This window comes from Janthinobacterium sp. PSPC3-1 (genome assembly GCF_049896105.1).
In the GTDB taxonomy this organism is placed as follows: domain Bacteria; phylum Pseudomonadota; class Gammaproteobacteria; order Burkholderiales; family Burkholderiaceae_D; genus Janthinobacterium.
The window spans coordinates 1-54,003 of record NZ_JAFCTQ010000034.1; the positions used below are offsets into that span (position 1 = coordinate 1).

General features: G+C 63.3%; 58 protein-coding genes (1 of these 58 only partly in view). 33 read left to right on the forward strand and 25 right to left on the reverse strand.

Features of this window, described 5'->3' with window-relative positions:
- Both ACP7B7_RS25295 and ACP7B7_RS25300 read left to right on the forward strand, forming a co-directional pair.
- On the forward strand, window positions 1–696 hold a 696-nt coding region (locus ACP7B7_RS25295), incomplete at its 5' end, for an IS1595 family transposase (protein WP_426078530.1).
- A 121-nt stretch (window positions 697–817) separates the two neighbouring features.
- Complete coding sequence (locus ACP7B7_RS25300) at window positions 818–1,924, forward strand: M24 family metallopeptidase (RefSeq protein WP_426078531.1); 1,107 nt, start codon at window positions 818–820, stop codon at window positions 1,922–1,924.
- A gap of 60 nt (window positions 1,925–1,984) precedes the next feature.
- On the opposite strand, the gene ACP7B7_RS25305 is transcribed toward ACP7B7_RS25300, so the two are convergent.
- Complete coding sequence (locus tag ACP7B7_RS25305) at window positions 1,985–2,461, reverse strand: hypothetical protein (RefSeq protein ID WP_426078532.1); 477 nt, start codon at window positions 2,459–2,461, stop codon at window positions 1,985–1,987.
- 254 nt (window positions 2,462–2,715) lie between these two features.
- Between ACP7B7_RS25305 and ACP7B7_RS25310 the strand changes: the two genes are divergently transcribed.
- Complete coding sequence (locus ACP7B7_RS25310; RefSeq protein WP_426078533.1) at window positions 2,716–3,006, forward strand: hypothetical protein; 291 nt, start codon at window positions 2,716–2,718, stop codon at window positions 3,004–3,006.
- A 12-nt stretch (window positions 3,007–3,018) separates the two neighbouring features.
- On the opposite strand, the gene ACP7B7_RS25315 is transcribed toward ACP7B7_RS25310, so the two are convergent.
- The 5 genes from ACP7B7_RS25315 to ACP7B7_RS25335 all read right to left on the reverse strand — a co-directional run bounded on the left by ACP7B7_RS25315 (window position 3,019) and on the right by ACP7B7_RS25335 (window position 6,647).
- Complete coding sequence (locus ACP7B7_RS25315; RefSeq protein ID WP_426078534.1) at window positions 3,019–3,432, reverse strand: VanZ family protein; 414 nt, start codon at window positions 3,430–3,432, stop codon at window positions 3,019–3,021.
- Between the two features lie 474 nt (window positions 3,433–3,906).
- On the reverse strand, window positions 3,907–4,671 hold the full coding sequence (locus ACP7B7_RS25320) for an SDR family NAD(P)-dependent oxidoreductase (protein WP_426078535.1): 765 nt from the start codon (window positions 4,669–4,671) through the stop codon (window positions 3,907–3,909).
- Window positions 4,672–4,681: 10 nt separating this feature from the next.
- Window positions 4,682–5,203 carry a TPM domain-containing protein gene (locus ACP7B7_RS25325; RefSeq protein ID WP_426078536.1) on the reverse strand — a complete coding sequence of 174 codons (522 nt, stop codon included), beginning with the start codon at window positions 5,201–5,203 and terminating at the stop codon, window positions 4,682–4,684.
- Entirely contained in the window at window positions 5,203–6,030 is an 828-nt protein-coding gene (locus ACP7B7_RS25330; RefSeq protein ID WP_426078537.1) for a TPM domain-containing protein, read from the reverse strand. Before ACP7B7_RS25330 ends, ACP7B7_RS25325 begins: the two co-directional genes overlap by 1 nt.
- Window positions 6,031–6,032: 2 nt before the next feature.
- Window positions 6,033–6,647 carry a LemA family protein gene (locus ACP7B7_RS25335; RefSeq protein ID WP_426078538.1) on the reverse strand — a complete coding sequence of 205 codons (615 nt, stop codon included), beginning with the start codon at window positions 6,645–6,647 and terminating at the stop codon, window positions 6,033–6,035.
- A gap of 168 nt (window positions 6,648–6,815) precedes the next feature.
- Between ACP7B7_RS25335 and pyrF the strand changes: the two genes are divergently transcribed.
- Window positions 6,816–7,640, forward strand: a complete 825-nt coding sequence (gene pyrF / locus ACP7B7_RS25340) for an orotidine-5'-phosphate decarboxylase (RefSeq protein WP_426078539.1) — start codon at window positions 6,816–6,818, stop codon at window positions 7,638–7,640.
- Window positions 7,641–7,746: 106 nt separating this feature from the next.
- Here the strand turns inward: pyrF and sbcB are convergent, their stop codons facing one another.
- Window positions 7,747–9,195, reverse strand: coding sequence for an exodeoxyribonuclease I (gene sbcB, locus ACP7B7_RS25345; RefSeq protein WP_426078540.1), 1,449 nt, complete (start codon window positions 9,193–9,195; stop codon window positions 7,747–7,749).
- A 138-nt stretch (window positions 9,196–9,333) separates the two neighbouring features.
- Between sbcB and ACP7B7_RS25350 the strand changes: the two genes are divergently transcribed.
- Window positions 9,334–9,936: a DUF5610 domain-containing protein gene (locus ACP7B7_RS25350; protein ID WP_308922715.1), complete on the forward strand. Its 603-nt coding sequence runs from the start codon at window positions 9,334–9,336 to the stop codon at window positions 9,934–9,936.
- A 9-nt stretch (window positions 9,937–9,945) separates the two neighbouring features.
- On the opposite strand, the gene ACP7B7_RS25355 is transcribed toward ACP7B7_RS25350, so the two are convergent.
- The 5 genes from ACP7B7_RS25355 to ACP7B7_RS25375 all read right to left on the reverse strand — a co-directional run bounded on the left by ACP7B7_RS25355 (window position 9,946) and on the right by ACP7B7_RS25375 (window position 14,745).
- Complete coding sequence (locus ACP7B7_RS25355) at window positions 9,946–10,905, reverse strand: GGDEF domain-containing protein (protein WP_308922714.1); 960 nt, start codon at window positions 10,903–10,905, stop codon at window positions 9,946–9,948.
- Between the two features lie 213 nt (window positions 10,906–11,118).
- Window positions 11,119–11,496 carry an HPF/RaiA family ribosome-associated protein gene (locus tag ACP7B7_RS25360; protein WP_308922713.1) on the reverse strand — a complete coding sequence of 126 codons (378 nt, stop codon included), beginning with the start codon at window positions 11,494–11,496 and terminating at the stop codon, window positions 11,119–11,121.
- A gap of 180 nt (window positions 11,497–11,676) precedes the next feature.
- Entirely contained in the window at window positions 11,677–12,342 is a 666-nt protein-coding gene (locus ACP7B7_RS25365) for a DUF1345 domain-containing protein (RefSeq protein ID WP_308922712.1), read from the reverse strand.
- 40 nt (window positions 12,343–12,382) lie between these two features.
- Window positions 12,383–13,654, reverse strand: a complete 1,272-nt coding sequence (locus tag ACP7B7_RS25370; RefSeq protein ID WP_308922711.1) for an MFS transporter — start codon at window positions 13,652–13,654, stop codon at window positions 12,383–12,385.
- Window positions 13,655–13,719: 65 nt separating this feature from the next.
- On the reverse strand, window positions 13,720–14,745 hold the full coding sequence (locus ACP7B7_RS25375) for a CDP-6-deoxy-delta-3,4-glucoseen reductase (protein WP_308922710.1): 1,026 nt from the start codon (window positions 14,743–14,745) through the stop codon (window positions 13,720–13,722).
- 12 nt (window positions 14,746–14,757) lie between these two features.
- Between ACP7B7_RS25375 and ACP7B7_RS25380 the strand changes: the two genes are divergently transcribed.
- From ACP7B7_RS25380 to ACP7B7_RS25395, 4 genes are all read left to right on the forward strand, one after another.
- A complete protein-coding gene (locus ACP7B7_RS25380) occupies window positions 14,758–15,678 on the forward strand; it encodes a sugar nucleotide-binding protein (RefSeq protein WP_308922709.1) in 921 nt (306 codons plus the stop codon).
- Between the two features lie 86 nt (window positions 15,679–15,764).
- Complete coding sequence (locus ACP7B7_RS25385; protein ID WP_308922708.1) at window positions 15,765–16,025, forward strand: hypothetical protein; 261 nt, start codon at window positions 15,765–15,767, stop codon at window positions 16,023–16,025.
- A 161-nt stretch (window positions 16,026–16,186) separates the two neighbouring features.
- Window positions 16,187–16,444: a hypothetical protein gene (locus ACP7B7_RS25390; protein WP_308922707.1), complete on the forward strand. Its 258-nt coding sequence runs from the start codon at window positions 16,187–16,189 to the stop codon at window positions 16,442–16,444.
- 240 nt (window positions 16,445–16,684) lie between these two features.
- Window positions 16,685–16,924, forward strand: a complete 240-nt coding sequence (locus tag ACP7B7_RS25395) for a hypothetical protein (RefSeq protein WP_029496207.1) — start codon at window positions 16,685–16,687, stop codon at window positions 16,922–16,924.
- Window positions 16,925–17,020: 96 nt separating this feature from the next.
- Here the strand turns inward: ACP7B7_RS25395 and ACP7B7_RS25400 are convergent, their stop codons facing one another.
- The 3 genes from ACP7B7_RS25400 to ACP7B7_RS25410 form a co-directional block, all read right to left on the reverse strand.
- The gene (locus ACP7B7_RS25400) at window positions 17,021–17,710 is read right to left on the reverse strand and encodes a glycine-rich domain-containing protein (RefSeq protein ID WP_308922706.1); all 690 of its coding nucleotides are present in this window, start codon (window positions 17,708–17,710) and stop codon (window positions 17,021–17,023) included.
- Window positions 17,711–17,898: 188 nt separating this feature from the next.
- Entirely contained in the window at window positions 17,899–19,728 is a 1,830-nt protein-coding gene (locus tag ACP7B7_RS25405; RefSeq protein WP_308922705.1) for a CHASE domain-containing protein, read from the reverse strand.
- A 201-nt stretch (window positions 19,729–19,929) separates the two neighbouring features.
- Window positions 19,930–21,696 carry a glutamine--tRNA ligase/YqeY domain fusion protein gene (locus tag ACP7B7_RS25410; protein WP_308922704.1) on the reverse strand — a complete coding sequence of 589 codons (1,767 nt, stop codon included), beginning with the start codon at window positions 21,694–21,696 and terminating at the stop codon, window positions 19,930–19,932.
- Window positions 21,697–21,857: 161 nt separating this feature from the next.
- Here ACP7B7_RS25410 and ACP7B7_RS25415 point away from each other — a divergent pair, with 161 nt between their 5' ends.
- From ACP7B7_RS25415 to ACP7B7_RS25430, 4 genes are all read left to right on the forward strand, one after another.
- On the forward strand, window positions 21,858–22,151 hold the full coding sequence (locus ACP7B7_RS25415) for a DnaJ domain-containing protein (RefSeq protein ID WP_308922703.1): 294 nt from the start codon (window positions 21,858–21,860) through the stop codon (window positions 22,149–22,151).
- A gap of 95 nt (window positions 22,152–22,246) precedes the next feature.
- Window positions 22,247–22,759 (forward strand): hypothetical protein, encoded by a 513-nt coding sequence (locus tag ACP7B7_RS25420; RefSeq protein ID WP_308922702.1) that lies wholly within the window; start codon window positions 22,247–22,249, stop codon window positions 22,757–22,759.
- Window positions 22,749–23,537 carry a hypothetical protein gene (locus ACP7B7_RS25425; protein ID WP_426078541.1) on the forward strand — a complete coding sequence of 263 codons (789 nt, stop codon included), beginning with the start codon at window positions 22,749–22,751 and terminating at the stop codon, window positions 23,535–23,537. Before ACP7B7_RS25420 ends, ACP7B7_RS25425 begins: the two co-directional genes overlap by 11 nt.
- A gap of 19 nt (window positions 23,538–23,556) precedes the next feature.
- Complete coding sequence (locus ACP7B7_RS25430; protein WP_308922700.1) at window positions 23,557–24,429, forward strand: hypothetical protein; 873 nt, start codon at window positions 23,557–23,559, stop codon at window positions 24,427–24,429.
- A gap of 114 nt (window positions 24,430–24,543) precedes the next feature.
- Here the strand turns inward: ACP7B7_RS25430 and ACP7B7_RS25435 are convergent, their stop codons facing one another.
- Window positions 24,544–24,843, reverse strand: a complete 300-nt coding sequence (locus ACP7B7_RS25435; protein WP_308922699.1) for a YciI family protein — start codon at window positions 24,841–24,843, stop codon at window positions 24,544–24,546.
- A 44-nt stretch (window positions 24,844–24,887) separates the two neighbouring features.
- On the opposite strand from ACP7B7_RS25435, the gene ACP7B7_RS25440 reads away from it, so the two are divergent.
- From ACP7B7_RS25440 to ACP7B7_RS25455, 4 genes are read left to right on the forward strand one after another with little or no spacing between them, the layout of a single operon-like run.
- Window positions 24,888–26,501, forward strand: a complete 1,614-nt coding sequence (locus ACP7B7_RS25440) for an ABC transporter substrate-binding protein (protein ID WP_374694214.1) — start codon at window positions 24,888–24,890, stop codon at window positions 26,499–26,501.
- Window positions 26,498–27,430: an ABC transporter permease gene (locus ACP7B7_RS25445; RefSeq protein ID WP_308922697.1), complete on the forward strand. Its 933-nt coding sequence runs from the start codon at window positions 26,498–26,500 to the stop codon at window positions 27,428–27,430. The genes ACP7B7_RS25440 and ACP7B7_RS25445 overlap by 4 nt, the downstream gene beginning before the upstream one ends.
- The gene (locus ACP7B7_RS25450; protein WP_308922696.1) at window positions 27,427–28,194 is read left to right on the forward strand and encodes an ABC transporter permease; all 768 of its coding nucleotides are present in this window, start codon (window positions 27,427–27,429) and stop codon (window positions 28,192–28,194) included. Before ACP7B7_RS25445 ends, ACP7B7_RS25450 begins: the two co-directional genes overlap by 4 nt.
- Complete coding sequence (locus ACP7B7_RS25455; protein ID WP_426078542.1) at window positions 28,187–29,596, forward strand: ABC transporter ATP-binding protein; 1,410 nt, start codon at window positions 28,187–28,189, stop codon at window positions 29,594–29,596. The genes ACP7B7_RS25450 and ACP7B7_RS25455 overlap by 8 nt, the downstream gene beginning before the upstream one ends.
- Here ACP7B7_RS25455 and ACP7B7_RS25460 read toward each other — a convergent pair.
- Genes ACP7B7_RS25460 through ACP7B7_RS25470 form a run of 3 tightly spaced genes read right to left on the reverse strand, consistent with a single transcriptional unit; the run spans window position 29,577 to window position 32,569 of the window.
- Window positions 29,577–29,891: an AtuA-related protein gene (locus ACP7B7_RS25460; protein ID WP_308925821.1), complete on the reverse strand. Its 315-nt coding sequence runs from the start codon at window positions 29,889–29,891 to the stop codon at window positions 29,577–29,579. The genes ACP7B7_RS25455 and ACP7B7_RS25460 overlap by 20 nt on opposite strands.
- Window positions 29,892–29,905: 14 nt before the next feature.
- Window positions 29,906–31,246, reverse strand: coding sequence for an acyclic terpene utilization AtuA family protein (locus ACP7B7_RS25465; protein WP_426078543.1), 1,341 nt, complete (start codon window positions 31,244–31,246; stop codon window positions 29,906–29,908).
- A 24-nt stretch (window positions 31,247–31,270) separates the two neighbouring features.
- Window positions 31,271–32,569, reverse strand: coding sequence for a CitMHS family transporter (locus tag ACP7B7_RS25470; RefSeq protein WP_426078544.1), 1,299 nt, complete (start codon window positions 32,567–32,569; stop codon window positions 31,271–31,273).
- Between the two features lie 124 nt (window positions 32,570–32,693).
- Here ACP7B7_RS25470 and ACP7B7_RS25475 point away from each other — a divergent pair, with 124 nt between their 5' ends.
- Complete coding sequence (locus ACP7B7_RS25475) at window positions 32,694–33,590, forward strand: LysR family transcriptional regulator (RefSeq protein ID WP_308922692.1); 897 nt, start codon at window positions 32,694–32,696, stop codon at window positions 33,588–33,590.
- Here the strand turns inward: ACP7B7_RS25475 and ACP7B7_RS25480 are convergent.
- A complete protein-coding gene (locus ACP7B7_RS25480) occupies window positions 33,587–34,489 on the reverse strand; it encodes a LysR substrate-binding domain-containing protein (RefSeq protein ID WP_426078545.1) in 903 nt (300 codons plus the stop codon). The two genes, ACP7B7_RS25475 and ACP7B7_RS25480, sit on opposite strands and share 4 nt — an antisense overlap.
- Before the next feature lie 107 nt (window positions 34,490–34,596).
- On the opposite strand from ACP7B7_RS25480, the gene ACP7B7_RS25485 reads away from it, so the two are divergent.
- Both ACP7B7_RS25485 and ACP7B7_RS25490 read left to right on the forward strand, forming a co-directional pair.
- Complete coding sequence (locus ACP7B7_RS25485; RefSeq protein WP_308922690.1) at window positions 34,597–35,877, forward strand: MFS transporter; 1,281 nt, start codon at window positions 34,597–34,599, stop codon at window positions 35,875–35,877.
- A 75-nt stretch (window positions 35,878–35,952) separates the two neighbouring features.
- Window positions 35,953–36,279 (forward strand): hypothetical protein, encoded by a 327-nt coding sequence (locus tag ACP7B7_RS25490; protein WP_308922689.1) that lies wholly within the window; start codon window positions 35,953–35,955, stop codon window positions 36,277–36,279.
- A gap of 4 nt (window positions 36,280–36,283) precedes the next feature.
- Here ACP7B7_RS25490 and ACP7B7_RS25495 read toward each other — a convergent pair whose 3' ends face one another.
- Window positions 36,284–37,132, reverse strand: coding sequence for a LytR/AlgR family response regulator transcription factor (locus ACP7B7_RS25495; RefSeq protein ID WP_308922688.1), 849 nt, complete (start codon window positions 37,130–37,132; stop codon window positions 36,284–36,286).
- Between the two features lie 10 nt (window positions 37,133–37,142).
- Entirely contained in the window at window positions 37,143–38,255 is a 1,113-nt protein-coding gene (locus ACP7B7_RS25500) for a sensor histidine kinase (RefSeq protein WP_308922687.1), read from the reverse strand.
- Between the two features lie 167 nt (window positions 38,256–38,422).
- On the opposite strand from ACP7B7_RS25500, the gene ugpQ reads away from it, so the two are divergent.
- Complete coding sequence (gene ugpQ / locus ACP7B7_RS25505; protein ID WP_308922686.1) at window positions 38,423–39,151, forward strand: glycerophosphodiester phosphodiesterase; 729 nt, start codon at window positions 38,423–38,425, stop codon at window positions 39,149–39,151.
- Window positions 39,152–39,223: 72 nt separating this feature from the next.
- On the opposite strand, the gene ACP7B7_RS25510 is transcribed toward ugpQ, so the two are convergent.
- A complete protein-coding gene (locus ACP7B7_RS25510; protein ID WP_426078546.1) occupies window positions 39,224–41,281 on the reverse strand; it encodes a TonB-dependent receptor domain-containing protein in 2,058 nt (685 codons plus the stop codon).
- A gap of 136 nt (window positions 41,282–41,417) precedes the next feature.
- On the opposite strand from ACP7B7_RS25510, the gene ACP7B7_RS25515 reads away from it, so the two are divergent.
- The 6 genes from ACP7B7_RS25515 (at window position 41,418) to ACP7B7_RS25540 (ending at window position 48,878) form a co-directional block, all read left to right on the forward strand.
- A complete protein-coding gene (locus ACP7B7_RS25515; RefSeq protein ID WP_308922684.1) occupies window positions 41,418–41,852 on the forward strand; it encodes a Fur family transcriptional regulator in 435 nt (144 codons plus the stop codon).
- A 135-nt stretch (window positions 41,853–41,987) separates the two neighbouring features.
- The gene (gene alaS, locus ACP7B7_RS25520; RefSeq protein ID WP_308922683.1) at window positions 41,988–44,600 is read left to right on the forward strand and encodes an alanine--tRNA ligase; all 2,613 of its coding nucleotides are present in this window, start codon (window positions 41,988–41,990) and stop codon (window positions 44,598–44,600) included.
- A gap of 204 nt (window positions 44,601–44,804) precedes the next feature.
- Window positions 44,805–45,062, forward strand: a complete 258-nt coding sequence (locus ACP7B7_RS25525) for a sulfurtransferase TusA family protein (protein WP_225317265.1) — start codon at window positions 44,805–44,807, stop codon at window positions 45,060–45,062.
- 214 nt (window positions 45,063–45,276) lie between these two features.
- A complete protein-coding gene (locus ACP7B7_RS25530) occupies window positions 45,277–46,026 on the forward strand; it encodes an electron transfer flavoprotein subunit beta/FixA family protein (RefSeq protein WP_308922682.1) in 750 nt (249 codons plus the stop codon).
- A gap of 39 nt (window positions 46,027–46,065) precedes the next feature.
- Complete coding sequence (locus ACP7B7_RS25535; RefSeq protein WP_308922681.1) at window positions 46,066–46,998, forward strand: electron transfer flavoprotein subunit alpha/FixB family protein; 933 nt, start codon at window positions 46,066–46,068, stop codon at window positions 46,996–46,998.
- An 89-nt stretch (window positions 46,999–47,087) separates the two neighbouring features.
- On the forward strand, window positions 47,088–48,878 hold the full coding sequence (locus tag ACP7B7_RS25540; protein ID WP_308922680.1) for an acyl-CoA dehydrogenase: 1,791 nt from the start codon (window positions 47,088–47,090) through the stop codon (window positions 48,876–48,878).
- Between the two features lie 106 nt (window positions 48,879–48,984).
- On the opposite strand, the gene ACP7B7_RS25545 is transcribed toward ACP7B7_RS25540, so the two are convergent.
- Both ACP7B7_RS25545 and ACP7B7_RS25550 read right to left on the reverse strand, forming a co-directional pair.
- Complete coding sequence (locus tag ACP7B7_RS25545) at window positions 48,985–49,611, reverse strand: glycine zipper 2TM domain-containing protein (RefSeq protein ID WP_308922679.1); 627 nt, start codon at window positions 49,609–49,611, stop codon at window positions 48,985–48,987.
- Window positions 49,612–49,712: 101 nt separating this feature from the next.
- Entirely contained in the window at window positions 49,713–50,147 is a 435-nt protein-coding gene (locus ACP7B7_RS25550; protein WP_308922678.1) for an NINE protein, read from the reverse strand.
- 263 nt (window positions 50,148–50,410) lie between these two features.
- On the opposite strand from ACP7B7_RS25550, the gene rpsP reads away from it, so the two are divergent.
- From rpsP to ACP7B7_RS25580, 6 genes are all read left to right on the forward strand, one after another.
- Window positions 50,411–50,662, forward strand: coding sequence for a 30S ribosomal protein S16 (rpsP, locus tag ACP7B7_RS25555; protein ID WP_010395524.1), 252 nt, complete (start codon window positions 50,411–50,413; stop codon window positions 50,660–50,662).
- Between the two features lie 14 nt (window positions 50,663–50,676).
- The gene (gene rimM, locus ACP7B7_RS25560) at window positions 50,677–51,234 is read left to right on the forward strand and encodes a ribosome maturation factor RimM (RefSeq protein ID WP_426078547.1); all 558 of its coding nucleotides are present in this window, start codon (window positions 50,677–50,679) and stop codon (window positions 51,232–51,234) included.
- 47 nt (window positions 51,235–51,281) lie between these two features.
- On the forward strand, window positions 51,282–52,028 hold the full coding sequence (trmD, locus tag ACP7B7_RS25565) for a tRNA (guanosine(37)-N1)-methyltransferase TrmD (RefSeq protein ID WP_426078548.1): 747 nt from the start codon (window positions 51,282–51,284) through the stop codon (window positions 52,026–52,028).
- A 135-nt stretch (window positions 52,029–52,163) separates the two neighbouring features.
- Window positions 52,164–52,547 carry a 50S ribosomal protein L19 gene (rplS, locus tag ACP7B7_RS25570; protein WP_035825414.1) on the forward strand — a complete coding sequence of 128 codons (384 nt, stop codon included), beginning with the start codon at window positions 52,164–52,166 and terminating at the stop codon, window positions 52,545–52,547.
- A 75-nt stretch (window positions 52,548–52,622) separates the two neighbouring features.
- Window positions 52,623–53,282 (forward strand): CoA pyrophosphatase, encoded by a 660-nt coding sequence (locus tag ACP7B7_RS25575; RefSeq protein WP_308922675.1) that lies wholly within the window; start codon window positions 52,623–52,625, stop codon window positions 53,280–53,282.
- Between the two features lie 270 nt (window positions 53,283–53,552).
- A protein-coding gene (locus ACP7B7_RS25580; protein WP_308922674.1) for a CobD/CbiB family protein crosses the window boundary here: on the forward strand, window positions 53,553–54,003 show its start. Its footprint extends 509 nt past the window's final position; only the first 451 of its 960 coding nucleotides appear in the window; its start codon is at window positions 53,553–53,555; the stop codon falls past the right edge of the window.

Genomic DNA, 54,003 nt, shown 5'->3' on the forward strand with positions numbered 1-54,003 from the left:
CACCATAAAGAGCGATGGCTGGTTTATGCCGACTGCCTGCTCAACTCGTTTTCGGTGCGCAAGGCCGCCGCGCAAGTGACTATTCATCGCAACACCAGCTTTCGCTGGCGCCATCGTTTCCTCGCGCTCGCCAGGACCGACCGGCCACGCTGCCTGCACGGCATCACCGAGGCCGACGAAATGTATGTGCTGGAGTCGCAGAAGGGTTCACGGCATATGACGCGTCCGGCGCGCAAGCGCGGAGGCCATGCAGGCAAACGCGGCATTTCCAGTGAACAGGTGTGCATCCTGGTGGCGCGTGACCGCACCGGGCAAACCGTCGATTTTGTTACGGGCCTGGGCCAACTGACCAAGGCCAAGCTGCACGTCTGCCTGCCGCCGGTGATCGACCGCGACATTTTGTTGGTCAGCGATGGCCATCCGGCCTATCCCGTGTTTGCCAAGGAGATCGGCATCCAGCATGAAGCCGTCAACTTGCGGGCCGGCATCCGTGTCCGCGGCACGGTGCACGTGCAGAATGTCAACGCGTATCACAGCCGGCTGCGTGGCTGGCTGCGCGCCTTTCATGGGGTCGCGACGCGCTACCTGCCCAACTACCTGGGTTGGCGCTGGATACTGGACGCCAGGAGAATCTTGTCCCCCGAAAGCTTGCTCCGGGCCACTTTGGGGACATTCCCACATTTGATGGTGACATAGCCTAAAAAAGCGATGATTTGCGCTGGCTGAAAAAAACATGTCGTTCTTGGTGAACTTTTTTTAAGGTAACCAGTCATAAGATTTTCTGTAGCACCATGTCGCCGCCGTGATCGGAGCACGCATGAACTGGACCGTTGAGCAGGAAATTGCCCACAAACTGGCGCAGATGCGCCGCTGGCTGGAACAGGAAGGGGCCGGCGCCTTGCGCCTGCGCGGCGTGGACTGGTTTGCCTGGGCGACGGCCGGCGCCTCGGGCGGTCATTGTCCGTCGACCGAGTGCGGCCATGCCGAAGTGCTGGTCACCCGTGACGCCGCCTATATCCTGACCGACGAAGCCGAAGCGCAGCGCTTGCGCCATGAAGAAGTACGCGGCCCCTGGACCTGGCAGGTGACGCCCTGGATGCAGCCGCGCCTGGCCGAGCTGCGCGAGCATTTCGTGCAGCACGCGGCCGGCGGCCTGCCGGTGCTGTGCGACCGGCCCGGCGTGTTCGAGCGCAGCCTGCCCATGGTTTTGCGCGACGAGCGGCTGCCCCTGCTGCCGCCGGAGCAGTTGCGCTATCGCGCGGTGGGGCGGCTGGCCGCCAGCGCCGCCAGCGAGGCGCTGCGCGCGGCCCGCCCGGAATGGACCGAGCAGGAACTGGCCGGCGCCTGCGCGCGCGGCTTGTGGGCACGCGGCCTGCACACCATGCATGTGATGGCGGTGGGCGCACAGCGCCAGCAGCGCTACCGGCGCGCGCCGCCGTCGGCCACCCCGCTGGGCAGCAGCGTGGTGCTGGCGCTGTGCGCGCGGCGTTTCGGCCTGTGCGCTTCGCTCAGCCGCCAGCGCCGCTTCCGCCCGGCCCAGGCCGGCGTGGACGAGGCCGATGCCGCCATCCTGGCGCTCGAGGCGGTGGCGCTCGATGCCTGCGAGGCGGGCCATGCGCTGAGCATGGTGTATCACGCGCTCGACAGCGCCTATGCCTATGCCGGCCAGCCCGACGCCGTGCTCAATCACCGCCAGGGCGGCATCGCCGGCTACCAGGCGCCCGAAGTGGCGGCAGGCAGTTGCACGGAACTGCTGCTCAAGGATGGCATGGCGCTGGCGTTCCATCCCAGCTTGCCTGGTGGCATGGTTGAAGACACCTTTTTGCTCAACGGCCAGCGCCTGCGCAACCTGACCTTCGACCCCGCCTGGCCGTCGATCTCGGTGCGTGGACGGCGTCGTCCGCTGAGTCTTGAGTTGGAGTAGATATGCCGATACGACAGGCAGACAGCCAGCAACTGCCTGCCGTGATCATCACCGTGCGGTTCAGTATTTTTGCAGCAGGCCGTTGACCAGCTTGACCCTGTCGCCGGTCTGGTAAGTGGGCGCGGAATTTTGCATGATGGCGCGCGTGCTGCCATCATCCAGCCGCAGCGTGACCCGGTACATGTCCGCGCTGCCGGCGGTGGTGCCCGCGGTACCCGAGCTGCCAGCCTGCGTGTCGCCGCTGGCCTGGTCCATGCCGCGCGCCACCGGCTCGATGGACTGCACGGTGGCCGAGGCGATGCCGATACCCGACTGGCTGCCGTCCATGCTCATGTCGCTGCCGCTGGTGGTGGCGTTCATGCTGCCGGTGTCGCTGCTGCCGGGAGCTGGCGTCGTGCCGGCCTGGGTAGCGCTACCGGTGCTGCTGACGTTCTCGCCGCTGCGACTCATGGCCGTGCTGCCGCTATCGGTCGAACTGCAAGCGGCCAGCAGCAAGCATGACAGGCCTGCCAGCGCCAGGGTATTTTTTGCTCTCATCTGTGTTCTCCTTCAGGAGTGACAATATGGTGGAAGTAGGGTGGAAGTCCGCATGAATGGTGCATGCCGGACATGGCCGTAACTACTGCATGTAAGAGCGCCGGCACGGCGAGACGTTCCAGGTGTCTTGTTTAGCGTTGAGATACATCAAGTATTCCAATTGTTGAGCTTGGTATAAAAGATGTTCTTGCAGCAAACATTCAGGGCGCTCGCGCTCCCCCGTCGTTCACGTCAGGAGAAAGGTGTTTTCAGGTATGACAAGTGACAAGCTGATTGAAGCGGTGCTGGTCGCCGTGTATGGCGACGAGGGTGAGCAGGTCGACGATGGGCGCGCGCTGCATATGCTCAGGCAGGCGCTGCATGGCCTGGCCAGGCTTGCCCGGTCGGAACAATTGATGGCGATGCGGCGTGATACCGCGCGCGCGGCGGGAGCAAGCGGCCGCCGGCAGATGCGTGCGGTCTTGCGCCGTGCCGCCGCCCAGGCCGCCGTGGGGCAGGGGCAGCTGACCCTGGCGCTGGGCGCCAGCGAGACCGCCGCGCCGTGATGGTGGTGTCGTTTACAAAGGCGATTTCTTCAGGCCAGCCGCGACCATCCTGGGCCACAGGAAATACAGGGGCGCTGCCACCAGAGTGGCGGCCGTGATGTCGACCAGCCAGTCGGACACGGCACCGCGGCGGTAGGGCAGGAAGCTCTGGATGAATTCGTCCAGAGCACCCATCGCCGCCACCATCAGCACCGACAACACGGCGCGGCGGCCCATGCCGCCGGCAATGCCGCTGAACAGCAGCAAGGCCAGCACGCCGTAGCCGAACGAATGCAGTACCACGCCCGAAGCGTACTTGCCCACATCGGCGCGCGCGCCGGGAATGTCGCCGATGATGATCACCAGCGTGTACAGAAACAGTGCGGTACGAAAACGCAGGCGCTCATGGCGCTCGGCAAAACAAAGCTGGGATAGTGTGGCTTGCATGGTCAGTGGAATAGCGGAAAGGTGGCAACAATAGCATGGAGGGCGGCGCGGGCACCATGCTGATGCGCAAGCATGGGCAAAAAAAAGCCCGCTGAAGAGCGGGCTGAAAACCCAAAAGGGTCAAGAGTGAGCGGTGCTGGCCAAGTCGCGGTGCTGCGGCGCGCCATGGCAAAAATGGGGAGTGGTGCACCGGTGAAGGCACACCTGTCCGCCGTCGCGCATATCGGTTGCGTGTACTGCAGATGAAGCAAGTATAGCCAGCGAACATGACCGCCTGATGACACTTTCCAGTTTTTTGGACGAAGCGATGGGCGCATGCGGGACAAAAAAAAGCCCGCTGGTGAAAGCGGGCTTAAAACTATTTTCTTGGAGGAGAATAGTGGAGACAGGTGCATTATGCTGCGCCGCACGATATATGTCTAATGGTCTTTTCAGATATCGATTATCGGTTTTTGATATAACTGACGAGGCCGGCTATTCCTGTACCGCCACCGTGTAGTTGAGCGCCATGCGGCCGCCATCGGCATAAATCGTCTGGCCCGTCATGTAGCTGGCGTCGTCGCTGGCCAGGAAGGTGGCGATGCCGGCCACTTCTTCCGGCTCGCCGCAGCGCCCGAGTGGCGTGCGCGACAGGATGGTGTGGCGTGCCTGCGGGCTCGACAATACCGCCTGTTTCGCCAGTTCGGTCAGGATGGTGCCGGGCCCGATGCCGTTGACGCGCACGCCATGGGGCGCCAGGTTCAGCGCCATCACTTTGGTCAACTGGTTGATCGCGCCTTTCGACACCACGTACGGTACCTGGTTGGGGATCGCCAGTTCCGCATTCACGCTCGACATATTGATGATCACGCCGCTGTTGCGTTTGACCATCTCGCGCGCCACGGCCTGGCCGCACAGGAACATCGATTTCAGGTTGATGCGCATGACGCGGTCGAAATCGTCCTCGGCCACGTCCAGGAAATCGGCGGCATGGGTCACGCCGGCATTGTTGATCAGGATGTCGACATGGCCGAAACGGGCCAGGGTGGCGGTCATCATGGCGTCGACATCGGCCTTCTGGCTGACGTCGGCGCAAAAAAAGTGCGCCTGTGGCCCCAGCGCGGCGGCCGCTTCGGCGCCGGCTTCCTTGATGTCGACCAGCATCACCTGCGCCCCTTCGGCGATCAGACGGCTGGCGCAGGCCAGGCCGATGCCTTGCGTGGCGCCCGTGACGATGGCGGTTTTATTGCTTAGTTTCATAAGTACTCTGTCAGAGAAGGATGGCTTCGTTCGGTAATTGATTGCTGCGCTCGCCCGTGGCCGGGAAGTGATGCTGCAGCAAGCTGTTCAGTTCGCCCAGCGCCTGCAGGGTGCTGTCGTGGTAATTGCCGCTGGCAAAACCGGCCGTCATGGTACGGCAGATGGCTTGCCACTGCTCGGGCGTGATGCGGCGCCCCACATGGCGGTCGGCCACGATATCGACCTGGTGCTCGGCCAGGTTGATGTAGATCAGCACGCCGCAGTTGTCTTCCGTATCCCACACGCCATAGTGGGCAAACAGTTCGCGTGCCCGCTCGCGGTTCGTCACGCCCTGGTAGGCCATGCCAGGCGTGAGCGCTGCTTCGACGATCAGGCGCACTTCCGCGCGATGGGTCTGCTCGCCTTCGGCGATGGCCGTTTCGATCGCTTTCAGGGTGGTGCCAGGGAAGGCCGTCCTGGCCGAGGCCGGCGTGCCGCGCCAGTGTTTCAGCGCGCGTCCGCAGCGCTGGCCAAATGTCAGTTCTTGCGTCATTACCAGTCTCCCGAGGCGCCGCCGCCATCAAAGCCGCCGCCGCCACCGCCAAAGCCGCCACCACCACCGAAACCGCCGCCGCCGCCAAAGCCTCCACCGCCACCGCCGCGGTTGTTCATGGCCTGGCTGAGGATGCTGCCCAGCACCACGCCGGTGGCGCCGCTGGTCCAGTTGCTGCCGCGCTGCAAGCGATTTGGGCCGCCGCGCGAGCGGAACAGGGTCAGCACCACCAGGAAGCCGAAGAACAGCAGCGGCAGCCAGAAGCCCATGCCGCCTTCTTCGGCAGCGGCCGGCGCCGCCTGTTTCGCCGGTGCCGGGAATTGCTCCTGGTTCAGCAAGGTGGCGATGGCGCCCACGCCGGCCACCAGGCCACCATAATAATCCTGCTGCTTGAAATGGGGCGCGATCACGTCCTGCAAGATGCGTTTCGATTGCGCATCGGTCAGCACCCCCTGCACGCCACGCCCCGCTTCGATGCGCAAGCGGCGCAGCGACGAGGGATTGTCTTTCGCCACCAGCAGCAGCACGCCGTCATCGACGCCCTTGCGGCCCAGCTTCCAGGCGTCCGTCACGCGGATGCTGTATTGCTCGATCGCTTCCGGTTCCGTTGACTTGAGCAGCAGCACGGCGATCTGGCTGCCGGTGCGCGCTTCATAGTCGGCCAGCACGGCTTCCAGCGACGCCTTCTGTTTTTCGTCCAGCATGGCCGCCTGATCGGTCACGCGCGCCGCCAGCGGCGGCACCGCCATCAGCTGGGCGCTGGCCGGCAGTCCCATCGCGCATAGCAGCGCCGTGACGAGTGCCGCAAAATAGGCCTTGATGCCCATGCTTATTTGCCGAAGTCGACGGATGGCGCGGTCGAGATGGCTTTTTCATTGTCCACCGTGAACGATGGCTTGACCTTGTAGCCGAACATCATGGCCGTCAGGTTGTTCGGGAAGCTGCGCGCATGCACGTTGTAGTCCTGCACCGCCACGATATAGCGCTGGCGCGCCACGGCGATGCGGTTTTCCGTGCCTTCCAGCTGCGACTGCAGGTCGCGGAAGTTGGTATTGGCTTTCAGGTCCGGGTATTTCTCGGACACCACCATCAGGCGCGACAGGGCCGACGACAGCTGCCCCTGCACCTGCTGGAACTTCTCGAACGCGGCCGGGTCATTCAGCACTTCGGGCGTGATCTGGAAGCTGGTGGCGGCCGAGCGCGCCTTGGTCACCGCTTCCAGCGTCTCGCGTTCATGGCTGGCATAGCCCTTGACGGTATTGACCAGGTTGGGAATCAGGTCGGCGCGCCGCTGGTACTGGTTGACCACTTCGCCCCAGGCGGCCTTGGTCGCTTCGTCCTTGCTCTGGAAATCGTTGTAGCCGCAGCCGGTCAGCACGCCGGCCAGCACGGTGACGCCGAGGGCCAGGCGCAGCCATTTGGTGAATTGTTGAGTGATTTGCATGATGGTTTCCGTGCGTAGTGGTAAGAGGAGAGTCAGGTGGGGCAAATATACCTTAAACACCACAAAATGTTGGTTTAATCAGGTTGGCGGGCGGGACTGGCGCCGCCGGACAGGCCGCCGGCCGCGTTACAATACGGGGTTTGCAACTGAATACAGAAAAGGTGTGCCGTGAATTTCATCGATAAGTTAACCGCCGCGTGGACGGCCAATCATTCCCTGCTGTGCGTGGGACTGGACCCGGACCTGGCCAAGCTGCCGGCCGAATTGCGCGACGCGCCTGATGGCATCACCACCTTTTGCACGCGCATCATCGACGCCACGGCCGACCTGGCCTGCGCCTTCAAGCCGCAGATCGCCTATTTCGGCGCGCTGGGTGCGGAAAAGCAGCTGGAAGACATCTGCCGCTACCTGCGTGAACATTACCCGCACATCCCGCTGATCCTCGACGCCAAGCGCGGCGACATCGGCGCCACCGCCACCCAGTATGCGCGCGAAGCGTTCGAACGCTATGGCGCCGACGCCGTCACCGTCAACCCCTATATGGGCGAGGACTCGCTCGATCCTTACCTGGCGTGGCAGGACCGCGGCGTGATCATCTTGTGCCGCACCTCGAACCCGGGTGGCTCGGACCTGCAGTTTCTCGACACGGACGGCGTGCCCCTGTACCAGCGCGTGGCGCGCCTGGTGGCCGAGAAATGGAACAAGAACGGCCAGTGCGCGCTGGTCGTCGGCGCCACCTTCCCTGAAGAGCTGGCGCAGGTGCGCGCCATCGTCGGCGACATGCCGCTGCTGGTGCCCGGCATTGGTGCCCAGGGCGGCGACATCGCCGCCACCGTCGGCGCGGGCCAGACGGCGAACGGCATGGGCATGATGATCAGCTCCTCGCGGGCCATCATCTATGCCAAGCCGCAGGCTGGCGAGGATTTTGCCGATGCGGCAAGGCGCGTGGCGATCGAGACGCGCGATGCGATCAATCAACATCGCGCCGCGTAGGTCGGATTAGGCCCATGGGGCCGTAATCCGACAACATTGTTGGCGGCGATCGTGGTGTTGTCGGATTACGCGCTTGCGCGCTAATCCGACCTACGCGATACACACATTAATCGCGCTGTGGCGCCACGATCTCCGCATAATCGTACAACTCGCCCAAAATCTCCTCGCCCCGCTCATCCACCGATTCCGACAAGGTATCGATTTCCGTAAACAGCTGCTCGATGGTGCGGGCGCCCGCTTCGCCGTCGAACAGGCGGGCGGCGCGGTGTTCTTCCCAGCGCACGCTTTCCGCTTCGCTCAGGGTCTGCGGGAAGTTGCGCGCGCGGTAGCGGAACAGCAGTTCCTGCAGGCGCTCGTCACTGAAGGAAGGGCGGGCGCTGGCCAGCTTGGCCGGCGTCTCGCGGCGCAGGGAATCGAGCAGGCGGCGGTCGTCATTGCTGACAAAGCCGTTGTACAGGTCTTCATCGACATCGGCGCGGCCTTCGGCGGCGGGGCGCTTGAACACCTCGGCCCAGATGGCGTCCATGTTCGGCGCGCCGGCGGCCAGGCGGCCGTTTTCCAGCGCCGCCGCGAGATCGATGCCCCATTGCGCGGCCATGGCCGGCGACAGGGTTTTCAAGTTGCTGACCAGCATGGGCGACTTGTTCACATGAATACTCTTCACGGGCAGGCGCGTCATGCCTTCGGGCATGGCGTCGTTGCGCGTGAACAGCCGGGTGCGGATGGTGTCGGCGTCCAGGGTGAACAGTTCGCGCGGATCGTACTGGCAATCCCACACCAGGATTTCATTTTTATTGCTCGGGTGCGTGGCCAGCGGCCAGACCACGCCGATGCAGCCGCGTTCGGCCGGAAACATGCCCGAGACGTGCAAAAACGGCTGGCGCTGGGCGGCGGCCAGGTGCATGCCCATTTCGCTGGCGACCTTGTCTTTCTTGTGCAGCGCCAGGCAGAAGTCGAACAGTTTCGGCTGCATCTGCTTGATCAGGCGGGCCAGCGCGATGGTGGCGCGCACGTCGGACAGCGCATCGTGCGCCGCCTCATGCAGCAAGCCGTTAGCCTTGCTCAGATGTTCCAGCTTGAAACTGGTCTGGCCGTCGTCGCGCTTCGGCCATTGGATGCCTTCCGGGCGCAGCGCATGCGTCATGCGCACCACGTCGAGCAGGTCCCAGCGGCCGCAATGGTTTTTCCATTCGCGCGCATACGGGTCGATCAGGTTGCGCCAGAACAGGAAGCGCGTCACTTCATCGTCGAAACGGATGGTGTTGTAGCCCACGCCGATGGTGCCGGGCTCCGAAAAGGCCGCTTCGATGGTGGCGGCGAACTGGTGTTCGGGCACGCCCAGCGCCAGGCATTGCTGGGGCGTGATGCCGGTGATCAGGCACGATTGCGGATCGGGCAGGAAATCATTGGCAGGCTGGCAATACAACATGATGGGCTCGCCGATTTCGTTCAGGTCGGCATCGGTGCGGATGGCGGCGAACTGGGCTGGCCGGTCGCGGCGCGGCTGGACGCCGAAGGTTTCGTAGTCGTGCCAAAGAAAAGTCTGGTTTGTCATTGATGGTGCTTGCATGGTGTGCCGCGAAAATTCACGGCTTCAGTTTTCGGAATTCTTGCCGATATTACCAAAGAGAGGATCAGCTGTACTGCGCATTCTCGCATGGAGTCAACCATTGTCCGTCCAAGGAGGCTTATCGTGTCACTTCCCATCGCCGCAAGCGGCAATTCCGCCAGTTCCGTCAGCAATACCGGCAACACCACCAGTGGTGTCGCCGGCAAGGACGACAAAGTCAAGCAGGCCGAAGGCAGCACCGCCCAGATGAGCGTCAACGACCGCTCGAAACTGCAACTGAACGCCGCCATTTTGCAGGCGTCCATGAATGTGTCGATCAGTTCGCAAAACGATCCGCTGGCGCTGGTCTACAAATCGGCCATCACCAGCATCAATGAAGCGCTGCAGGCCGATTTCGGCGACAACGCCGTGCAAAACGCGGCATCGCAGGACAATAGCGCCGAAGCCACGGCGAACCGCATCGTATCGCTGTCGACCGGCTTTTTCGAAGCGTTCAAGAAGCAGAACCCCGGCATGGACAATGATGCCGCGCTGGAAAAATTCATGGGCACCATCAGCGGTGGCATGGAAAAAGGCTTTTCGGAGGCGCGCGATATCCTGAAGGGCTTGAATGTGCTGCAAGGCGATATCGCCGGCAATATCGACAAGACCTATGAGCTGGTGCAGAAGGGCTATGCCGATTTCGTTGCCGCGCACAGCAGCAAGAAGGCCGACACGGCAGCCTGAAGCACTTGTTTACAGGGCAACGCGGTCGCGGCCGGCGTCCTTGGCGCGGTACAGCGCCGCATCGGCCGTGGCGATCAGGCCGTGCTCGTCCTGGCGCAGCGCCAGGCTGGCCACGCCGAACGAGCCCGTGATATGCGGCAGGGGGCAGCGCAGGTCTTCGAAGATGACGGCTTGCCGCATGCGTTCGCACAGGCGTTCGGCCACCAGCAGCGCCAGCTGTTCATTGGTGTCGGGCAAGATGACCATCAATTCCTCGCCGCCATAGCGCACGGCAAAATCGGTCGGGCGCAGGGCCGCGCCCACCACCTGGGCGGCGATGCGCAGCGCCTGGTCGCCGGCCTGGTGGCCGTGCCGGTCGTTGAAACGCTTGAAATGGTCGAGGTCTATCATCAGCAGCGACAGCGGCGCGCCGCTGTCGTGGGCGGTGCTGATCATGTTCGGCAGTAAATCGTTGAGCCAGGCACGGTTGTACAGGCCGGTCAGGCTGTCGACCATCGACAGCTGGCGGTAGAACTCGCCCAGTTTCTGGCGCCGGCGCAGCAAGGCGTTGGCGGCGCGGATGCGAAACGACATCAAGCGCAGCAGGTTGCGCGCCAGGCCGTTCGACTGTTCGATCAGTTCCCATACCAGCACGGCGTCGATCACCAGCACATCGGTTTCTTCCAGCGCGGAAATGGCCGTCAGGTTGCTTGCTTCATCGAGCACCGCTTGCTCGCCCACGCTTTCGCCGGGCAACACCTTGCTGACCGTGCCGTCGTCCATGCCCGTATAGGTATCGGCCGCCACCGCCAGCGAGCCGCGCAGCACGATATACAGGCAGGCGCTGTCGCTCAGGGCTTCGCCCGCTTCCAGCCGCAGCACCGGGCAGGGCGCCAGCATGGCCGCCGTCCGCTCGTCCGGCGCATCGGAAAACAGCTGCAAATCGCCGATGTTGCAGCCTGAAGCGTCAAAATTGCCGATTTTTTCCACGATATGCTTTCCAAGAGGCAGCGCCGCGCAGGCGGCGGAACATGCGCATCATGATAGCGTAAAGCGTTCTTGGGAGTAACAACTATGGCTGACTTGAAAGCAACTTCGTGATAATTATGATACAGCGGCGGCCATGGCACGGTGTGCATGCGGCGCACAAAAGCAAAGGCAGCCTTGATCGGCTGCCCAGGTCTCATCTATAAAGCGGGGGAATTATTCGGCGGCTTCTTCGGCTTCAGCCGTATCGTTCACGGCGTTCTTGCCGCTGGCGTGGCGCTTGCTGTCTTGCAGGCGGCCCAGGGCGCTGTCAATGGCGCGTTTCAGTTTGTCGGTGGCGCCGCTGACGGACTGGTGTACCGAGGCGTTCTGCTCGGTGACGGCGATCGGCTGGTAGCCTGCCACGCGCGCTTCCATCACGCAGCGGATATCGTCCGCGCCGCCTTTCGGGCCGTTGGTATCGCTCAGGTGGACTTCGATGCGGGTAATGTTGTCGCGGAAACGGCTGAGTGCCGATTCGAGTACGGATTGCACATGTTCGTTCAGTCCAGCGTTGTTGGCGATGGTGCTGTCGGTTTGAATATTGATTTGCATATGCTATCTCCTGTCAATTCGAAAAAAACCCACACGGGCGGCACGTCGCTTGCCAGTCATTCCACCCGGTTACTGCTCCGATACATGACCTTGTATGTGACTTATCTTACTCCTGTTTGACGGATTTCAAGGGCGCCACACAATTAAGTGGGGCTTAACCCTTCAGCCAGGTCAAATAAGCTAATTGTTGATCAGGCCGGCCGCGATATTGATCGACAGGCCCAGCACCACCAGGTTGAAGAAAAAGCTCAGCACCGACTGGCCCAGCACGATCTTGCGCATCATGCGCGTCTGCACCGTCACGTCCGAGGTCTGCACGGCCACCGCCAGGGTGAAGGCGAAATACAGGAAGTCCCAGTAGTCGGGGTCCTGCTCGTCGTCGGGGAATTTCAGGGGCCGCAGGCTGGCGTCGGCGCGGTAATACAGGTGGGCATAGTGAAAGCAGAACAGGGTACCGACCAAAAACCAGGAGCCGACCAGGGTCAGTATCGTCAGCGCATAGTGCAAGGCGCGCTGGTCCGCGCTCATGTCCTTGATCGATGACAGCTGGGAAATAATGGCAATCAAACTCATCACGGACGCCACCGACAGCGCACACAGCACCATCGCCGCCCGCTCATCCTGGCGCGCCGCCATCTGTTTCACCTTGTGATGGTTGGCGCGCATCATCATCGCGCCCATGGTGAACAGATACAGCCAGACGGCGATATTCCACGCCGTCAGCACGCGCGTCATCGCCTCCCAGCCGGACGGCAACAGCACGCCGGCCGCCACGCCGATCACGATGGCCAGGCTCAGGTGGGGGCGGCTGCGGACAAAGCCGTGGAAGGGCAGCGGGATTTTCATGGCGCAGGCTGGCATAGTGAACGATAGCGCATGGTAGCCCTTATGCGGGCTTGCCGGCGGCCGTTTTGGCGGCCTCTTCCTTTTCGTGGTGGGGGAAGCGGTCCATGCGCGACAATACCGGGAACAGCATCGCCCAGATGCCGGTCACGGCCAGGGTGGCGGCGCCGCCGAACAGCACCGCGCGCACCAGACCGAACCAGCCGGCCGTGACGCCCGACTCGAATTCACCGAGCTCGTTCGAGGCGCCGATGAACACGGAATTGACTGCGCTGACCCGGCCGCGGATCTCGTCCGGCGTTTCGTACTGCACCAGCAGGTGGCGGATATACACGCTGACCATGTCGCCGATACCCATCAGGAACAGCGCCACCAGCGCCACCAGGAAGGTGCCGGTCGAGCCCAGCACGATGGTGCCCAGGCCGAACACGGCCACGCCGCCGAACATCCAGGCGCCGACCCGCCGCGTGATCGGGTAAAAGGCCAGCGCGATCGAGCAGACGGCCGCGCCCATGCCGGGCGCCGTGCGCAGCAGGCCCAGGCCGGTCGGGCCGATATGCAGCACATCGTGTGCCAGCGCCGGCAGCAGGGCGGTGGCGCCGCCGAACAGCACCGCGAACAGGTCGAGCGAAATGGCGCCCAGCATGATGGGGCGCGACCAGACGAAATGCAGGCCCTCGAGCAGGGTCGACCAGCTGACCGGCTCGCGTTTCACCACTTGCGGCGCCGGCGTGGTGGCGCGCATCAGCAGTACCGACAGCACCAGCAGCGCCGACGAGATCAGGTACACCACCTTGGGGCCGAAGATATACAGCAGGCCGCCCAGGGTGGGGCCGAGGATGATGGCGATATGCGAGCTCGACGAGCTGAGCGCCAGTGCGCGACTGAAACTTTCCTTCGGCACCATGTTGACCAGCACGGCTTGCGTGGCCGGCATCATGAAGGCGCGCGCGCTGCCGAACAGCACCAGCACGGCAAACACGGGCCAGACGATGGACAGGCCCGTCATGGTGAACGCCAGCAGCGCCAGCGCGCAGGCCAGTTGCGCCGTCAAACACCAGGCGATGATGTTGCGGCGGTTGTAGCGGTCGGCGATATGGCCGGCCGGCAAGATCAGCAGCAGGAAGGGGGCGAACTGGGCCAGGCCGATCAGGCCCAGGTCGAACAGGCTGCCCGTCATCTGGTACACCTGCCAGCCGATGGCCACGCTTTGCATCTGGACGGCCAGGGTGCCCAGCACGCGGGCGGACAGGTAAAACGCGAAATTGCGGTGGCGCAGGACACTGAAGCCGTTGCCGGATATTGCTGAGGACATGAAGACTTTCCAGAGTGGGGCAGGGGGAGGCCGGGCGGCCGCGCCGCCCCGCACTCCGGACGGCATTATTTGGCCAGGTCGGCCTCGGTGGTAAAGGCGTCGGCGTAAAACTCGTCGTCGGGCAAGCCACATTGCCGGACAAAGTCGCGCTTGGCCGAATCGACCATCACCGGCGCGCCGCAGGCATACACCTGGTGGCCGGACAGGTCGGGCAGGTCGGCGATGACAGCCTGGTGCACGAAACCGCCGCGGCCCTGCCAGGCGTCTTCCGGCAGGGCATCCGACACCACCGGAACATAAGTGAACTGCGGCAAGTCGGCCGCCCACTGGCGGCACAGGGCATCCATGTACAGGTCGTGCGGACGGCGCGCGCCCCAGTACAGGGTGATAGCACGCGTCGACTGCGCGTGGATCATGTGCTCGACGATGGCTTTCAGCGGCGCAAAGCCGGTGCCCGAGGCCAGCAGCACCACCGGCTTGTCGGAGTCGTCGCGCAGGAAGAAGGTGCCCAGCGGGCCCTCGAAGCGCAAGATATCGCGTTCCTTCATGGTGGTGAAGACCTGGTCGGTAAACAGGCCGCCCGGCAGGTGGCGGATATGCAGGGTCACGGGGCCGCCGTCCTGCGGCGCGCTGGCCATGCTGTAGGAGCGGCGCTTGCCGTCACGCAGCATGAATTCGATATACTGTCCGGCGCGGTACTGCAGGCGCTCGGCGGCCGGCAATTGCAGGGTCAATACCATCACGTCGGGCGCGACTTTTTCCAGGCTGGTCACGCGCGACGGCATTTTCCTGATCGGGTAATCGCTGCTGCCGGCCACTTCGCGCGCTTCGATGACCAGGTCGGCGCTGGTGATGGCGCAGCAGAACAGCGACATGCCGGCCGCTTCTTCCTCCGGCGTCAGGGCGCGCTGCTGGTGTGCCTTGTGCTGTACGCTGCCGGACACGACCTTGCCCTTGCAGGAACCGCAGGCGCCATTCTTGCAGCCATAGGGGAGGCCCACGCCGGCGCGGATCGCCGCCGCCAGCACCGTTTCGTCCGCTTCGCAGCTGAATTGGTGGCCGCTGGGCTGAACAGTAACTTGAAAAGTCATACAATCCTTGAGATGAAAAATATGTTAAAGCTTACTTTGCGCAAACCGTTGGGCTTGCCGCGCTTGCTGGTACTGGGCTGTGGCGATGTCGGCATGCGGCTGCTGCCCTTGCTGGGCGCGCGTTTTCGCGTGTTTGCCGTCACCAGCCAGCCTGAACGCTGTGCCGAACTGCGGGCCGCCGGCGCCGTGCCCATCGTGGCCGACCTCGACGACCGCGCCAGCCTGCGCCGGCTGGCCGGGCTGGCGCCGTGGATCGTGCACCTGGCGCCGCCGCAATCGACCGGCCTGCTGGACCGGCGCACGCGCAATCTGGCCGCCATTTTACCTGAGCACGCGCGCCTGGTGTATGTCAGCACCAGCGGCGTATATGGTGATTGCGGCGGCGCCCGCATCGACGAAACGCGCACGCCGGCGCCGTCGAACGCCCGCGCGCGGCGCCGCCTGGACGCCGAAACCGTGCTGCGCGCCTGGGGCGCCCGCCGCGCGGCGCGGCTGGCGATTCTGCGCGTACCCGGCATTTATGCGGCCGACCGCCTGCCACTGAAACGCTTGCGCGAAGGCACGCCGGCGCTGGCCGAGCTTGACGACGTGCATACCAATCATGTCCATGCCGACGACCTGGCAAACATCGTCCTGCACGCGCTGTGGCGCATGCGGGCGGGCGGGCGCGTCTACCACGCCAGCGATGACAGCGAAATGAAGATGGCGGCGTACTTCGATGCGGTGGCCGATGCGTTCGGCCTGCCGCGTGCGCCGCGGCTGCCGCGTGAAGAACTGAAGCAGGTGGTCACGCCGATGCTGCTGTCGTTCATGTCCGAATCGCGGCGCCTGGACAATCGCCGCATGAAGCGCGAGCTGGGCGTGCGCCTGCGCTATGCGCGCGTCGCCGATGCTTTGCAGTTACTGACAGACGGCAAGGCCGGCATCAGTTAAAATGCGCGGTTGTTTCCGCACTTTTCACAGGCCGGGGAACTTGCCCAGCCTGTCTGCCGCGCGCCTGATCAACCAAGGATTACCCCATGACTACCCTGACCTACGAAGCATTCCTGGACGAAGTGACCACCGTCCTGACGGAATTGTATGACCTCGATGACGAGGCCGCCATCAAGCTGGTCATGGCGGCGCAGGACGCCGAATTTTTCGTGCCGCACGACGACCACGAAGCCATGCGCACAGTGGAGCAGGCCAAGAAAGACGCCGTCACCTTGTACGAGCGCAAGCAGAACCGCCAGCAGACGCAGGAAAAACAACAGCAGCGCGTGCGCCAGAAAAACAAGTAAACCTGGTGGGCGCCCGGGCCGCTGCGGCGGTCGGCGCGGGGCCCAGGATTGTCCGATTGAGCTGGCGCAAACGCGCTGCGGCGGGCAGGCGCTATGGTGGCCGTCATGCAGCGACCATTTTCTTCTCTTCCTGAGTTCCGCCAGCTTGGCGGCAGCCTGCCATGGCTGGCGTGAATCGGCCGAGCAAGGAGCAGGTGCGCGCCTACATGCGGCGGCGGGGGCGCACGCGCCAGCCACCGCCGGCACCCGAAGAAATCCGCCGCCAGCTGGCGTGGCGCCATAGCCACGGCATTCCGGTCAGCCCGCCCGCCATCGCGCTACGGGGCTGGCAGCTATCGGTCGACCTGGCATGGCTGGGCGCCTTGCTGCTGCTGGCCTGGTATCTCGATGGCAGTCTCCATTTTGCTGAAAATGGATGACTTGCAGCAAAGTATGTTGTTTTGAGTTATCCTCTAGCACATTCCAAACGCGCAAATTCTCTTCAATTGTCACATTTTTGCCTCAAGTTAAGCAAAAATCAACAAATAAGTGTATTATATTGCCTGTCGGCTAAAAGCCGCACAAGCAATGGCGCTTTTTAGTGTGTTGACCCTGAATTAGCGCAAAAGCGACGACCAGTCTTTTTTTTGCCTTAATACAACAAGTACGGATTTCTCACCATGTCTCTCAAACAAATTACCTCTTTGCCTACCTATAACCCTAACCGCGTGCTCGATGCCATCATCGACAAGCTGCAACTGAAAAACGACGCGGCCCTGTCGCGTGCGCTGGAAGTGGCGCCGCCCGTGATCAGCAAGATTCGTCATAACACCCTGCCGATCGGCGCCACCATCCTGATCCGCATGCACGAAATCAGCGATTTCAGCATTCGCGAACTGCGCGAACTGATGGCTGCGTGAGTGTGGCCAGACAGACGGCAAACTGAGAGCTGCCGTCTGGGTTGTAAACAGGCTTGCCGCGTGCGGCAGCCGGGATGGTGAATCCGCCATCAACCTTTATGCATTGTCCTGGCGCAAGACCGGCCTGTCGACATAGAAACGCTTGACGTCACCATCGGCCAACGATGCGGTGGACGTGGCCACCAGTGCCGCGCTGAGCGAGGCTGGCGCGCTGGAAAACGCCGTCACCGCCCCCGTTGCCCGTCCCGAATACGCTGCCTGCACGGCGCGGCCCGAGTAGGCTGCCGCCTGCACCGCGCGTCCTGAATACGCCGCTTGCACCGCGCGTCCCGAATAGGCGGCCTGCACGGCACGTCCCGAATACGCCGCCTGTACCGCGCGGCCTGAATACGCCGTCTCGGCGCGCAGATAGTCCTCGCCGAACGTCTGTTCATACAACTGCTTCATGCGCTCGCCCACGCGCTGATGCGCCGCTTCGTCGTCTTCGCCGCGCAGGCCGATATACGGAAAGTGATGCAGGAAGTAGCCGAACACCTGTTCGCAGTCGGCCGCATATTTCAGGGTATCGAGGATATGGTAGTGCCAGAAGGTATCGACATCCATCAACGGCGCCGTTTCCTCTTCCGGGAATTGCTTCATCAGGATCAGGAAGCGGCGGTATTCGAACTCCACCGCATTGGCCTTGTCCAGGCTCCAGCCTTCGCCGGATTCCCGGTGCATCAGTTTGACTTTGATTGCGTCCAGGTTCAGATCGGCAATTGCCTTGAAATCTACGTTCGTATCCATGAATATCCTTTAAGAGTGTCACCGGGAAGACTGCGCAGGGAGTGGCGTGGATGCTGGCTGGTAGCGTGGACTCCTGGAAAAGTCAGTTAGGAAACCACTAATATTGCATCGAATCGAGCTCGGCGCAAGCCAGCGCCGCCGCCTCGCGCGGCCCGGCGGCTTGCATCTTGATAGCGAGCGTAGTGGTCTTACTGATGAGAGAAGTCTTGCATGCCGGCCGCCAGCGGCACGGTCACTTGCACGCTCATGCCCGCGCCGGGACTGCTGTCGATCAGGAAAGTACCGCCCAGCAGCTTGATGCGTTCCTCGATGCCGACCAGGCCGAACGAGCCATGCTTGTTGCGCCCGTCGGCGCCGGCGCCCACGCCGTTGTCGCTGACGGTCAGCGAGACGTTGCCATGGTCTTTTTCCAGCCTGATCCGCACCCGGCTGGCGTTGGCGTGCTGGGAAATATTGCTCAAGGATTCTTGCAGGATGCGGAACAGGGCGGTGGCGCACTGGTCGCTGACGCTGATGTCGCCATGGCTTTCACTGACCTCGCAGGCGATGCCGGTGCGCGCGCGGAACTGCGCCGCCTGCCATTCCACGGCGGCGTTGACGCCCAGGTCCAGTACCGTGGGGCGCAAGTCGTTGATGATCTGGCGCACGCTCTTGATGGTGGCGTCGATCTGGCCCAGGGTGGCGCGCGCCCGTGCATGCAAGCGCGGATGGCGCTGCTGCGTGCGCGACGCCAGCATGTCGGCGTCGATGCGCAGCACCAGCAGGTTTTGCCCCAGGTCATCGTGGATTTCACGCGCGATGCGCTTGCGTTCTTCTTCCTTGATATGGTCGGCGTGGGCCGCCAGGCGGCGCAGCTTCTGGTGCGATTGCTGCAGGCGCAACTGGCTGGCGCGCAATTCGTCGGTCATCACGGTGGCCATGCGGATGGCGCGCAGGCGTGACGAGGCCAGGGTGTGGAGCACGGTGTACAGCAGCGTGCTGCCGGTAAAGCCCACCAGCAGCGCCAGCCAGGGCAGATACGTTTCGAATGGCGTGTACAGGTCGCTCTTGCGCACGCTGAACAGCGCTTGCCAGACACGCCCGTTATAGTCGATCAGCATGGTGCTGCTCAGATATTTGCGCGAACCGCCCGGCTGCCACCACGGTGCCTGCCTGCCAGCCGGCGCGCTGTCGAAGATGGGACGGGTGTCGCGCGCCAGCGGCTGCGGTTCGGTGGCCTGCGTGCCGATATCGAACAGGGTCAGGCGAACATTGCGCACCGGCATCTCGGCCAGCACGCCGCGTACCATCTGCGCCATGTCGTAGCCGAGGCCCACCGAACCCTGGTAGGCGGCGCGGCGCTGCTGCACCGTGGCGACCGGCATGCCGTGGCGGTAGACTGGCAGGCGCATGGCCATGCCGGTCAGTTGCGAGCGGCCCGGCATCGGCACGGGCAGGCCGGAATTACTGATTTCCCCCGAATCGCGCGACTGCGCCAGCACCTCGGCGACGGCCGGGCGCACGGCGATGTCATGGCCATATTTTTCCGGCGCGCTACTGATCGGTTCGATATACACCAGCACGGAATACCAGTCGCGCGGCCCCGGCGGGTCGATGGCAAAGGCGGGATAGCCGTCGCGCCCGGCAGGGTAGTCGTGCTGCATGGCCGCCTCGAAAGCGGCGCGGCGGGCATCGTCGAGCGCCTTGCAGTAATTGAGATTCATCACGCCGGGAAAATTTTTCCGCAAGTCCAGGCTGCTTACGTAATCGTGGAACTGCTCGCGGCTGACCTGGTCGCTGGCACGGAACAGGCTGGCAGCGCCGCGCAGCAAATCGGTGTACGACTTGACGCGCATATTGATACTTTGCTTGGTGGAATGTGTCAGGCTGTCGAACAGCATGCGCGCGTCGTTGTCGATCGACATCGATGCCGCCATATGGAACACCAGGCCGACGCACAGCGACAGCACGCAACTGAGCAGCCAGAGCGGCTTTTTTTCAGGTGTTCGCAGGCTCTCGCCCTTGGCATCGGCAGGCATGGCAATCCGCATCGGAGGTGGAATCGGGTGAGGCGCCGCCTGCGGTGCGCCAGTGTCAAGGTAATTGTAAATTACTCAACCGCTCCATAATATACAAAAAGCCTTGAGTTATGATCACCATGCAATATTTTTGATCAAGTTAACTGCGATTAAAACGAAAAAAAACCGCCGCAGCGGTTTTTTTGTTGTGCAAGAAACAGCTTATTTCGTTGCTTGCCAGCTGTCTTTCAAGGTGACGATACGGTTGAACACCGGTTTGCCCGGCTGGCTGTCGACCCGGTCGGCCGCGAAATAGCCGTGGCGCTCGAACTGGAAGCGCTCTTCCGGCTGTGCCAGTTCCGCACCCGGTTCCAGCCACGCCTGCACCACTTCCTTGGCCAGCGGATTCAAGGCCAGCTTGAAGTCCTTGCCGCCCGCGTCCGGCTGCGGGTCGGTGAACAGGCGGTCGTACAAACGCACTTCGGCGGCAATCGCCGTCGGTGCGCTGACCCAGTGCATATTGCCCTTGACCTTGTAGGTGGAGCTGCCTTCGGTGCCCGATTTGCTGTCTTCAAAGTAATTGCAATGCACGGCGATCACTTTACCGTTTTCATCCTTGTCGTAGCCGGTGCACTCGACCACATAGCCGTAGCGCAGGCGCACGCGGCTGCCCGGCTTGCCGTCGATCGGCGGATACAGACGGAAGTAGCCCTTGTTCGGCACTTCCATGAAATCGTCTTCCTCGATCCACAGCTCGCGCGTGATCGGGAAGGTGCGCAGGCCGCGCTCGGGGAAGTGCGGGTGCACGGGCGCCGTGCATTCCACGCTCTCGTCTGCCGGGAAATTGTCGATGATCAGTTTCAAGGGGCGCAGCACGGCCACGGTGCGCGGCGCCTTCGGATCGAGGTCTTCGCGCAGACAGCCTTCGAGCACGCTGTAGTCGATCCAGCCGTCGGACTTGGTCACGCCCGTGCGCTCGCACATCAATTGAATCGCTTCCGGGGTATAGCCGCGGCGGCGCATGCCCACCAGGGTCGGCATGCGGGGGTCGTCCCAGCCGTCGACGATCTGTTCTTCGACCAGCTGGCGCAGCTTGCGCTTGCTGGTGACGATGTACGTCAGGTTCAGGCGCGAGAATTCATACTGGTGCGGCACCGGCTTGGCGAAGAAGCCGCCCTCGGACAGGGTCGCCAGCAGCCAGTCGTAGAACGGACGGTGATCCTGGAACTCCAGGGTGCAGATCGAATGGGTGATGTTTTCCAGCGCGTCCGAGATCGGATGCGTGTAGTCGTACATCGGATAGATGCACCAGGCGTCGCCCGTGCGGTGGTGGTGCGCGTGGCGGATGCGGTAGATGGCCGGGTCGCGCAGGTTCATGTTCGGCGAGCTCATCGCGTCTTCGCTGATCTTCGCGCGCAGGATATGTTCGCCATCCTTGAACTGGCCCGCCTTCATGGCGCGGAACAGCGCCAGCGACTCGTCGGCAGGGCGGTTGCGGAATGGCGAATTCTTGCCGGCCTGGCCGAAATTGCCGCGGTTGGCGGCCATGTCTTCGGCGCTCTGGCTGTCGACATAGGCGTAGCCGGCCGTGATCAGGTATTCGGCCATCGCGTACAGCTGGTCGAAATAATCGCTGGCATAGTGCAGGTGGCTCTGGCCGTCGGCTTCTTTCGGTTCCCAGTCAAAGCCCAGCCATTTCACGCTGTCCATGATGGTGTCGACGTATTCCTGCTCTTCCTTGGCCGGGTTGGTGTCGTCGAAACGCAGGTTGCACTGGCCGGCGTAGTCGCGCGCCAGGCCGAAGTTGACGCAGATCGACTTGGCGTGGCCCACGTGCAGGTAGCCGTTCGGCTCCGGCGGGAAACGCGTGATCACCTGCGGCAGGCCAGGACGCACGTGGGCGCCTGCGGACAGGTCGGCTTCGATGATGTTACGCAAAAAATTGGGCGCCAGCGCCGGCGCGGCGGTATTCGGTTTATCGTTGCTCATTGATCAATGCTGGAAGAGTGACAGTAAAGAGCATTTTACCGTACCGCCGCTTCTTTTTCCGGTGCAATTTTCAGCCGGAAAGCAGCGTGGCAGCGACGCGCAAGCCGTTCTATAGGATAATCTCACTTTAATTTGCAAAAAACGTGCCTCCGGAGCCTGCCATGGAAAATTTATACAACGTCCTCGGTGTCGCCCCCAATGCCAGCGATGACGAGATCAAGAAGGTTTACCGTTCGCTGGCCATGCGCTTCCACCCCGACCGCAACCAGGCCCCCGGCGCCGAAGCGCGCTTCAAGAGCGTGACCAAGGCGTACGAAATCCTGGCCGACCCGGCCAAGCGCGCCGAGTACGACCAGAGCGTCAACCACCGCATCATCATCGATCCGGACGCGGAAGCCTATGCCCTGTGGAGCGGCGTATTCCGCCTGCATGGCACCACGCTTCCCGCAGACTGAGGCCCCTGGCCTGTGACGGCCGGCGGCATAGCCCCGAAAAACAACAACAACGGCGCCTGCATCGCGGCGCCGCGCAGCATATTGGAAAGCACATAATGAGAAGAGTACACCCCGAATTCGCCTATCAGTCGCGTGAACTGGAAGGCCAGATCGAAGGCATCCTCGGCGATCCGCCGAATCGCAAGAACTATAAAAGCATGGTCGACGCGCTGGTCGGCGAATACGCCAGCGGCGGCGGCATCGAAGACGTGAACATGCTGGCCTTCGCGCTGGTCGACCACATCACCTTCAGCGACCCGAAAGGCCTGCTGGCCGAAAGCGAAGACTACGAATTCGGCGACAACGCCAGCGTATTTGCGATGGCCTCGTGCGCCGCGCCCGAAGCGGCCAAGATGTACGCCGCCATCGAAGACAGCTTCCCGGACCTGGCGCGCCAGGCCATCATCACGGCCTTTTTGCACAAGAATCCGCGCCTGTGGGACGACGACGATCAGTCGCTGGACCAGTTGGCCGCCAATGACGACGGCGACGACGACCATGACGAAGATAGCGCCACCGACGATTTCGCCCAGATGTTTGACCAGGATGGAGACGACCATGGCCGATAACACTGAACAAAAGAGCAACCTGCCGGCGCTGACGAAGCAGGTGACGGAACTGGTGCTGTCCGGCTCCCTGGGCCACGCCGAGCAGGCATTCGCCGACGCGGCCGACCAGTACGGCGACCTGGCCGTGGTGGAAGTGCTGAGCGCGATTCCGCCGCAAGTGACGGCCCTGCACCTGGCCGGTTTCGACGGCGGCAAGATGTCGCTGGCGACCCTGCTGGTGCCGCCCAAGGCCTGGGCCGACAGCCTGGCCTTTATCGCCGCCACCTGGAGCGACGACCAGATCGAGGACGATCCGGAACGCATCGCCGAGTCGCTGTTCGCGCATATCCACGGCGTGGTGTTTTCCACCGACGATGCCGAGCGCCGCCGCGAACTGCTGCTGGAAGCGTCGGCCACCGACTGGGGCGCCACCGCGTTCGCCATCCTGTTCTCGATGGCGCCGAAGGAAATCCTCGAAGTGGCGGGCGAGATCGTCATCAAGGGACCGTATGTGACGGGCGTGACCTCGTCCGACAACGACGTGGTGCCACTGGCGATCGAACTGGCGCAGGCCAATGAAGACGGCTGGGACCGCGCCCTGTTCGAACTGTTCCCCGACTTCCGCCACAGCGCCGATCTGGCCGACGCGGAATACTCGGATGACCCGGACGAAGAACCGACGATTCTGCAGCGTAGTACCAAGGAATTGCTGTACCGCCTGCGCAAGCAAGTGCCGAGCACGCGCAGCGCGCCACGCGCCGGTGCGCGCCGCAGCGTCGGCACCGGTATTTTTTCTTGACCAAGGCTAGGAATCATTGATGCTGCCAGCAATAGTTGTAGAGAACCTGCCGCGCCTGGTGCGCGCCATCAAGCTGTTGCCGGGGGACCCGCGCGAAGACGCGGCGCTGAACCTGGCCGACGAACTGACGGGCATCACGGCCATGGTGGCCGAGAAGTTCACCAATGAGCGCACGGCCGACGGCATCCAGAAGGCGCTGTACCTGACCGTGGGCTGCGTCTCGCTGGGCCTGGAAAACGCGCTGCACCTGGAAAACGACCAGGCCGCGCTCGATTTCCTGGTCGAGCATGGCGCCGAACACGCCTTCCAGGTGGGTTTTCGCCTGATCAAGGAATTGTCGCAATTGCCCGAAGATGCGCTGGTCGGCGAGTACGACCAGGACCCGGTCTACATGGCGCGCCGCCTGCGCGAACTGTTCATCGACATCTGCCAGGCCGACCCGAACCAGAACTGGGCCGGCCATGAAAAGTATGCGGTGCAGCTGCAGCAGCGCAAGGAAGTCCAGGCCGTGGTGCGCCTGGCCGGCTGGTTGCGCCGCCATCACGACAATGGCCCCGTCAGCGACAGCGACCTCAATGCCGAGGGGGTGATCGCGCTGGCCATCATCTTCGCCATCGAAGGCGGCGGCCGCATCATGGCGCGCACGGGCCAAAAGGAGTTCGAGCGTTTCGTGCGTTCGGTGCGCAAGAACAAGCCGGACTTCGAAGAGGGCTGGGCGGCGCTGGTGGCCAAGGTGCCGGTGCAGCACCATCCGGTGCTGCTGGACCGCATCGCCTCGTACCGCCGCAGTTGCACCGTGGTGCATAAAATCCTCACGCGCGCCAGCATGAAAAGCCTGTTCGAGGACCTGGAGAACTATGCCGGGTCGGAGCTGGATGCGGATTATTCGTAGGTCGGATTAGGCCGCAGGCCGTAATCCGACAACATTGTTGGCCGTGACCGTGGTGGCGTCGGATTACGCGGCTTCGCCGCTAATCCGACCTACGCGGGTTTGGATTTCGCTGCATCACGCCGGAAACCCCACCTTCTGCGGCCACAAATTATTAAAAGCATGGATCTTCACCTCGCCATACAAGCCGGCTTTGGTAAACGGCTCATTCGCAAGCCAGCTTTCGGCCGCCGCGCGGTCGGCGAAATCGATGGCCAGCAGGCTGCCGATCATGGTCGCGCCGTCGTCGCTGGTCAGCGGTCCCGCAAACGCCATGCGCTCGGCCTGCAGGCCCAGGTAGGCTTTATGTTCGGGGCGCACGCTGGCGCGCAGTTGGCCGCTGTCGGGTTTGTCGGTCAGGTGAAAAATAAAGATCATGCGGTCGCTCCGGTCTGTTTCAACTATTCGGGACTTCATTTTATATGACAGAGCACTGCAGGCGCCTGGCGCCGCGCCGCCGTGCACTCGTACGCTTGTCGCGACTGCTGGCAACTGGTGCTGCCTTGCATCTGCCCGCATCGCAGGCGCATGATGGTCCGCTCAGCGACCATGCGGCCATCGCGCCGGCCAGCCGCGATACGCTGACCGTGGTCGGGCCGTGGGAATTGACAGGGCTGGAACCGTCGCGCGGCGGCTATATGTTTACCCGCATGGAAGTAGTGCAGACCCTGCTCGACGCGGACGACCGGGGCCGCCTGCTGCCGGCGGTGGCCAGCGAGTGGGAAGTGTCGAACGATGGCCTGGAGTGGCGCTTCTTCATCGAACAGGGAAAATTATTCCACGACGGCTCGCCGCTGACGGCCGGCACCGTGCTGGCGTCCCTCAAGCGCGCGCTGGCCGCGCCGGGCGTATTGCGGCTGGCGCGCATCCGCAGCATGACGGTGTCGCGCGGCGCCATCGTGGTCACCCTGGCGCAGCCGTATGCGCCGCTCCCCTTTTTGTTCACCCACTCCGGCACCCAGATCCTCGCGCCGTCGTCGTATGGCGCGGACGGCCGCGTGCTGCGCATCGTCGGCAGCGGCCCGTATCGCATCACGGCGATCTCCTTGCCGCAGCAGTTCGACGTGGCGTTTTTCGAGCAGTGGCGCGGCGAACCGCCTGCGGTGCGCCGCGCGCGCTATATCAGCGTTTCGCGCGCGGAAACCCGTACCCTGATGGTGCAAAGCGGCCAGGCCGACCTGGCCTTTACACTCGACCCGCCCAGCATCCGCCGCCTGCTGAAACACCAGAACGTGCAGCTGGTCAGCGCGCCGCTGCCGCGCACCACCTTTTTGAAACTGAACGCCGGCCATCCCTTGCTCAATGACGTGCGCGTACGGCAAGCGATCAGCCTGGCGCTCGATCGCGACGGCATCGCACGCGCGCTGCTGCGCGACGATGACCTGGGCGCCAGCCAGCTGTTTCCCCCGGCGATGGCCCTGTGGCACCAGCCGGCGCTGGCGCCATTGCGCGGCGATCCGGCGGCGGCTAGAGCGCTGCTGCGCCAGGCCGGCTTTGTACCTGGCGCGGACGGCATCGTCCGGCGCGCCGGAACACGTTTCGAGATTATTCTCACCACCTTTGTCGACCGTCCCGAGCTGCCGCTGATCGCCACCGCGGTGCAGGAAGAACTGCGCCAGGTCGGCATCGCCGTGAAAGTCGTGGTGGGCAATTCCAGCGATATCCCGGCCGGCCACCGCAGCGGCGCGCTGCAGATTGGCCTGGTGGCGCGCAATTTCGGCAGCCTGCCCGACCCGGTCGCCACCCTGGCCGAGGATTACGGCACCCAAGGCGGAGACTGGGGCGCCATGGGCTGGCATAGCGCACCATTGAGCGACGCGCTGGCGCGGCTGTCGAATGGCGGCGTGCCGGCGGACAGTCCTGAAGCTGCGCGGCTGCGCGCACAGGTGGCGCGCGAACTGCAGCAGGGCCTGCCCGTGATTCCCGTCGTCTGGTACCGCCAGACCATGGCCGTCTCGCGCCGCCTGGCGGGCGCCAGCATCGACCCGTTCGAGCGCAGCTACCGTATTTCGGCATTGACCTGGAAGGCCGCATGAAGACGATATTCAAAGCCCTGGTGCAAGCGCTGCTGGTGGCGCTGCTGGTCGGGACCCTGTGTTTTTTCATGACGCGCATGCTGCCCGGTGACACGGCCTACCGCATCGCGGCTGGCCGCTATGGCTACGACATGGTCGACGCGGCCGCCGCGCAGGCCGTGCGCATCGAACTGGGACTGGACCGCGCGCCGCTGGCCGCCCTGGCTGACTGGTGGGGCAGGCTGCTGCGTTTCGACCTGGGCGTGTCGCTGGTGACCGCGCAACCGGTGATCGATGAAATCCGTTTGCAGCTGGGCCAGACCTTGCGCCTGTCCTTGATGGCGGTGCTGCTGTCGCTGCCGCTGGGGCCCTTGCCCGGCGTGCTGGCCGGCCTGCGTCCAGGCGGCTGGTTCGACAAGGTCAACCTGGCGCTGTCGGTATTGCTGCGCGCCTTGCCGCCGTTCGTGCTGGCACTGCTGCTGGTACTGGTGTTTGCGGTGCAGATGCAGGCGCTGCCGGCGGCGGGACACGCCGACCATGGCAGTCTGATGCTGCCCGCATTGACCCTGGCGCTGGGCCTGGCTGCCGTGTCGTCGCGGGTGGCGCGCGACGCCATGCGGGACGTGCGCGCGTCAAGCTATTATGCGTTCGCCTTGAGCAAAGGCCTGCGCGCCAGCGACGCCCTGCTGCGCCATGGCGCGCGCAACGTCGCCACGCCGGTGGTGGCGTATACCGCCGTGCAGCTGGTGTACCTGGTCGAAGGCGTGGTGCTGGTGGAAACCATCTTTGCCTGGCCCGGCATCGGCCACGCGCTGGTGCACGCCATCTTCGCGCGCGACGTGACCATGATCCAGGGCACGGCGCTGGTGCTGGGATTGCTGTTCGTGCTGTTCAACTGCGTGGTCGACCTGGCCTGCGCGGCGCTCGACCCACGCGCGAGGCGCGCATGAAGCGCTTCGGTATTGTGCTGCTGCTGGCGATCACCGGCTTTGCCTTGTTTGGTCCGGCGCTGGTCGGCATCGATCCGGCCAGCCAGACCCTTTCTCGCTTCCTGGAAGCGCCCAGCCTGGCCCATCCCTTGGGTCTCGATCACCTGGGCCGCAGCATGCTGGCGCGCCTGGCCCATGGCGCGCAGCTGTCCCTGTCGATGGCGGTGCTGAGTGTGCTGAGCGCGGCCGTGCCGGGCACGGTGCTGGGCGTGCTGGCGGCCTGGCGCGGGGGATGGCTGGAGCGTGGCTTGAGCGCGCTGGCCGACGCCGTGCTGGCTTTGCCCGGCCTGTTGCTGGTGCTGCTGCTGGCGGCGTTCGCGCCGGGCCAGTTCTGGCCTTTGTATGTGGGCATTTCGCTGGCGCTGTGGGTCGAGTATTTTCGCGTCACGCGCAGCGCTAGCGCGCTGCTCCTGGCCGGGCCGCAGGTGGAAGCGTCGCGCTTGCTGGGCTTTGGCCCGCTGTACATCGTGCGCCGCCACCTGGCGCCGGTGCTGCTGCCGCGCCTGGCCACCCTGATGCGCTTCGGCTTTGGCGGCGCCGTGCTGGCGATGGCGGCGCTGGGCTTTATCGGCGTCGGCCTGCAGCCGCCCACGCCGGAACTGGGCGTGATGATGATCGAACTGCTGCCCTATTACAGCGAAGCGCCATGGCTGGTGGGCGCGCCGGTGGCGCTGCTGTTTTTCACGATGCTGGGGTTGATGTTGATCGGGGACGCCCATGAGTGAGTTTTTCCTCGACGTGGCGGGCCTGCGCGTGTTTGACGCCGCCAGCGGCAAGGCCATCGTCGGTGGCGTGGAACTCTGCGTGGCGGCCGGCGGCGTCCTGACCCTGCTGGGCGAGAGCGGCTCGGGAAAATCCCTGCTGGCGCAAGCCATCATGGGCACCCTGGCGCCAGGATTGCGGGCCGAAGGCGTGATCACCATCGGCGGCCAGCGTTTCGATGCGGCCGACCAGCCATCGCGGCAGCGCCTGTGGGGACGCGAAGTGGCGTTGCTGCCGCAGGAGCCGTGGCTGGCGCTGGACCCCACCATGCGCGTGCTGCATCAGATCGCGGAAACCCATGAACTGGTGGCCGGCAGGAGCGCCGGCGCATCGCGCGAGGCGGCGCTGCGCGACCTGCGGCAGCTGGGCATGGACGATGCGGCGCGTCTGTATCCGCACCAGATCTCGGGCGGCATGGCCCAGCGCGTCGCCTTTTTGGCCACCCATGCGGCCGGTGCACGGCTGTTGATCGTCGATGAACCGACCAAGGGCCTTGACAGCGGCAAGCGGGGCGAGATCCTCGCCATGCTGCGCGCCGCGCAAGCGGAGGGCATGGCGGTGCTGTGCATTACCCACGACGTCTGGCTGGCGCGCGCATTGGGCGGCGAGATTGCCGTGATGCTGGACGGCTTTGTCATCGAGCAGGGGAATGCGGCGCAACTGCTGGCGCAGCCCGTGCATGCGTATGTGCGCGCGCTGCTGGCGGCCGATCCGGCGGCCTGGCCGGCGCGGCCTGCGGTGCGTGCGCCAGGCGAGATCATCGCCAGCGTGGAAAAGGTCGCCAAGTCGTTTGGCAAGCGTTGCCTGTTCTCCGGCATCAGCGTTGAAATTCGCCGTGGCGAAGTGGTGGCTGTCACCGGCGAGAGCGGCGCCGGGAAAACCACGTTCGGCAATCTGCTGCTGGGATTATTAAGGCCAGATGCGGGCAAGGTCGTGCGTGCGACGGGCCTGCCGCGCACGGCGTTTCAAAAGCTGTACCAGGACCCGGCGGCCGCCTTTGCGCCCGGGCTAAGTCTGCGTACCGCGCTGCGTGACGTACTGGCGCTGCATGGCTTGCGCTGGGATGCTGTGGCGCCGCTGCTGGCGCGCTTGCGGCTCGGTGAACAGCTGCTGGACCGCCTGCCGTCGCAGGTCTCGGGTGGCGAGCTGCAGCGCTTTGCGCTGGCGCGCGTGCTGCTGCTCAAACCCGCTCTCATCTTCGCCGACGAACCGACTTCGCGCCTCGATCCCATCACCCAGCAGGAGACCTTGAGCCTGCTGCTGGAAGCGGCCGCCGACAGCGGCTGCGCCGTGCTGCTGGTGACGCATTATGCCGAGATTGCGCGGGCGGTGGCGCAGCGGCAGATCAGCTTGCAGGCACAGTGATCCCCATCCCCAGCAAGGCCGCGCCCAGGCATTTGCCATGCGCGTCCAGCGCCAGCGAGCGCGTCACGCCGCCGCCCAGCGCCTGCTGCATCACGAAGTTCAGCGCGCCCAGTTGCGGCAGTTCGTAGCGCGTGACGCTGCCTTTGACCACGCCCTCGAAATGCGTGCGCACGCGTTCCGGCGTCACCTCGCGCAGCAAGAGTGCATAGTCTTTTGTGTCATAAGCGATCAGCGACAGATTGGAAATATCACCTTTGTCGCCGGCCCGTGCGTGCGCCAGCTCGCGCAATTTGATGGTGTTTACGGTCGTCATTCAGCGCTCCCGAAATGGATGGTGGCTGTTACCAATTTTTCGTCCAGCAGGGTGGCGCGCACGGCCACCACGGTGCGCGCCGATTTGGTGGCGCCGCCGCCGCCCGACGGTCCGCAGGTGTACAGGGTTTCGACTTCATTGCCGATGCGCGTAGCCTCCTTGAGGCTGGCCGTGCGGCCCGTCACGCGCAGCCGCACTTCGTACGGTTCCGCATGCTCGCTGGAGAGCTGCGCGCCATGGATGGCGTTGACGCCGATCAGGTCAAAACGCAGTTCCTGCGTCCGCACGCCGCACAGGTCCAGTCGTTCGGCGACGATGGCTTGCGCCAGCCGCGCCCGCGCCAGCGCGCCCGGGCCTGCATACGAAATCTGGCCTTCGCCGATATGGCTGTCCAGGTAGCCCAGGGTCACTTTCAGCAGGCCGCTTTTCGGGTGGCCGGTGGCGCCGGTGATCGCCACCCGGTCGGGCCCGGCCTGCTGCATGGAGACTTTTGAAAAATCGGCCACCACGTCCGGCGTCAGGTAGGCGGCCGGGTCGTGGATTTCATACAGCAGCTGTTCGGTGCAGGTGGCCACCGTCACGCAGCCGCCGGAGCCTTCCACCTTGGTGATGATGACGCTGCCGTCCTCGCTGACTTCGCCGATGGGAAACCCCAGGCGCGCCAGGTTGGCCACATCCTTGTAGCCGGGATCGGCAAAATAGCCGCCGCTGACCTGGCCCGCGCATTCGAGCAGATGACCGACCAGGGTGCCCTGGCCCAGCTTGTGCCAGTCGTCCATGGCCCAGCCGAATGCGTGGATCAGGGGCGCCAGCACCAGCGCCGGATCGGCCACGCGGCCGGTGACGATCACGTCCGCGCCTTGCGCCAGCGCGTCGACCAGCGGTTGCGCGCCCAGATAGGCGTTGGCCGACAGCAGCCGGTCCTGCAGCTGCGTGACGGGTGCGCCGGTGTCGTCCAGGTAGTCGCCGCCGGTCACCAGCGCCAGCACATCGTCGCCGGTGATGGCCGCCACCTTGATATCGGGCAGGCCCAGTTCGTGCGCGATGGCGCGGATGGTCTCTGCTGCGGCCAGCGGATTGGCCGCGCCCATATTGGTCAGGATGCGCACGCCGTTTTCGCGGCAGGGGCGCAGCACGGCGCGCATGCGCTCCATCAGCAGCGGATCGTAGCCCTGGGTTGGATCTTTCAGCTTCGCTTGCTGGGCCAGCGCGATGGTGCGCTCGGCCAGGCATTCGAAGATCAGGTAATCGAGCTGGCCGCGCTCGGCCAGTTCCACGGCCGGCTCGATGCGGTCGCCGGAATAGCCGGCACCGGCGCCGATGCGGATGGTTTTCATGGTGTGCTCCTGTTATCGAGTTGCTTACAGCGGAAAGATGCCCAGCACGATGCAGCTGATGGTCATCACGATCGACGCGGCAAACAGGTATTTGAAGGTGTATTTCTGGTGGTCGGCCAGGTCGATGCCGGCCAGGCCGGCGACCAGGAAGGTGGCCGGTGTCAGCGGGCTGACGGGAAAGCCCGTCGTCATCTGTCCCAGCAGCGCCGCCTGCGCCACCTGTATCGGCTCCACGCCCAGCATCTTGCTTACTTCCGCCACCACCGGCAGCACGCCGAAGTAGAAGGAGTCGGGATCGAACAGCATCGACAGCGGCATCGACAATACGCCCAGCACGGCCGGGATATGCGAGGCCATCTCGGGCGGCACGAAGCCGACGGCCGTCTTGGCCATGGCCGACAGCATGCCGGACTTGTTCATGATGCCGGTGAAGACGCCGGCGGCAAACAGGATGCTGGCCATCAGCAGCGCCGCCTTGGCATGCGCATCGATGCGGGCGCGCTGCATGTCGGCGTTCGGATAATTGATCATCAGCGCCAGCACCACGCCGATCATGAACATCACCACCGGATCGACCTTACCGCTGATCATCACGCCCAGCACGATCACCGTCAGCACGATATTGATCCAGAAATTCTTCGGCCGGCGGATCGATTGTTCCGCCTCCGTCAGCTCATGCATCTGCACGAAGCCGGCCGGCGCGCCGGCGGTGAGGCCCAGGCGGATTTCTTCCTTGCGGCCCAGGTAATACGCCACGCCGAACACAAAGGCCAGGCCGATCAGCTGCACCGGAATCAGCGGCATGAAAATGTCGCTGACGGGGATATGCAGCGCCGCCGAGGCGCGGATCATGGGGCCGGTCCATGGCAAAAAGTTCACGCCGGCCGCCAGCGAGGCCACGCAGGCCAGGATGCGGCGGTCGATGCCGAGCCGCGTGTACAGCGGCAGCATGGCGGGGATGGTGACCAGGAAGGTGACGGCGCCCGAACCATTGAGGTGGATCAGCAGCGCCAGCAGGGCCGTGCCGGGCACGATGCGGCTGGGCCGGCTGCCCACCACGCGCAAGATGCCGCTGATGACGGGGTCCAGCATGCCGGCGTCGGTGACGATGCCGAAGAACAGGATGGCGAACACGAACATGCCGGCCACCGGCGCGATATTGGTAATGCCGGAAACAATGAATTTCGAGGTTTCCATGCCGAAGCCGCCGATCAGGGCGGCGATGATGGGAATGGTGATCAATGCCACCAGCGGCGACATTTTCTTGGTAAGGATGGCGGCCAATAAAATGGCGATGGTGCACAGTCCGAGCAGGGCCAGCATGGGTTTGTCTCCTGAGTTGTTTGGTGCCCGTCTTGTGCGGGATCTGAGGCCATTCTGCGGCGCTCGCTTTATATTGTAAAATCGATTTTTCAGGATGATTATCCTGTTTTTCGGGTGAATCAAGATGCTGCCGAATATCTCCAGCAAGCTGCTGCAAGCGTTTGTCGCGCTGGCCGACTGCCGCCATTTCACGCGCGCGGCCGAGCGCTGCCACCTGTCGCAATCGGCCTTCAGTGCCGTGATCCAGAAGCTGGAAACGGCGCTGGGCGCCCGGCTGGTCGAGCGCGACACGCGCAATGTGATGCTGACGGTGGAAGGCGAGATGTTTGTCGAGGTGGCGCGCGGCCTGCTGGCCGACATGGAGGCGGCGTTCGGCAACATGAGCGACTACGTGGCGCGGCGCAAGGGAAGGGTGGCGATAGCGGCCTTGCCCTCGCTGGCGGCCAATGGCCTGCCGGCCGTGATCGCCGAATACCGCGCCAGCTATCCCGGCATCAGTGTGCGCTTGCACGACGCCTTGTCCGACCAGTGTTTGCACCTGCTGCGCCAGGGGAAAGTCGACCTGGCGATCACGGCGCCCAGCGCCCGGCTGGCCGAATTCGACACGCGCGTGCTGTGCAGCGATCCGTTCTATCTGGTGTGCCGGCGCGACCATGCGCTGGCCCGCAAGCGCCGCGTGCAACTGGCCGACCTGGCCGGCTGCGAATTGATCCACCTGGCGAAATCGACCAGCGTGCGCCAGCATGTGGAGCTGCTGACGCAAGGCGTGGCCGTGCGCGACAGCGGGCTGGAAGTGGAACACCTGGCCACCGTGGCCGGCCTGATCGAGCATGGCCTGGGCGTGGCGCTGGTGCCGGCCCTGACCCTGTTCCAGTTCAAAAAACTCGACCTGGTGGCGGTGCCGCTGGCAGCCGGCCAGCCGGAGCGGCCCATCCTGCTGGCCATGCCGCGCACCTTGTCGGTGGCGGCGCAGGGCATGCTGGAGCTGATCGAACTGCGCCTGGGCGGCGGCGGTGGCTAGGCGCCGCCTTCCAGCGCCGCTGCTTCAGCCAATTTGACAAACGCCGCCACCATCGGCGAGGTCTCTTCCTCGCGCTGCGCCAGCAGCAAACTGGTGGTCGCCTGCGGATCGGCGATGGGCCGGTAGCATACGCCGTCCATGCGGATGCGGTCGAACGAGGACGGCAGCACCGAGATGCCGCAGCCGGCCGCCACCAGGCCGATAATGGTCGACGCCTCGCCCGCCTCCTGCACCACATCCGGCACGAAGCCGGCCGCCTTGCACAGCCTGAAAATCTGCGGGTAGATGCCGGTGCCGGCGTCTTTCGGGTACATCACGAAACCTTCGCCGGCCATGTCGGCAATCGCAATCGAGGACTTGGCCGCCAGCCGGTGCGCCACCGGCAGCACCAGGAACAGCGGGTCCTGGCGCAGCTGCGTGAGCTTGATGTCGTCGGGATAGGCCAGCTCCGGCGGGCGCACGAAGCCCAGGTCCATGCCGCGCGCGGAAATCGCTTCCAGCTGATGCAGGGTCGCCATCTCGTGCAAGGTTAATGTTACGTGCGGGAACTGCTGGCGGTAGCGGTTGATGACGGTGGCGAAATAGGGGGTAAACGGCGTCGAAAAGGTAAAGCCGATGCGCAGTTCGCCCGCTTCGCCGCGCTGCGCCCGGCGCGCCGTCGCGCCCGCCTGTTCTGACAGCGCCAGGATGCGGCGCGCGTCGTCGAGGAACAATCGGCCCGCCTCCGTCAGCCGCACCGAGCGCTTGTTGCGCTCGAACAACTGCGCCCCCACGTCCGCCTCCAGCGCCTGGATCTGCTGGCTCAGCGGCGGCTGGCCGATATGCAGGCGTTCGGCCGCGCGCGTGAAGTGCAGTTCCTCGGCGACGGCGACAAAATAGCGCAGGTGGCGCAGTTCCATATGGGTTCCAGTAATCGTTTTAAAGTATGAGTTGACCCTAAAATATATATTGGACCATATGAGTTGGCAATCCTATGATGAAATCTCGCCTCTCTATGAACACCGTCATGTCTGATTCACCGCTTGCTTTTGCCGCCTCTTCCACTGTCATCGCGCCCACCACGCCTGCGACTCCCGCGCCGCGCAGCGCGATTGCCAAGGGCACGCCCGCCTTCAAGCGCAGCAACCGCGCGCTGTTTTTTGGCGGTTTTTCCACTTTCAGCCTGCTGTACTGTATCCAGCCCCTGTTTCCGTTGTTGTCGCAGCAGTTTCACCTGACGCCGGCCCAAAGCAGCTGGTCGCTGTCGGTATCGAGCGGCCTGCTGGCCATCTCGCTGGTGCTGCTCAGTGCCGTCTCGGACCGCGTGGGGCGCAAGCCCTTGATGGTGGCGTCGATGTTTTCCGCCGCGATACTGACCATTTTGTCCGCCTTTGCGCAGGACTACGCGCAGCTGCTGGCGATTCGCGCCGCGCTGGGGATAGCCCTGGGCGGCATGCCGGCCGTCGCCATGGCCTATCTGGGCGAGGAAATCGAAGGCCCGTCGCTGGGCCTGTCGATGGGCCTGTATATTGCCGGCAGCGCGTTTGGCGGCATGTCGGGGCGCTTGATCGCCTCGATGTTGAGCGACTTCATGTCGTGGCGCTGGGCGCTCGGCGTGCTGGGCGTGGCCGGGGTGCTGGCGGCGGCGGAGTTCTGGCGCAGCTTGCCGGCCTCGAAAAACTTCGTGCCTTCTACCCGCGGCTGGCAGGCGCTGCCGCATGCCATCAAGCAGCATTTCTCCGACCAGGGCCTGCCTTGGCTGTTCTGCCTGGCGTTCGTGCTGATGGGCTGTTTTGTCAGCCTGTATAACTATATCGGCTACCGGCTGCTGGCCGCGCCGTTCGGCTTGCGCCAGAGCACGGTCGGCCTGCTGGCGTTCCTGTATCTGATCGGCATCTTCAGCTCGGTCTGGGCCGGCCGCCTGGTGGACCGCCTGGGCCGGCGCGGCGTGCTGTGGATCATGCTGTCCATCATGCTGACCGGTATTTTCCTTACCCTGTTCGACTCGTTGCCGCTGATCGTGGCCGGCATGGCGCTGGCCACCTTCGGCTTCTTTGCCTCGCACTCGATTGCCAGCAGCTGGGTCAGCCGCCGCGCCCGCGCGCCGCAGGCGCTGGCGTCCGCCTTCTACCTGCTGTTCTATTACCTGGGATCGAGCCTGATCGGTTCCGCCTCGGGCATGATGTGGGGCTTCGACGGCTGGACCGGCGTGGTCGCCATGCTGGGCTTGTGCCTCGGCGGCGGCGTGCTGATCGCCCTGAAGCTGCGCCATCTGCAGCCGCTGGGGGCGCGCGAAGCGGCCGGCTGATCACAGCCAGGGGAACCTTGCATGGTGCCTGTGATCCAACTATGTTCTCGACATGGAATCGACACAGGAGGAATCATGTTGCAAGCAAATGAAGTGGCACGGCGCTTTGGCGCCATCGAACAGGCCATCGGCCAGGCGGCGCAGCTGTGCGGCAGCGCGCAGGAAATGCCGATGGACCTGAAAGATTGCCTCAATCAGCTGGATCAGCAGAAAGCGTCGGTGCGCCAGGCGATCGACTCGCACGATGACGCGCGCATCCGCCAGGCGGTCGACAATATGGAATCGCTGGGCGACCGCGCCAAGAAGGCCTGCGGCACGGCGGCCAAGCTGACGCCGGAAATGAAACAAGCGGTGCTGAAGGTCCACGATGAACTGTCGGACCTGAAACACCAGCTGCATTGATCCATTACATCTGGCGGAACAGGTGGGCGTACAGCGGGCTGACGCGCAGCTGCGCCGGATGCTGGCGCAGGGTCAGTGACAGCTTGCCGGCCTCGTCGCGCACGGCGCTGGCGATGGCGCCGGCATTGACGATGGTGCCGCGGTGGATTTGCCAGAATTGCTGGGGGTCCAGTTGCGGCAGCAATTCCTTCAGGCTGGTGCGTATCAGCGCTTCGCCGTCGCGGCAGACCACGTTGATGTATTTGTCCATCGCTTCGAAGTAGACCACGTCGGCCATGGGGATCATGCGCACGCTGCTGCCGACGGCGGCCCGTATCATCTGCAGGCGCGGCGCCGGCGGCGTCATCGCTTGCAACTGGGTCAGCAAACGGGCCAGGTTGTCGTCGGCCGGTGCCGCGGTGACGGCTTGCGCGGCGGCGGCCGGCGCTATCGGCGCGGTTTGCAGCCTTTGTTTCAAGCGTTCCACCGTCTTGCCCAGGCGCGCATCGTTGACGGGTTTCAGCACATAGTCGGCGGCCGCCTGATCGAAGGCGGCCAGCGCATAGTCGTCATAGGCGGTGACGAACACGATCTGCGGGAAGGGCATGCCGTCGTTGTCGTCCTGCCATTGCTCGGCCAGTTCCTCGGCCGCTTCCAGGCCTGTCTTGCCCGGCATCTTGATGTCCAGGAACAGGATGTCCGGGCGCAGGGCCAGGCCCTGCTGCAAGGCTTCCACGCCATTGGCGCAGGTGGCGACAAGCTGCAGTTCGGGCCACAGGCGGCGCAGGGCGTGGGCGAGGGCGGCGGCCAGGATCGGTTCGTCTTCGGCGATCAGGGCGCGTACTGGGGCGGCGGTGCTGGTCAGGTCTGTCATGGCGTCGTGCTCAAATGGAAGATTCGGAAGGTTGAAGTGGCAGGGTCAGGCGGGCGGTCACGCCACTGCCCGGATTGGCATTGAGCGATAGGCTGGCCGCATCGCCGTGCATGACCTGCAGCCGTTCGCGGATATTCGCCACGCCTAGCCGGGTCCCTTTGGTCTGGCCCGGATGGTCGAGGCCCAGGCCGTCGTCGGCCACGATCAGCGTCAGCATGCCGCCGTCCAGGCTGGCGCGCACGGCGATATGGCCGCCGTCGATCTTCGGCTCCAGGCCGTGCTGGATGGCGTTTTCCACCAGCGGCTGCAGCAGCATCGGCGGCAGTTTCACCTGGCGCAAGTCGTCGGGCAGGTCCAGCGTATAGGCCAGGCGCGCACCCATGCGCACGGCCATCAGGCCCAGGTAGGCTTGCATCAGGTCGAATTCCTGGCCCAAGGTGGTGGTCTCCACGCGCGAGGAACTGAGGGTGGCGCGCAGGTACTGGATCAGCTGGTCCAGCAGGAGCTGGGCGCGGTCCGGATCAAAGCTGATCAGCCCCTGCAGGTTGGCCAGGGTATTGAACAGCATGTGCGGCTCGATCTGTGCCTGCAGCAGCTGCAATTGCGCCTGCATGGCCTGGCGCGCCACCGATTCGGCGCGCGCTTTTTCCTGCGCCGCCGCCGTCTGCAGGCGCGAGATTTTTTCGCGGCTGGAAAAGAACAGGATGGCGGCGCCCGTTACGGCCAGCGTAAAGACCAGGTTGGCCGTCACTTCGCCGGCATCAAGGGTGGTCAATGCCTTGACCTTCACGTCGGTCAGCCATACAAACAGATGCATGCCCAGCCATTGCGCCACCGGCACGGACACCAGGATGATGGCGATGAAGGGCAGCGCTTTCGGCCGCTGGCCCTCGTGCCACAGGGTCAGGCGCGCACCGTCGATCAACACGAAGGCGATGCTGCCGATGCACATGGCGGCAATCAGGTTCTGGCCCAGGTGGCTGCCCGGATTCAAGATATAGGTAATCACCAGCGCGCACAGCACATTGATGGCCAGCGCATAGCGGATGTCGGGCAGCATGCGGTAGTAGCGCGAACGGCGCGGTCTGGCTGGCTGGTCCGGAGGGATGGTCGGCTTGAACATATGCGCTCTGTTAAGTGGTCGATAAGACATTGTGTGGCTTGTGCGCGGCCAGCGCAACGCCGGTGCGACGAAACGGGGCTGACACGGCGCCAATCGCTGCATGCCCCCTTGTGTTTTCGTGCTTTCATTTATGATGGCAAGTCCATCACCAACCAGCAAGGATCACCATGTGGCCCTATCCACGCACCTTGGCACACCGCGGCGGCGGTACGCTGGCCCCTGAAAACACGATTGCCGCCTTGCGCTGCGGGCTGGCGCACGGCTACCACGCCGTCGAATTCGACGTCATGCTGGCCAAAGACGGCGTGCCGGTTGTCGTGCATGACGTGGAACTGGGCCGTACGGTGGCCGGCAGCGGCGCCATTCCCGATTACACGGCGGCGCAGCTGGCGGCGATGGATGCGGGCAGCTGGTTCGGCCCCGAGTTTGCGGGCGAGGGCGTGCCGGGTTTTGACGCGGTGGTGGCGTATTGCCAGGCGCACGGCATCTGGATGAATATCGAGATCAAGCCGGCGCCGGGGTTTGAACGGCAGACGGGAGCCGTGGTGGCGCGGGCCACGCGCCAGCATTTTGCCGCTGGCGGACTATTGCCCTTGCTGTCGTCGTTCAGCATGGAAGCGCTGGAAGCGGCGCGCGAGGCGGCGCCGGAACTGGCGCGGGGATGGCTGGTCGATGAATTGCCGCATGACTGGCTGGCGCAGGCAAGCAAGCTGGGCGTGGTGGCCATGCATTGTGATCACAAGGTGCTGACACCTGAGCAGGTGCAAGCGATCAAAGCGGAAGGGCTGGGTGTGTTCTGCTATACCGTCAATACGCCGGAAAGGGCCAGCGAGTTATTTACGTGGGGCGTGGATGGGTTTTGTACGGACAGGATAGATATCATTGCGGCTGGATAAACCGAACCCCAAAACAACATCCGGGGTCAGACCCTCAGGGTCTGACCTCAATCCTTGCGTTTGGGTTAACAATTAAAACGTCACCCTTACCCCCGCCGTCAGATTACGCCCCGTCAACGGCGCCGCATTCTTGATAAACGAGGTGTGGCTGTACGCCAGCTCGTTCGTCAGATTATTCGCCTTCAGGTAAAACTGGGTCGGCGTGCCGGCTAAGCGGGTGTTGTAGCTGGCCGAGAGGTTCAGCATATTGTAGCCAGGCGTGTCCGTCTCGAAGGCGGCCACCTTGTCCTGTTTGCCGACGCGGTAGAACTCGGCCATGCCGTTCCAGGCCTGCCAGTTGGCGTCGAATTTCACGCCCAGGCGCTGGGCCGGGATACGCGGCAGATTGCCGCCGCCATCGGCCAGTTTCGCCCTTACATAATCGCCGAATACGCTGGCGCCGAACACCGGATTGATCTGCTGGCGGATCTGGCCTTCGATGCCGGTAAACGTGGCGTCGCGCTGGGCGTATTCGATCAGCTGGAAGCCTTCATGGCTGTCCAGGGTGGAGCCGAAAATATAATTGTCGATCTTGTTGCGGTAGGCGCTCAGCGAAAAGGTGGTGGCGCCAGCGTATTTGCGCAGGGTCAGGTCGATATTGTTCGAGGTTTCCTTGCCCAGGTTTTCATTGCCCAGCTCATAGGTGGCGGTGGCCATGTGCACGCCGTTGGCGTACAGCTCTTCGGCGCTCGGCAAACGGTGGGTGCGCGAGATGGTCGAACCGAGCGAATACTGCGGCGCGAATTTCCATACGGCGCCCAGCGAGATGGAGGTGCCGCTGGCGCTATGATCCTTCAATGTGGCGCTGTCGACATCGATATCCTGCCATTCGTGGCGCAGGCCCGCTTCGAAGCGCCATTGCGCGAGGTTGTATTCCTCGACCAGGAAAGCCGCGTGCTTCTTGGTGAGGGTCGGCGCCACGTACGCTTCTTCGCCCAGGGCCGAGAAATCGCGCTTGGTCGTTTGGAGGCCGACCACGCCGCGCCAGCCACCGAGCGGCACATGTTCCATTTCCAGCCGTGCGTCGTGGCCCTTGTTCTTGAAAGTGGTGGCCACTTCCGTGCCCTCGATCTCATCGTGCTTGTAATCGGTAAACGCGGCGCGCAGGCGCAGGCGGGTAAAGCCGGGGACCGGATCGCGCAGTTCGCCGCGCACGTCCCAGCGCTCGCTTTTCAGTTTCACGTAGGGTACGGCGCCGCCTTCTTCGTGCTCGTGATCGTGGTCGCTGCCTTCCTCTTCCTCGTGCTCGCCGCAATGCAGATGGGTGCCGTGCGGGTGGCAGCTTTCGAATTCGTGGTTGTGGCCGGGCAGGCCGTATTCGGCGCGCTGGCTGGTAAATGCCAGTCCCAAAAAGCCGCGCGATCCCACCCACGAGGCGCCGACGCTGCCGGTATCGGTTTCGTTGTAGCTGCCGGCCACTTTGGAGCCGCCTTCCCAGCCGCTGCCGACCTTGTATTCTTTCGCGTCGCGTTTCACGCCTTCCGCGTGGAAGGCAAAATTGCCGGAGCCGCCGGTCACCTCGAAGGCGCCCGCTTTTTCACGCGCGGCCGAGTTGGCGCGCACTTCCGCGCTGCCTTCGAAACCCTTGGCAGGTACTTTCGTCGGGATTTTCTTGTCGATCACATTGACCACGCCGCCGACGGCGCCGCCGCCATAGGCCAGTGCCGACGGTCCGCGCAGCACTTCGACCTGTTCTGCCAGCATCGGTTCGGACGCCACCGCATGGTCGGGGCTGATGGTCGAGGCATCCTGCACTTCGGCGCCATCGGACAATACTTTCACGCGCGGGCCATCCATGCCGCGGATGATGGGGCGACTGGCGCCGGCGCCGAAATGGCTGGAGGTAATGCCGGGCTGGCCGGCCAGGGTTTCACCGAGGGTCGCTTCGCGGGTGCGCACCAGTTCATCGCCTTCAAGCACGGTCACCGGCGTGCTCATGTCGTCGCTGCCCAGCGACAGGGCGCTGGCTGAAACGGTCACGGCCGGCAAGGTGGGTGCTTGCTGGGCCAGTGCGCTGGCGGGCGCGGCAAATGCCAGCATCAGGGCCAGGGCCAGCGGGGTGGGGCGATGTAAAGAGTGCGGTGCGGTCATGGTTCAATTCCTTGTTGTGTGACGGTGTTTGCAGGGGCTGGGCAAGCGTTAATTTGATAATGATAAACCATTATCATTAATGTGTGAACCGCCAGATGCTACGGCTTGAGCATCCCCATGGTGTATTCTGTCGGCTATGGAACGCACAACACGTCAAAAAACCGCTATACAAACCGCCATCGAGTCGGCCCGGCGCCCGCTGTCGGCGCAGGAAATCCTTGAAGAAGCCAGCCTGCAGGTGACGCAGCTGGGCATTGCCACCGTCTACCGCAACCTGAAATCGCTGGTGCTGGAAGAGAAGGTGCATGTGGTTACCTTGCCCGGTGAAAACCCGCGCTATGAATCGAACACGGTGGCCAATCATCATCACCATCACTTCCAGTGCACCAGCTGCCAGCGCGTGTTCGACGTGCATGATTGCCCCGGCGACCTGAAGCGGATGGCGCCGCAGGGCTTCGTGGTCGAGCGCCATGAGCTGACCCTGTATGGCCGCTGCGCCGATTGCAATGCGGCCGGCGGGGTGGCGGTTTCCGCCAGTCCCGCGCCGCACGGCTGCGCCGACCACACCTGAGCCGTATCTGGGCTGGGCGTGCGCGCAACACTCGCCGCACCGGCCCTGGTTTGTCTTGATTGTGCCTTAATTGCAGGCAGCCATATCACGTATAATCTTCCCTTTAAAGCTGCCGCCACTTTTTGCCAAAAAAACATGAAATCATCTGAAATCCGCGACAAGTTCCTCAAGTTTTTCGAGTCCAAGGGCCATTCCATCGTCCGTTCCAGTTCCCTGGTGCCAGGCAACGATCCGACCCTGCTGCTGACCAACAGCGGCATGGTGCAATTCAAGGATGTGTTTACGGGCACCGACAGCCGCCCGTATACACGCGCCACGTCCGTGCAGCGCTGCGTGCGCGCCGGCGGCAAGCATAACGACCTGGAAAACGTCGGCTACACGGCGCGCCACCACACCTTCTTTGAAATGCTGGGCAACTTCAGCTTCGGCGACTATTTCAAGCGCGATGCGATCCACTTCGCGTGGGAACTGCTGACCAAGGTGTACGGCCTGCCGGTCGAAAAACTGACGGTCACGGTCTACATCGAAGATGACGAAGCCTACGATATCTGGGCAAAAGAAATCGGCGTGCCAACCGAGCGCATCATCCGCATCGGCGACAACAAGGGCGCGCGCTACGCTTCGGACAATTTCTGGCAGATGGCCGATACCGGCCCTTGCGGCCCGTGCACCGAGATCTTCTACGACCACGGCGCCGACATTCCTGGCGGCCCACCGGGCTCGCCTGACGAAGACGGCGACCGCTTCATCGAAATCTGGAACCTGGTGTTCATGCAGTTCAACCGCGACGAAGCGGGCGTCATGCACAAGCTGCCGAAACCGTGCGTCGACACCGGCATGGGCATGGAGCGCCTGGCCGCCGTGCTGCAGCACGTGCATTCGAACTATGAAATCGACCTGTTCCAGCACCTGATCAAGGCGGCCGCCCGCGAAACCGGCGCGACGGATTTGGAAAACAAATCGCTGCGCGTGATCGCCGACCATATCCGCGCCGCCGCCTTCATGATCGTCGACGGCGTCATTCCGGGCAGCGAAGGCCGCGCCTATGTGCTGCGCCGCATTATCCGCCGCGCGCTGCGCCACGGCCACAAGCTGGGCCAGACGAAACCGTTCTTCTACAAGCTGGTCGAGGACCTGGCTATCGAGATGGGCGCCGCTTACCCGGAGCTGGAAGAAGCCAAGGTCAACGTCGCCAACATGTTGAAAGCCGAGGAAGAGCGTTTCGGCGAAACCCTGGAAACCGGCATGAAAGTGCTGGAAGCCCAGCTGGCCAAGGACGCCACCGGCATCGACGGCGCCACCGCATTTACGCTGTACGAAACCTACGGCTTCCCGCCGGACCTGACGGCCGATATCTGCCGCGAACGCAATATCGCGTTCGACCAGGAAGGCTACGACGCGGCCCTGAAAGAAAGCCAGGAGCTGTCGCGCAAGGGCGGCAAGTCGCACAAGGACAGCAAGGTCGAATACGCGGGCGAGAAAAACAAATTCGTCGGCTACGAGCAGCTGAGCTTTGGCAGCAAGGTCATCGCCCTGTACGCTGCCGGCACCCCTGTGCAGGAACTGACGGCGGGCCAGGCCGGCATCGTGGTGCTCGACACCACGCCGTTCTACGCCGAATCGGGCGGCCAGGTGGGCGACCAGGGCGTGATCACGGCGGGCAGCGCGTCGTTCAAGGTCGACGACACCCTGAAGATCCAGGCTGACGTATTCGGCCACCATGGCGTGCTGGAATCAGGCGCCCTGAAGGTCGGCGATACGGTCTCGGCCGATGTCGACACGGCCAAGCGCGGCCGCACCATCCGCAACCACTCGGCCACCCACTTGATGCACAAGGCCTTGCGCGAAGTGCTGGGCAGCCATGTGGCGCAAAAGGGCTCGCTGGTCGACCCGGATAAAACCCGTTTCGACTTCAGCCACAATGCGCCGATGACGGCGGAACAGATCGCGGCGGTGGAAACCATCGTCAACAAGGAGATCCTGGAAAACCATGCGGTGCAGTCGCACCACATGTCGTTCGACGACGCGGTGAAACATGGCGCGATGGCGCTGTTCGGCGAAAAATACGGCGACGAAGTGCGCGTGCTCGATATCGGCAGCTCGAAAGAACTGTGCGGCGGCGTGCACGTGCAGCGCACGGGCGACATCGGCCTGTTCAAGATCATCGCCGAAAGCGGCGTGGCGGCCGGCATCCGCCGCGTCGAAGCGGTGACGGGCGAAGGCGCGCTGGCGCTGGTGCAAACCATCAACCGCCGCCTGCTCGACGCGGCCGCCGCGCTGAAGTCGAATCCGGAAGAGCTGACGGCGCGCATCGGCCAGGTACAGGACCATGTCAAGGCGCTGGAGAAGGAACTGGCGGCCCTGAAATCGAAACTGGCGTCGGGCCAGGGCGATGAACTGGTCACCCAGGCGGTCGACGTGAACGGCATCAAGGTGCTGGCGGCCGTGCTGGAAGGCGCCGACGTGGCGCGCCTGCGCGAAACGATGGACAAGCTGAAGGACAAGCTGAAGACGGCCGCCATCGTGCTGGCCAGCGTGACGGACGGCAAGGTCAGCCTGATCGCCGGCGTGACGGCGGACGCCACTTCGCGCGTGAAAGCGGGCGAACTGGTGAACTTCGTTGCACAGCAAGTGGGCGGCAAAGGCGGCGGACGCCCCGATATGGCGCAGGCCGGCGGCACCGACGCCAGCGGTTTGCCGAACGCCCTGGCCGGCGTGCCGGCCTGGGTCGGCGACAAGGTGAAATAAGCCGCAACGCTGCATCCATGCGGGGTGCGAGCCCCGCATGCGCTGTAAAGCGGCCCGCAAATCCGGTTTGCGGGCCGTTTTGCTTTGGAGCATCTCGTTGTGACCCCACAACAGCCGGTGAACTATTTTGGTGCAGCGCGTCATTGGCCCTGAATTAGAGTAGTATGTCGAAAATCAGTACAACAAAACAATGGTGGGATATTGATGAGCGACACACTACTTGATACCGAGATTATGGAATTTCATAAAGAACTCGACGCGCGGGGCTTGAATTGCCCGTTGCCGATTCTGAAAGCAAAAAAGGCATTGTCAGAGCTGCAAAGCGGTGAAGTGCTGCGCATCATGGCAACCGATCCCGGTTCCGTGCGCGACTTCCAGGCCTTCGCCAAGCAGACCGGCAATGCCTTGCTGTCGCACGTGCAGACGGGTACCGAGTTTGTGTTCCTGATGCAGCGCAAGTAATGCTTCACCGGCGCTGGCGGGTGCTAGTTTGCTGCCCCGCAGCGTAGCGCCAGATTCCCTCATTCGCAGCCATCCTAGTCAGTTTAGATGGTTTGCTCTAACTAAAAATCGCACGATCGTGCTTAAATTCGGTTCGAGATTCAAATTTCTCTTATAATCGACCTCACAATCAGCACTTGATCCGTCATTTTTATAATTTCCCAAAGGCATAGCTATGAAAGTCTTGGTACCCGTCAAACGCGTGGTCGACTACAACGTCAAAGTCCGCGTCAAGAGTGACGGCACTGGCGTCGATACCGCCAACGTCAAAATGTCGATGAATCCCTTCGATGAGATCGCTCTCGAAGAAGCCATGCGCCTGAAAGAAGCGGGCAAGGTCACCGAAGTGGTTGCCATTTCCTGCGGCGTGACCCAGTGCCAGGAAACCCTGCGCACGGCCATGGCCATCGGCGCCGACCGCGGCATCCTGGTCGAAACCACCACCGAACTCGAACCGCTGGCCGTCGCCAAGCTGGTCAAGGCACTGGCCGACAAGGAACAGCCACAACTGATCATCCTGGGCAAACAGGCGATCGACGACGACAGCAACCAGACCGGCCAGATGCTGGCGGCCCTGCTCGGTTGGCCACAAGCCACCTTCGCCTCGAAAGTCGTGCTGGAAGACGGCAAAGTGACCGTCACGCGCGAAGTCGACGGCGGCCTGGAAACCCTGGCCCTGACCCTGCCGGCCATCGTCACCACCGACCTGCGCCTGAACGAGCCGCGCTATGTGACCTTGCCGAACATCATGAAGGCCAAGAAAAAACCGCTGGAAACCGTCAAGCCGGAAGACCTGGGCGTCGACGTCACCCCGCGCCTGAAAACCTTGAAAGTGGCGGAGCCAGCCAAGCGCTCGGCCGGCATCAAGGTGCCGGACGTGGCCACGCTGGTCGCCAAGCTGCGTACCGAAGCCAAAGTCATCTAAGCGGCTCGCCGCCTCTCCAGAACAATTACAGGACATATCATGGTCGCATTAGTTATTGCTGAACACGACAACGCTACCTTGAAAGGTAGCACCCACCACACCGTCACCGCAGCCGTCCAGTGCGGCGGCGACGTGCACGTGCTGATCGCCGGTTCGAACGCGTCGGCCGCCGCTGCCGCCGCCGCGCAAATCGCCGGCGTGGCCAAGGTCATCGTCGCCGACGCGGCCTATTTTGCCGACGGCCTGGCCGAAAACGTGGCCGAGCAGGTGCTGGCGATCGCCGGCGACTACAGCCACATCCTGGCGCCAGCCACCGCCTACGGCAAGAACATCCTGCCGCGCGTGGCCGCCAAGCTGGACGTGGCGCAGATCTCGGAAATCACCAAGGTCGATACACCTGACACCTTCGAGCGTCCGATCTACGCCGGCAACGCGATTGCCACCGTGCAGTCGGGTGACAAGGTCAAGGTCATCACCGTGCGCACCACCGGTTTCGATTCGGCCGCCGCCACCGGCGGTTCGGCCGTCACCGAGACCATCACGGCCGTGGCCGACAGCGGCAAATCGGCGTTTGTGGGCCGCGAACTGGCCAAGTCCGACCGCCCTGAGCTGACCGCCGCGAAAATCATCGTCTCCGGTGGCCGTGGCTTGGGTTCGGCCGAGAACTTCCAGATCCTCGAGCCGCTGGCCGACAAGCTGGGCGCCGCCATGGGTGCTTCGCGCGCCGCCGTCGACGCCGGCTTCGTGCCGAACGACTGGCAAGTGGGCCAGACCGGCAAGATCGTCGCGCCGTCGCTGTACATCGCTGTCGGTATTTCCGGCGCGATCCAGCACCTGGCCGGCATGAAGGACTCGAAAACCATCGTCGCCATCAACAAGGATCCGGAAGCGCCGATCTTTGCCGTGGCCGACTACGGCATCGTGGGCGATCTGTTCGAGATCGTGCCGCAACTGGTCAAAGAATTGGGCTAAATAAGCCCAACCCGGTTTTGTGAATTGCAAAGCCACGCCGGCCCGCCCCACACGGCGAGCCGCGTGGCTTTTTTCTTGGAGATAAGAAGATGAGCTATCAAGCCCCGCTGAAAGACATGTTGTTCGTCATGAACGAACTGGCCGGCCTGGCCGAGATCCACACCTTGCCCGGCTGCGAGGACGCCACGCCCGATACGGCCGAGGCCGTGCTGGAAGAGAACGCCAAATTCTGCGGCGGCGTGGTGGCCCCGCTGAACGGCCCCAGCGACAAGGAGCCCAGCTTCTTTCACGACGGGCAAGTAACCACCTCGAAGGGTTTCAAGGAAGCCTTCAAGGCATATGGTGAAGCGGGCTGGCAGGGCGTCCAGCATCCAACCGAATTCGGCGGCCAGGGCTTGCCCAAATTGCTGGCCACGCCGTGCATCGAAATGCTCAATGCGGCCAGCATCTCGTTCGCGCTGGTGGCGCTGTTGTCCGACGGCGCCATCGAAGCGCTGCTGACGGCCGGCAGCGACGAACAAAAAAGCATATACCTGGAAAAACTGGTGTCGGGCCAGTGGACCGGCACCATGAATCTGACCGAGCCGCAGGCCGGCTCTGATCTCGCCGCCGTGCGCACGCGCGCCGTGCCGCAGGGCGACGGCACCTACAAAGTGTTCGGCACCAAGATTTTCATCACCTATGGCGAGCACGACCTGGCCGAAAACATCGTCCACCTGGTGCTGGCCCGCACGCCCGATGCGCCGCCGGGCGTGAAAGGCATTTCGCTGTTTATCGTGCCGAAGTTCCTCGTCCATGCGGACGGCAGCCTGGGCGAGCGCAACGACGCGCACTGCGTGTCGATCGAGCACAAGCTGGGCATCAAGGCCAGTCCGACGGCGGTGCTGCAGTTCGGCGACCACGGCGGCGCCATCGGCACCCTGGTGGGCGAGGAAAACCGTGGCCTGGAATACATGTTCATCATGATGAATGCGGCCCGCTTCGGCGTGGGCCTGCAGGGCATCGGCCTGGCCGAGCGCGCCTACCAGCAGGCGGTGGCGTTTGCCAAGGACCGCGTGCAGTCGCGCGACCTGGCCGGTTCCAGCGGTCCGGTCTCCATCATCCACCATCCGGACGTGCGCCGCATGCTGATGTCGATGCGCTCGCAAACCGAGGCGGCGCGCGCGCTGGCCTATGTGGGCGCGGCCATCAGCGACGTCGCCCATCACCATCCGGACGCGCAGGTGCGCACGGAAAGCCTGGCCACCTATGAATACCTGGTGCCCATCATCAAGGGCTGGTCGACGGAAATGTCGCAGGACGTGGCGCGCGACGGCGTGCAAGTGCACGGCGGCATGGGTTTTATCGAAGAGACGGGCGCCGCCCAGCATTACCGCGATGCAAAAATTCTCACCATCTACGAAGGCACGACGGCGATCCAGGCGAATGACCTGGTGGGCCGCAAGACGGTGCGCGACGGCGGCGCGGTAGCGAAGGCCATCATCGCCCAGGTGCGCGCCACGGAAGCCCAGCTGGGTGAGTTCACGGGCGCCGACTTCCAGGCCATGCAGCGGCACCTGGCCGAAGGCAGCGCGGCGCTCGAAGCCGTGGTGGAATATGTGGTGGCCAACATGAAGACGGATATCAAGGCCGTGTTCGCCGGCAGCGTGCCGTACCTGAAACTGGCCGGCATCGTGCTGGGCGGCTGGCAGATGGCGCGCGCGGCCGTGGCGGCGCAGCAGAAACTGGGCGAAGGCAGCGGCGACGCGGCCTTCTACAAAGCCAAGATTTCCACCGCGCGTTTCTTTGCCGACCATATCCTGTCGCAGGCGCCGGGCTTGCGTGCCACGATCATTGACGGCAGCGCCGGCGTGATGGCGTTGTCCGAAGAGCAGTTTTGATGGTTTAAATCTGAAAAATGGCGGGCCGGAGACGCGCCCGCTAGGCCCGAGCGCCTTGGTTCAGGACTCGGGCCTATTTTAGCGGCTCGGGCTGTTGTTGCTCTTCTTAACGGCGCGTAATGCCGTTACCGGAATTGCGCACCAGGTCACCCGACTGCAGGCCCGGGTCCTGGTCGAACGCGAAATCGGCGCGTGCGCCCGTTTCGTATTGCACCGTCACGGTCCATACCTTGGAATTTTTCACATGGCCTTCGACCTGCTTGCCCGCATAGGCGCCACCGGCGGCGCCGGCCAGGGTGGCCAGGTCCTTGCCGCGGCCGCTGCCGACCTGGCGTCCCAGCAGGGCGCCGGCCACGCCGCCGCCTATCATGCCCAGCGCACCGCCTTCACCGGCTTTCTCGGTGACATTGACTGACAGCACCTTGCCGCAATCGGCGCATACTTGCTGCTGCTGTTTGGCCGGCTGGCTGGCGTAGGCATTGCCGGCTTTTTGCGCGGCCTTGGCGTTGATGATGGCCTGGTCGTATTCGGTCTTGGCGTCGCGCAGGCACTGCATGCGCGCTTTCGACGAGGTTTCCTCGGCGCACAATTTTTTGTCATCCGCATAGCGGGTATTGGCCTGCTTGCTGTCGTAGGCGTATTGCGCCTTGGGCGACAGGTTCTGTGCAAAGGCGGGCGTGCCGAGCAGGCCGGCCAATGTCATGGCAATAATAATAGTAGGGCGACGAATCATGATCTTCTCCAATAAGCGACCAGCGATGCTGGTGGTGGGTACAGTATAGAGGAAAAGCATAATTGCTTGCCAACACAGCCGTGCGCGGGTTTTGCCGGCTTTCAGCCGTAGGCGCCGCCCGTGTACAGCAGGTCAAACAGGCGCGCCATGGTGGCGATCAGGGTGCCCGCGCCCAGCATCAGGGTGGCCACCAGCACCACGGCCAGCGGCCAGCCCGTGTCCGAGGTCCGCCCCGAGCCGGCGTTATAGCGCGCATCCCATTTGTCATCGGGCATCAGGCCCAGCACCAGCGCTTCCAGGAAGCCGATCAGCGCCGAAATGGTCAACGGCAGCAGCTGGTAGAACCAGTCGGCCTCGGGCAGCAGCTGGCGCAGCGCCAGGCTGGCGGGCAGGGCGGCCAGGTGCAGCCAGCCCCAGCGGTCGGTGGCGCCATGCAGGTAGAAACGGTGCGCGCCCAGCATGCCCAGCAGGAAGGCCAGCAGCGAGGTAAAAGCCTTGTTCTTGTGCGAATGTTGCAAGATCGTCGTGGTGGTCATGGCGTTCCGGTTGCGCAGCGATAGGGAAGAGGCAGTATCGGTCAAAGCGGGCCGTTTGTGGTGATTAAAACAGTCTTGCGGTGTGGTGCGACGGGTCAGCGACGGGCCATAAACGCACGCGCCTATTGCGTCTTTGGCGCTGACTGGTCATAATGTTTGATTAGCCCAAATTACACGCCCGTCATCATAACGCTTGCTGCCTGGCGGTAAAGCGCGCTATAATTTGCGGCTTTTTCCGCCTCAGCACACTTTTTGGAAATATTATGGTCGTTATTCGTTTAGCTCGTGGAGGCGCCAAGAAGCGCCCGTTCTTCAACATCGTCGCTACTGACTCGCGCAATCGCCGCGATGGTCGCTTCATTGAGCGTATCGGTTTTTACAACCCGATGGCGCAAGGTGGCGAAGTTCCACTGCGTATCACCGCAGACCGTCTGGCCTACTGGCAAGGCGTTGGCGCACAATTGTCGCCAACCGTTGCTCGCCTGGTAGCCAGCAACAACAAAGCAGCAGCTTAATTCAGATCACTGGTTTGACGGTCAAGACTGCATCCGGGGTGAAAGTCCCCGATGACCTGGTACAGGTAGGCTATGTCTCCGGTGCCTATGGCATCGCTGGCGGGGTCAGGATCACTCCTTTCTCCGACGATGCGGATGCATTGTTAAGCGTTAAAGCCTGGTGGCTTGATAAACCGACCTTGCATGACGTTCAAGTCAGGCAGGCGAAGTTACACGGCGGCGACGTCGTGGCCCAGCTGGTGGGTGTGGTCGGGCGGGATGCCGCGGAAGCGCTGAAAGGCGTCTCCGTGCAAATTCCGCGTAGCCATTTCCCGACGCTGGATGCCGATGAGTTTTATTGGTCCGATCTGATCGGGCTGACAGTTGAGAATTTGCAAGGCGAGTGCCTCGGCACAGTGCACGACATGATGAGCAATGGTCCGCAGTCGATCTTGCGCGTCACCCCTGTCGCCACTGCCGATGAGTCAGCTGAAAAGGCGCCCGAGCGCCTGATCCCGTTTGTCGGCCAGTTTGTCATCAATGTTGACAAGGCCGCCGGCAAGATCACGGTCGACTGGGGCCTCGATTATTAAGCCGCCTGCGCTGATCGCGACGGGCAAACTTTCTGTATGGGGCTGCGATGCAATTTGATGTCGTGACCCTGTTCCCGGAAATGTTTGCCGCGCTGACGCAGTCGGGTGTGACCCGGCGTGCCTTCGAGCAGCAGAAATGTGGCTTGTCCTTGTGGAATCCCCGTGATTTCACGAGCGACAATCACCGTACCGTGGATGACCGCCCGTATGGCGGCGGCCCTGGCATGGTGATGATGGCCAAGCCGCTCGAAGCGACCATTGATGCAGCAAAGCAGCGCCAGCAGGATCTTGGCCTGGCCGCGCCGCGCGTGGTGTTCATGTCGCCGCAAGGCCGCGCCCTGACGCATGAGCGCGTCACGCAACTGAAGGCCGAACCCGGCCTGGTGATTTTGTGTGGCCGCTATGAAGCCGTGGACCAGCGCCTGCTGGACCGTTGTGTCGACGAGGAAATCAGCGTCGGCGACTTCGTGTTGTCGGGCGGTGAGTTGCCCGCCATGGCGCTGATGGACGCGGTGATCCGGCTGTTGCCTGGTGTGTTGAACACCGAGGCGTCGGCGGTCGAAGACAGCTTTGTCAATGGCTTGCTCGATTCGCCGCACTATACGCGGCCGGAAACGTATGAAGGCACGAGCGTGCCACCCGTCCTGATGGGTGGCAACCATGCCGAGATCGTCAAGTGGCGCCGCCAGCGCATGCTGGAAGCGACCGCGAAGAAGCGTCCTGATCTGTTGATCAGCGCGCGCGCCGCCGGCTTGCTCAGCAAGGCCGACGAACAATTCCTGGCCAGCCTGTAAGTTTTCTTCTGAGAACAAGCAGGGTGGCCTTGCAGTGCCGGGCATGTTGCCCAATTAGTGCAGTACCCATCCTCTACCGGGCGGATAGTCAGCTATCCACAGTGCGCCGGCATGATGGCTTTCGGAGTGTTAAAAATGGATCTGATTCAACAATTAGAGCAAGAAGAGATCGCCCGTCTGGGTAAATCGATTCCTGACTTCGCACCAGGCGATACCGTCATCGTCAGCGTCAACGTCGTCGAAGGTACGCGCAAGCGCGCCCAGGCTTACGAAGGCGTCGTTATCTCCCGTCGTAACCGTGGCCTGAACTCGAACTTCATCGTTCGCAAGATCTCGTCCGGCGAAGGCGTCGAGCGTACGTTCCAACTGTACTCGCCGCTGATCGCTTCGATCGAAGTGAAACGCCGTGGTGATGTTCGCCGCGCCAAGCTGTACTATCTGCGTGAGCGTTCGGGTAAATCGGCGCGTATCAAAGAAAAATTGCCAAACCGCCGCGTTGTGGCGAAAGCAAGCGCGTAATACCAGCGTCTGCGTTTGGAAGAGGGGGTGCCTATGGGTGCCCCCTTTTTATTTCTGGAGCTGGAGGCTGTTAGCATGGCAACTATCGCGTTTGACCCGAAAAAACTGGCTGTCGATTCGATTGCCGGCGAAGCGGCGCTCGATGCCGCGCGCATGACGCCCGAGGCCTTGCGCCAGCGCCTGTCATCGCCGCCGGCATGGCAGCCCGAGATCACCCAGGATTTCCTGTCCGCCCGCGCCGAACCGGTGCCGGCCGCCGTGCTGATCCCGCTGGTGCTGCGCCCCGAAGGCTTGACGATCCTGCTGACCATGCGCACCGATCACCTGAGCAGCCATGCCGGGCAGGTCAGCTTTCCCGGTGGCCGCAGCGAAGCGTATGACGCCTCGGCCATCGCCACGGCGCTGCGCGAAACGGAAGAAGAAGTGGGCCTGGCGCGCAGCCACGTGGAAGTGCTGGGCCAACTGCCCGATTACCTGACCGGCACCGGCTACCGCGTCACGCCCGTGGTGGGCCTGGTCACGCCGCCGTTCGAGCTGCGCGCCGATCCGTCGGAAGTGGCGGAAATATTCGAAGTGCCGCTGGCCTTTCTGATGGATGGCTTGAATCACCAGCGTTTGTCCGTGGAATTGCCGGGCGGGCGCCGCTCCTTCTATGCCATGCCGTATGAACGGTTTTACATTTGGGGCGCGACCGCCGGCATGTTGCGCAACTTGTTTCACCTCTTGCGCGCCTAACGTAACATCCAATAAATTCTTGTGATTTCTGACTTCCATAACCGGCGCTCTGCGGCGTTGTCCGCTGCTAGCAGTGCTCGCACTGCGTCGCAGCGAACGCCTTGCATAGCATCCGGTTCTGTTCGTCATAAACTCACAATATTTTCCTGAAGATTACTTAGACAATTGTCCAAATATCAGCTTCAATTGTAATAAGTTTGATTCCGGCACTGCACTGCGTTATCGTAGCGGGCATTGCGGTATTGCTGTAAAAGACAAAAAGGACCATCGATGACATTTTTCTCCATACTTTGCGCACTACTGATCGAGCAGCTCAAGCCCTTGCGTGCGGATAATATGATCTACGCCGAGATCAAGAGCATGGCGATGCGCATGGAGACCTGGTTCAACGCTGGCCACGCCAGCCACGGCCGCATGGGCTGGTTTTTGATGATGGGCATGCTGATGATCCCCACCGCCGGGATCTACTGGGCGTTGAAGTATTACGAGCTGACCCTGGTGATGTTTGCCTGGAACGTGCTGATCGTCTACCTGACCCTGGGTTTTCGCCACTACAGCCATTACTTCACGTCGATACAGCTGGCCCTGAGCGCCGGCGACGAGCCGGCCGCGCGCACCTTGCTGGCCGAATGGACCAAGCTCGACACGGTGGGCATGGAGACCAATGAAATTTCCCGCATCGCCGTCGAAAAAGCCCTGATCACCACGCATCGCAATGTGT

What these genes read in the sequence shown, in the direction of transcription:
- ACP7B7_RS25370 (WP_308922711.1), bottom strand. Translation starts at nt 13,654, where the DNA reads ATGTCCTCAGCAATATCCGGCAACGGCTTCAGTGTCCTGCGCCACCGC.
- ACP7B7_RS25470 (WP_426078544.1), bottom strand. Translation starts at nt 32,569, where the DNA reads ATGCTGGCCCTGCTCGGACTGTGCACCATCGCCATTTTATTGGCCGCC.
- ACP7B7_RS25575 (WP_308922675.1), top strand. Translation starts at nt 52,623, where the DNA reads ATGGCAACTATCGCGTTTGACCCGAAAAAACTGGCTGTCGATTCGATT.
- ACP7B7_RS25440 (WP_374694214.1), top strand. Translation starts at nt 24,888, where the DNA reads ATGACAGAGCACTGCAGGCGCCTGGCGCCGCGCCGCCGTGCACTCGTA.
- ACP7B7_RS25530 (WP_308922682.1), top strand. Translation starts at nt 45,277, where the DNA reads ATGAAAGTCTTGGTACCCGTCAAACGCGTGGTCGACTACAACGTCAAA.
- rplS (WP_035825414.1), top strand. Translation starts at nt 52,164, where the DNA reads ATGGATCTGATTCAACAATTAGAGCAAGAAGAGATCGCCCGTCTGGGT.
- ACP7B7_RS25305 (WP_426078532.1), bottom strand. Translation starts at nt 2,461, where the DNA reads ATGAGAGCAAAAAATACCCTGGCGCTGGCAGGCCTGTCATGCTTGCTG.
- ACP7B7_RS25415 (WP_308922703.1), top strand. Translation starts at nt 21,858, where the DNA reads ATGGAAAATTTATACAACGTCCTCGGTGTCGCCCCCAATGCCAGCGAT.
- rpsP (WP_010395524.1), top strand. Translation starts at nt 50,411, where the DNA reads ATGGTCGTTATTCGTTTAGCTCGTGGAGGCGCCAAGAAGCGCCCGTTC.
- ACP7B7_RS25315 (WP_426078534.1), bottom strand. Translation starts at nt 3,432, where the DNA reads ATGCAAGCCACACTATCCCAGCTTTGTTTTGCCGAGCGCCATGAGCGC.
- trmD (WP_426078548.1), top strand. Translation starts at nt 51,282, where the DNA reads ATGCAATTTGATGTCGTGACCCTGTTCCCGGAAATGTTTGCCGCGCTG.
- ACP7B7_RS25385 (WP_308922708.1), top strand. Translation starts at nt 15,765, where the DNA reads ATGACTACCCTGACCTACGAAGCATTCCTGGACGAAGTGACCACCGTC.
- ACP7B7_RS25475 (WP_308922692.1), top strand. Translation starts at nt 32,694, where the DNA reads ATGCTGCCGAATATCTCCAGCAAGCTGCTGCAAGCGTTTGTCGCGCTG.
- ACP7B7_RS25375 (WP_308922710.1), bottom strand. Translation starts at nt 14,745, where the DNA reads ATGACTTTTCAAGTTACTGTTCAGCCCAGCGGCCACCAATTCAGCTGC.
- ACP7B7_RS25335 (WP_426078538.1), bottom strand. Translation starts at nt 6,647, where the DNA reads ATGCAAATCACTCAACAATTCACCAAATGGCTGCGCCTGGCCCTCGGC.
- ACP7B7_RS25420 (WP_308922702.1), top strand. Translation starts at nt 22,247, where the DNA reads ATGAGAAGAGTACACCCCGAATTCGCCTATCAGTCGCGTGAACTGGAA.
- ACP7B7_RS25525 (WP_225317265.1), top strand. Translation starts at nt 44,805, where the DNA reads ATGAGCGACACACTACTTGATACCGAGATTATGGAATTTCATAAAGAA.
- alaS (WP_308922683.1), top strand. Translation starts at nt 41,988, where the DNA reads ATGAAATCATCTGAAATCCGCGACAAGTTCCTCAAGTTTTTCGAGTCC.
- ACP7B7_RS25455 (WP_426078542.1), top strand. Translation starts at nt 28,187, where the DNA reads ATGAGTGAGTTTTTCCTCGACGTGGCGGGCCTGCGCGTGTTTGACGCC.
- ACP7B7_RS25390 (WP_308922707.1), top strand. Translation starts at nt 16,187, where the DNA reads ATGGCTGGCGTGAATCGGCCGAGCAAGGAGCAGGTGCGCGCCTACATG.
- sbcB (WP_426078540.1), bottom strand. Translation starts at nt 9,195, where the DNA reads ATGACAAACCAGACTTTTCTTTGGCACGACTACGAAACCTTCGGCGTC.
- ACP7B7_RS25435 (WP_308922699.1), bottom strand. Translation starts at nt 24,843, where the DNA reads ATGATCTTTATTTTTCACCTGACCGACAAACCCGACAGCGGCCAACTG.
- ACP7B7_RS25425 (WP_426078541.1), top strand. Translation starts at nt 22,749, where the DNA reads ATGGCCGATAACACTGAACAAAAGAGCAACCTGCCGGCGCTGACGAAG.
- ACP7B7_RS25380 (WP_308922709.1), top strand. Translation starts at nt 14,758, where the DNA reads ATGAAAAATATGTTAAAGCTTACTTTGCGCAAACCGTTGGGCTTGCCG.
- ACP7B7_RS25490 (WP_308922689.1), top strand. Translation starts at nt 35,953, where the DNA reads ATGTTGCAAGCAAATGAAGTGGCACGGCGCTTTGGCGCCATCGAACAG.
- ACP7B7_RS25510 (WP_426078546.1), bottom strand. Translation starts at nt 41,281, where the DNA reads ATGACCGCACCGCACTCTTTACATCGCCCCACCCCGCTGGCCCTGGCC.
- ugpQ (WP_308922686.1), top strand. Translation starts at nt 38,423, where the DNA reads ATGTGGCCCTATCCACGCACCTTGGCACACCGCGGCGGCGGTACGCTG.
- ACP7B7_RS25495 (WP_308922688.1), bottom strand. Translation starts at nt 37,132, where the DNA reads ATGACAGACCTGACCAGCACCGCCGCCCCAGTACGCGCCCTGATCGCC.
- ACP7B7_RS25500 (WP_308922687.1), bottom strand. Translation starts at nt 38,255, where the DNA reads ATGTTCAAGCCGACCATCCCTCCGGACCAGCCAGCCAGACCGCGCCGT.
- ACP7B7_RS25395 (WP_029496207.1), top strand. Translation starts at nt 16,685, where the DNA reads ATGTCTCTCAAACAAATTACCTCTTTGCCTACCTATAACCCTAACCGC.
- ACP7B7_RS25535 (WP_308922681.1), top strand. Translation starts at nt 46,066, where the DNA reads ATGGTCGCATTAGTTATTGCTGAACACGACAACGCTACCTTGAAAGGT.
- ACP7B7_RS25480 (WP_426078545.1), bottom strand. Translation starts at nt 34,489, where the DNA reads ATGGAACTGCGCCACCTGCGCTATTTTGTCGCCGTCGCCGAGGAACTG.
- ACP7B7_RS25550 (WP_308922678.1), bottom strand. Translation starts at nt 50,147, where the DNA reads ATGACCACCACGACGATCTTGCAACATTCGCACAAGAACAAGGCTTTT.
- ACP7B7_RS25330 (WP_426078537.1), bottom strand. Translation starts at nt 6,030, where the DNA reads ATGGGCATCAAGGCCTATTTTGCGGCACTCGTCACGGCGCTGCTATGC.
- ACP7B7_RS25465 (WP_426078543.1), bottom strand. Translation starts at nt 31,246, where the DNA reads ATGAAAACCATCCGCATCGGCGCCGGTGCCGGCTATTCCGGCGACCGC.
- ACP7B7_RS25360 (WP_308922713.1), bottom strand. Translation starts at nt 11,496, where the DNA reads ATGCAAATCAATATTCAAACCGACAGCACCATCGCCAACAACGCTGGA.
- ACP7B7_RS25545 (WP_308922679.1), bottom strand. Translation starts at nt 49,611, where the DNA reads ATGATTCGTCGCCCTACTATTATTATTGCCATGACATTGGCCGGCCTG.
- ACP7B7_RS25300 (WP_426078531.1), top strand. Translation starts at nt 818, where the DNA reads ATGAACTGGACCGTTGAGCAGGAAATTGCCCACAAACTGGCGCAGATG.
- ACP7B7_RS25365 (WP_308922712.1), bottom strand. Translation starts at nt 12,342, where the DNA reads ATGAAAATCCCGCTGCCCTTCCACGGCTTTGTCCGCAGCCGCCCCCAC.
- ACP7B7_RS25405 (WP_308922705.1), bottom strand. Translation starts at nt 19,728, where the DNA reads ATGCCTGCCGATGCCAAGGGCGAGAGCCTGCGAACACCTGAAAAAAAG.
- ACP7B7_RS25325 (WP_426078536.1), bottom strand. Translation starts at nt 5,203, where the DNA reads ATGACGCAAGAACTGACATTTGGCCAGCGCTGCGGACGCGCGCTGAAA.
- ACP7B7_RS25540 (WP_308922680.1), top strand. Translation starts at nt 47,088, where the DNA reads ATGAGCTATCAAGCCCCGCTGAAAGACATGTTGTTCGTCATGAACGAA.
- ACP7B7_RS25320 (WP_426078535.1), bottom strand. Translation starts at nt 4,671, where the DNA reads ATGAAACTAAGCAATAAAACCGCCATCGTCACGGGCGCCACGCAAGGC.
- ACP7B7_RS25445 (WP_308922697.1), top strand. Translation starts at nt 26,498, where the DNA reads ATGAAGACGATATTCAAAGCCCTGGTGCAAGCGCTGCTGGTGGCGCTG.
- ACP7B7_RS25430 (WP_308922700.1), top strand. Translation starts at nt 23,557, where the DNA reads ATGCTGCCAGCAATAGTTGTAGAGAACCTGCCGCGCCTGGTGCGCGCC.
- ACP7B7_RS25450 (WP_308922696.1), top strand. Translation starts at nt 27,427, where the DNA reads ATGAAGCGCTTCGGTATTGTGCTGCTGCTGGCGATCACCGGCTTTGCC.
- ACP7B7_RS25410 (WP_308922704.1), bottom strand. Translation starts at nt 21,696, where the DNA reads ATGAGCAACGATAAACCGAATACCGCCGCGCCGGCGCTGGCGCCCAAT.
- ACP7B7_RS25400 (WP_308922706.1), bottom strand. Translation starts at nt 17,710, where the DNA reads ATGGATACGAACGTAGATTTCAAGGCAATTGCCGATCTGAACCTGGAC.
- ACP7B7_RS25485 (WP_308922690.1), top strand. Translation starts at nt 34,597, where the DNA reads ATGTCTGATTCACCGCTTGCTTTTGCCGCCTCTTCCACTGTCATCGCG.
- ACP7B7_RS25310 (WP_426078533.1), top strand. Translation starts at nt 2,716, where the DNA reads ATGACAAGTGACAAGCTGATTGAAGCGGTGCTGGTCGCCGTGTATGGC.
- ACP7B7_RS25515 (WP_308922684.1), top strand. Translation starts at nt 41,418, where the DNA reads ATGGAACGCACAACACGTCAAAAAACCGCTATACAAACCGCCATCGAG.